We start from the raw sequence: 57,671 nt of genomic DNA on the forward strand, positions 1-57,671 counted from the left end.
ACGCCAATGTACTTGCCGTTCGTGCAAGCCGCCTGCCGCGCCTTGCAGGCGCCAAGGACGGGCATGTTTCGACCTGCCTTCTACTGCCGGGCTCGCGCTCGAGCGAAGTCGGTCGCCTGCTGCCGATCTTCCGCGCGACGGTCGAGGAACTCGCTGCCCGCCATCCGGGCGTCCGCTTCGTGCTTCCGACTGTGCCGCGCCAGGAGAAACTGGTTCGGGAAATTACCGCATCCTGGACCATCCAGCCGGAAATTTCCGTCGGCGCAGCCGACAAATGGGCGGCCTTCGATCGGGCCGATGCGGCGATCGCTGCTTCGGGTACGGTCATTCTGGAACTGGCCCTGGCCGGCGTGCCTGTAGTTTCCACCTATGCACCTGACTTCCTGGTGAAGTTCCTGCACAAGCGCATCCGCATCTGGAGCGGCGCACTGCCCAACCTGATTGCGGATTTCCCGATCGTCCCGGAATATTTCGGCGAATCGATCCGTCCCGGTGCATTGACGCGCTGGATGGAGCGGCTTTCGGGCGCAACGGCGCAGCGGGCCTCGATGCTCGACGGCTACGCGCTTGTGCAGCAGCGCATGGCGACCGACCATCCGCCGGGCGAGATGGCAGCCAGGATCGTTTTTGGCTATCTCAACAAGCGCGAGCCGTAAGAATTACCGCTGCCCGAGGGCGCGATTGCAGCAATATTTCACTGAAGATGAAGCCTGGCGCGCAGCGTGCGCTCGGATGGTGTTGTGTTGCCGCCATTACGAGATTGGCCGCAACCGGTCCGAAACGTCGATCTGACGCTGTAAAAACAAAAGCCCGGTCATCGCTGACCGGGCTTCGTTGTCTGTGCTGACCGTCGGTCTTAGCGCTTGGAGACCGGCACGTAGTCGCGCTGCGGAGCGCCGACATAGAGCTGGCGCGGGCGGCCGATGCGCTGTTCCGGATCTTCGATCATCTCGTTCCACTGGGCGATCCAGCCGACGGTGCGGGCGAGCGCGAAGAGAACGGTGAACATGGTGGTGGGGAAGCCCAGCGCCTTCAGCGTGATACCCGAGTAGAAGTCGATGTTCGGGTAAAGCTTCTTCTCGATGAAGTACTCGTCGGTCAGCGCAATGCGCTCGAGTTCCATCGCCACTTCGAGGAGCGGATCGTCCTTGTGGCCGAGCTCGGCAAGCACTTCATGCGTGGTCTTCTGCATGATCTTGGCGCGCGGATCGTAGTTCTTGTAGACGCGATGGCCGAAGCCCATCAGGCGGAACGGGTCGTTCTTGTCCTTGGCGCGCGCGATGAATTCCGGAATGCGGTCAGCCGTGCCGATTTCGGCAAGCATGTTGAGCGCCGCTTCGTTGGCGCCGCCGTGCGCCGGGCCCCAGAGGCAGGCGATGCCGGCCGCGATGCAGGCGAACGGGTTGGCACCTGACGAACCGGCGAGGCGAACCGTCGAGGTCGAAGCGTTCTGTTCGTGATCGGCGTGCAGGATGAAGATACGGTCCATGGCGCGCGACAGAACCGGGTTGACGACATACTCTTCGCACGGAACGGCGAAGCACATGCGCAGGAAGTTCGAGGCGTAGTCTAGGTCGTTCTTCGGGTAAACGAAGGGCTGGCCGATGTGATACTTGTAGGCCATGGCCGCGATCGTCGGCATCTTGGCGATCATGCGCAGCGACGCAACCATGCGCTGGTGCGGATCGGTGATGTCGGTCGAGTCGTGGTAGAAGGCCGAGAGCGCGCCGACGCAGCCGCACATGACGGCCATCGGGTGTGCGTCGCGGCGGAAGCCGGTGAAGAAGCGCGACATCTGCTCGTGCACCATTGTGTGGTGCGTGACGCGGTAGTCGAAATCAGCCTTCTGCGCCTTCGTCGGCAGTTCGCCGTAGAGCAGCAGATAGCAGACTTCCAGAAAGTCGCCGTGCTCGGCAAGCTGTTCGATCGGGTAGCCGCGGTGCAGCAGCACGCCTTCGTCGCCGTCGATATAGGTGATCTTGGATTCGCACGACGCCGTCGACGTGAAGCCCGGGTCGTAGGTGAACATCTTCGTCTGCTTGTAGAGCGAGCCGATGTCCACGACGTCAGGGCCGATGGACCCAGATCGCACCGGAAGATCCGCCGACTTTCCATCGAGTGTTACAACCGCGGTTTTATCAGTCATCGGACCCTCCGTCTTATGGCAACGTGGCACACAGACGTGCCACGACAATGAACGTTGCGAATTTGCTATATGATTTATTTTCGACTGCCAAGCTGTACGAAAGGCAAATTGTGCGATGCGAAAATGTGCATATGGCGACGCAATAATGGCATGTTACGGCAATAAGTCCAAAGAGATCAATAAGCTCGTCTGATGATGGTGCGGTACCATTCTATATAGGTTTGCCGCTTTTTTCGGCAGATAGCGCCTCGGTTGCAGTTGCGAGATGTTGGTTGCATGATCGGCCGCGAAGTCAGGGGCTAAAGTGCGGGCGCAATGAGCGAAACGGAAATGCGGCAAGCGTCGCTCGACGTCGAACGCGGCAGCTTCGGGCTGCCCGGTTCCGACGCCGCCGTAATCGCGGCGACCGTGCCTGCAACAGGGCGGCTACCCCTGTTTCTCCGGCCGTCGTGGCGGGCAATTGCGAGCCGCGCAGCCCGTTTCCGGCCTGCCGCCGTCAAGCCGGCATTCCTCGCAGCGATCGAAGAGGAACGGGCATTCGGTCACGGTTTTGTGTTGATCCCGGTGTTCTTGATCTTCGGTGTGCTCGCCTGGCTGGCGCTGCCCTTCGATATCCGGATTGCCAATCTTGCAGTGCTGCTTTGCATTTTCGGAATGGCAGCGCTGGTCTGTCGGTGGAAACTGGCGCCGGTGGGTCCTCCGCTGGTTGCCGTGACGCTGTTCATCGCTGGCATGCTGCTGGTCGCGATCGAGACATGGCGCACCGACACGGTTGTTCTCGACGCTCCGGTCACCACGAACCTTCGGGGCACCGTCTTTTCACGCGAGCAGGATGATCGCGGCCGGTGGCGTTACGGGCTGGAGATCGAGGAAACGAGCCGGCCAAAACTGCGCCGTCAGCCGCTGAAGGCGACGCTGGTGACGCGGGGCTCTGGGGAGCCGTTTCCGCTCGGCGCTCTGATCGAGGGCAGGGCGAGCCTGTCTCCGCCCTCAGGCCCGGCGCTGCCCGGCCTGAACGATTTCGCCTTCGACAGTTATTTCAAGAGAATCGGCGCCGTCGGGTTTTTCTACGGCGCGCCGAAGCTATCCGAGAAGGTCGCGAGCGAAGAGGGCGGCACTGTGCCCGCGCTGCTTTCGGCGACGAAAACGACGATGGCCGCGATGCGGGAAACGGTCGGCGAGAGGATCCGTTCGTCGATCGGCGGCGATACTGGCGCGCTTGCGGCGGCACTGGTCACCGCAGAGGAAAGGGCAATCAGCCGGGAGACGGTCGAGGTGCTGCGACAGGCTGGGTTGGCGCACGTGCTGGCAATATCCGGCCTCAACATGGCGCTGGCGGCAGGTACCTTTCTGATCGGCGCGCGAACCGTTCTCAGCATGGTGCCGGGGCTTGCGCACCGCGTGCCGATCAAGAAGGTGGCCGCGGCCGGTGCGCTGCTGATGGTCTGCCTCTACATTCTCATCTCGGGCGGCGCCGTATCGGCACTGCGCGCCTGGATCATGATCTCGATCATGCTGGTCGCGGTGTTCTTCGATCGCATGTCAATCAGCCTGCGCAACGTTGCACTCGCTGCAATCGTCATCGTCGTGCTCATGCCCTCTGCCGTGGCCGGGCCAGGCTTCCAGATGTCCTTCGCCGCCACACTGGCGCTGGTTGCCGGCTACGGGCGCTGGCGCGAACGGCGCACCGGAAAGACCGAAGCGTCCGGCAGTCGCAGCAAGGGACGCCTCATCACCGGCGCGGCCGCAGGCATCCTGATCACCTCCCTCATCGGCGGTCTGGCAACGTCGGTCTATTCGATCGCCTACTTCCATAGGCTGCCGGCCTATGGGCTCATCGCAAACATTCTCACCATGCCGCTGATCAGCATCGTGATCATGCCGTTCGGCCTGTTCGCCATGCTGCTGATGCCGTTCGGGCTCGAGCATCTGCCTTTGACGGCGATGGCGTGGGGTCTCGATCGGATGCTCGACGTCGCGCGGTTCGTGACGTCGCTCGACGGCGAGGTCGCGACCGGCCGCATCGGCCCCATCGGCTTCGTGCTGATCGCGATCGGCGGTGTCTTTCTTTGCGTCCTGCGCAGTTGGCTAGCAATCTCCGGCATCGTGCTGGTCTGCGCAGGCTTTCTCAGCCTGGTATTCGAAGGCGGCAGCCAGCCCGATATTGTGATCGCCGAGGACGGCCGGCTCGTCGGCTTGGTCGCGGACGATGCCATCGCAACGAACCGGCCGCGCCCGCCGGACTTCATATTTTCGCAATGGCAAAGGGCGCTCATCGTCGGGAAACATGAGCGGCCGGCCACGCTTCCGCCTGCGGCCGACGGTCTTTATCCGGCTATGGAACAGGCGGTCAGAAGAGCGCCGCCGATTGAGGGAGAGAAGGCTGCCGCGATCCGTGCCGATTTTTCATCGGCGATCGCGGCAAGCAAGGCAGGCAGTTTCGTCTGCCGCGACAAGCAATGGTGCGCCGCGCGCAGTGCGGTCGGCTGGACGATCGTCACTCTCGAAAATCCGCGTCTCTTTCCCGCCCTGTGTGATCAGGCAGACCTGATCGTGGTCGCTGCGCGGGTCGATGCCGAAGCGTGCGCAGTGCACACAGGCCGCATCGTCGATGTCGGTACGCTGCGCCGCACCGGCGCAATCGAAATCCGGGCGGAACAGCAGGAGGGGCTCAGTGCACCCGTCATGCAATTCCGGCCGGCTTTCACGACGCTTGCCCGTCCCTGGGAGCGGCATCGCACCTATGATTGGCGCAGCGGCGCCTTCGTCGAAGAGCAGCCGACGCCCTGAAAACGTCGGTCCAGCCTGGGCAATGGACGGTTGCGAAATTATTCTTGATTGATAAACTCCACAAATCCTTGTCATTCGGTTTTCCTTTGCGTAAACAGCCTCGGAAGCGCGCAAGGGTGGTGGCGGATGACGGCAAACCCTTCGCCCCGACACGACGAAATGGACCAGTACGTGAGGAACGAGATGCCGAGACGAGCCCGATCGACGATCAATTTGCTGGCAGCCGCAATGCTGGTCCTGTCCTCCGCAGCTTCTCCGACGGCCGCCCTGGCACAAGCGACAGCGCCGGCACCCGCGGCTGACGGCACGCAGGGCGGCGCATCCGCGCCGGTGGCGGAAGGTCAGGGCACGGCCGCAACCGTTCCGCCGGTTGACCCGGCGACACAGGCGCAGCCGACACTGCAAGCTCCAGCCGACACGTCGGGCGAGGGGGCTCCGGTCGCGGTTGAAGGCACCACGACGACGGCTGAAAGCGCGCCTGCAACAGGCGAGGGCGCAGCAAGCCCGGTGCTGCCGCACGATCTTTCTCCAATCGGCATGTTCATGGCCGCCGACGTGGTGGTGAAGAGCGTGATGATTGGTCTTGCGCTGGCGTCCGTCGCCACCTGGGCGATCTTTGTGGTCAAGCTGCTGGAACTCTTTGGCGCCAAGGCGCGCCTGACGCGCGCGGTTCGCCTGCTGTCGGCTGCCAACGGCCTGGCAGACGTCAAGGGGGCCTTCGACGGCAAGTCGGGACCGGCGCCCGAAATGGTTGCCGCGGCGATCGACGAGATGGCCCGCTCGGAGGCGGTGATCGATCACGCGCCGACGGGCGGCCTGAAGGAGCGTGTTTCGTCGCTTCTGACCCGCATCGAGGTTCGCGCCGGCAAGCGCATGACAAGCGGCACCGGCATCCTGGCCTCGATCGGCTCCGTCGGCCCGTTCGTCGGTCTGTTCGGCACGGTCTGGGGGATCATGAATTCCTTCATCGGCATCAGCAAGGCGCAGACGACCAACCTGGCGATCGTGGCGCCGGGTATCGCGGAGGCGCTCCTGGCGACCGCCATCGGGCTGGTGGCGGCGATCCCGGCCGTCGTCATCTACAACTATTTTGCCCGCTCGGTCGGTGGCTACAAGGTGATTCTCGCCGATGCCGCTGCAGCCGTTGAGCGGCTTGTCAGCCGCGACCTCGACCATCGCCTGGCCCGCAAGGCGCAGCCGCGCCGCCAGGACTTCGGTCACGCCGAGACGACCATCGCAAGGATCGGGTGACCCATGGCTGGAAAAATCAGCGACGGCGGCGGCGATCTCGACGAAAACGCCGAGATCAACGTCACCCCCTTCATTGACGTCATGCTGGTGCTGCTGATCATCTTCATGGTGGCGGCGCCGCTTGCCACCGTGGACATGAAGGTCGATCTGCCGCAATCGGCCGCCAAACCGGCCCCGCGGGACGACAAGCCGGTCTTCGTGACGCTGAAAGCCGATCTGGCACTGGCGATCGGCAACGATGAAACGGCACGCGAGAGCTTTGCCGACGAGTTGAAGCGCCTGACTGAAGGCAATACCGAGACACGCGTCCTGCTGCGGGCGGACAAGGCTGTCGACTACGGCGAGCTGATGACGGTGATGAACCTCATCCAAAACGCCGGCTACACCAAGATTGCCCTCGTCGGGCTGGAAGGCGCGCCGGGACGCTGATCCCGGCCGGCAATCGTGTCGCTTCCGCTGTTCGCGGTGCAATTCCCTCCCGTTTTTCCGGCGCAAATTGCCGCTGTCGCTTGAAACCGGCCGGTCGCCGATTTATGAGCTTACCTCAAAGGCTTTCCGACGGGAGCCAGTAGACGATCGTGCGTGCTTGCCCGAAACCGGGCGCCGCGCCTATCCGGACCACGAGGGCACTACCATGAATTTCGAAGCAGCGCGCACCAAGATGGTGGACAACCAGATCCGCACGACGGATGTCACGTCCCACTCGATCCTGTCCGCGTTCCTGAGCGTGCCGCGCGAGGAATTCGTGCCTGCCAAGATGAAAGAGCTCGCCTACATCGATACGGATATCGCGCTCGAGGTTGCCAACGGCAACGCGCCGCGTTTCCTGATGGAGCCGTCGCCGCTCGCCAAGCTTCTCCAGTTGGCCGAAATCGCCAAGTCCGATGTCGTTCTGGAGATCGGCTGCGGCACCGGCTATGCATCCGCACTGCTGTCGCAGGTTGCAGGTTCGGTCGTCGCGCTCGAAAGCGATGAAGGCCTCGCTGCCACCGCGACCGAAACGCTGTCCCGCCTCGGCTACGACAACATCGCCGTCGTAACCGGCGAACTCGAGAAGGGATACGCCGCCGAGGCACCCTACGACGTGATCTTCGTTCACGGCTCGGTCGAAGTCCTGCCGACCGCTTTGTTCGGGCAGCTGCGCGATGGCGGGCGGCTCGTGGTCGTTGAAGGATTTGGCAATGCTTCTCGCGCTAAACTCTATGTGCACGAGCACGGAAAGACGTCCGAGCGCCCCGATTTCAACACCGCGGTCAAGCCGCTCCCCGGCTTCCGTCGTGCACAGGAATTTGTTTTTTGAGGTCCCACTTATTGAGGGATATCAACAATTAAATGCGCTGCTAAAATAACAATGTTGCCAATTCGCAACGGGGTACTTGTTTCTTTTTGAAATGGCTGCGCAGAGTATGGCTGCCCAGTTGTCGGAATGCTGATTCCGGGTTTCAAAGAGTGCAGTGGTAGTGATTTGCTCACCAGTGGGCGGTGTGAGCGCTTCATCGCCGTGTCTAGTTGGGGTCGCTTTTTGCAAAAAGAGCGGCGCCGCGGAAATAGAGGGCAGGCTCTGCCGCCCCGATCGGAGAGAGAAGTAATGGTGTCGATTGTCCGCAAAGCGGCCCTCATGGCCGCCGTTTCGACAAGCTTGCTGCTTGCACCGCAAGCAGTACTGGCCGAGACGATCTTCGGCGCAATGGCCAAAGCCTACGCAAACAACCCTGACCTGAACGCCGCGCGGGCCGGCCTCAGGGCGACCGATGAGAGTGTGCCGATCGCCAAGTCTGGCTTTCGCCCCCAGGTGGCGGCCTTCGCGTCCGGAACGCTTTCGACCATCGACCGGGAAAAGACCCTGAGCCAAGACATCCACCAGGGACAGGTCGGCATCACCGTAAACCAGATGGTGTTTGACGGCTTTCAGACACTGAACAATGTTCGCGCCGCCGAATCGAACGTGTTTGCAACCCGCGAATCGCTGCGTGCCAACGAGATATCGATCCTCCTTTCGGCCGCGACCATCTATTCCAACATCGCGCGCGACCAGCAGCTCGTATCGATCCGCAAGCAGAACATCGCCTTCCTTCAGGAGCAGGTGAACGCGGCCAAGGCCCGCCTCGACGTGGGTGAAGGCACCCGCACGGACGTGAGCCTCGCCGAAGCGTCGCTGGCCAACGCGCAGTCGCAGCTGATCGTCGCCGTCGCTCAGCTGAAGCAGAGCGAAGCGACCTATGTGCAGATCGTCGGTGATGTGCCGCGGGGCATCAAGCAGGCTTCGCCGGCTCAAAAGGCCCTGCCGCGTTCGCTCGATCAGGCCGTCGCGACCGGGCTGCGCGAAAGCCCGATCATTCTGTCGGCACAGTACTCCGTTGATTCGGCCGGTTATCAGGTCAAGTCGGCCGAAGGCACGATGCTCCCGGGCGTGACGCTGCAGGGTCAGGTCGGTCGCACCACCGGCAACGCCGGCGAGCTTGGTCTGGACACCAACAGCTCCAGCATCACCGCTCGCCTTGAGGTTCCGATCTACCAGGGCGGTGCCGAATACGGCCAGATCCGCCAGGCGAAGGAACGTCTGGGTCAGCAGCGCATCCTCGTCGATTCCGCTCGCGCTTCGGTGCAGCAGACCATCGTCTCCGCCTATGCTCAGCTGGAAGCCGCGATTGCGCGCATCTCTGCCAACAAGGCGCAGATTTCCGCTGCCAAGCTGGCGCTCGATGGTGTGATCGAAGAGCGCAAGGTCGGCCAGCGCACGACCCTCGACGTACTCGATTCGCAGCAGGACGTGCTTCAGGCGCAGGAACTCCTCGCTCTGGCACAACGCGACGCCGTTGTCGCCAGCTATTCGCTGCTTGCGGCCTCCGCGCGGCTGACGGTCAAGGACCAGGGGCTTCAGGTTGCGGAATATCGCTCCGAGGAGCACTACGAGGCGGTCAAGGACAAGTGGATCGGCCTGCGGACCGTGGACGGTCGCTAAGAGCGTCCTCTCGTCTTTCCAGAAATTGCAGGAGCGCCCCGGTATCCCCGGGGCGTTTCTATTTTTTCCCCTGAAAACAAATCTGTGCAAGAATCCTTAGCGTTGATTCGTGGCGTATGTTTCGTTCGCGAACTCACTTAAGGTTTGTCGGAAATCGGCGCATGTCCAGTTTTGGGACACATGACTGCCGCGTCAAACGAGGATGGAAATGGCACAGCTCAATGTCGCGCGTGAACCGTCGATGGATGAAATCCTGGCATCCATTCGCAAGATCATTGAGAGCAACGAACCCGGGCAAGCCGGATTCGCGCCGCAGGAGCAGTTCGAGGACGAGGCCAGCGACGAGATCGAGCTGACCATCGACAGCGAGATCGAGACGATCGCCTTTGGCCGACGCGATGAGCGGGACGAGCCCCCCAAGTCGGCCTCCGTCGCGCCGGCCGTGGACAGCCCGGCGGTACAGACGGAGCCGTCGTCGGCAGCACAGCCGCCGCTTTCGCTGGCCGATGTCGCGGCGCGGGTTCGGGCCGCCTCCGAGCGTCATGCCACGGGTTTTCCCGCACGGGAGGTTCAACCAGCGCCGCAGGTCGTCGCCATTCAGGACAGCCCTGTCGTCACCTCGCGTATGGCCGCGGTTTCTGCCCCGAAAGCGCCGGTGATCGAGCCGGTTGCCGAGGCTGAGGCGCCGGCCGAGCCGGAGGTCGCCGCGCCCTCGCCAGTCGAACTACCGGAAGTTTTAAGCGCGATTCCGCCCGTGGCAGCCGTCGCGCTGGATGCGCCCGCGCCGGAGACGGCACTTGCGGCGATCGTCTCCCCGGAGGTCGGCCGCAAGGTCGCTCAGTCCTTCGGCGACCTTGCCCACGCAGTGGATCAGGGATCGCGACGTTCCTTTGATGAAATTGCCGAGGCGATGCTGCGGCCGATGCTGCAGGAATGGCTCGACGACAATCTTCCGACGCTTGTCGAGCGGCTCGTTCGCGAGGAGATCGAGCGGGTTGCACGCGGCCCTCGGCGCTAAAAGCCGAAGCCGGATACGAAAGAAGCCGCGCGATCGTCGCGGCTTTTTGCGTTCATGTTGACTTGCACCGGCCGTTCCGGTTTACAAGACGCTGACATCAATCTCGTAAATTGGCTCCAAAATGCTTGATAAGACCTACGATTCCGCATCCGTCGACCCGCGTATCGCCAAGAAGTGGGACGAAGAAAACGCGTTTCGTGCAGGGGCGGGTGCCAAGCCCGGCGCCGACAGTTTCTGCATCGTGATCCCGCCGCCGAACGTGACGGGTTCGCTGCACATGGGCCACGCGCTCAACAACACGCTTCAGGACGTGCTGGTTCGCTTCGAACGCATGCGCGGCAAGGACGTGTTGTGGCAGCCGGGCATGGACCATGCCGGCATCGCGACCCAGATGGTCGTCGAGCGCAAGCTGATGGAACAGCAACAGCATCGCCGCCAGATGGGCCGCGAGGCCTTCATCGAGAAGGTCTGGGAGTGGAAGGCTGAGTCCGGTGGCCTGATCTTCAACCAGTTGAAACGTCTCGGCGCGTCCTGCGACTGGTCGCGCGAACGCTTCACCATGGACGAGGGGCTGTCCGAAGCCGTTCTCGAGGTCTTCGTTTCGCTCTACAAGGAAGGCCTGATCTACAAGGACAAGCGCCTGGTCAACTGGGACCCGAAGCTCCTGACGGCGATTTCGGATCTGGAGGTCGAGCAGCACGAGATCAACGGCAACCTCTGGCATCTGCGCTACCCGCTGGAGCCCGGCGTCACCTTCGACTATCCGGTTGCCTTCGATGAAGACGGCAAGGCGACCGAGTGGGAGAAGCGCGATTATCTCGTCGTTGCCACCACCCGTCCCGAAACCATGCTCGGAGACAGCGGCATCGCCGTCAATCCCGAGGATGAGCGCTACAAGCCGCTGATCGGCAAGCACGTCATCCTGCCGATCGTCGGTCGCCGTATTCCGGTCGTTGCCGACGACTACGCGGACCCGACCGCCGGCACCGGCGCGGTGAAGATCACACCTGCGCATGATTTCAACGACTTTGACGTCGGCAAGCGCGCCGGTCTGCGCGCGATCAGCATCATGACGATCGAAGGGCGCATCACCATCAAGGACAACGAGGACTTCCTCGAGGGCCTTGCAGATCCGGCTGCCCTCCACGGCGCCTGGGACGAACTCGAAGGCAAGGACCGCTTCGAAGCGCGCAAGATCATCGTTCGTATCTTCGAAGAGGCGGGCCTGCTCGACAAGGTCGAGCCGCACAAGCACATGGTTCCCCATGGCGATCGCGGTGGCGTGCCGATCGAGCCGCGCCTGACGGAACAGTGGTACGTTGACGCCAAGACGCTGGCGAAGCCGGCGATCGCCGCGGTCAAGGAAGGCCGGACCAACTTCGTTCCCAAGAACTGGGAGAAGACCTACTACGAGTGGATGGAAAACATCCAGCCCTGGTGCGTTTCCCGTCAGCTCTGGTGGGGGCATCAGATTCCGGCCTGGTACGGTCCGGACGGCCAGGTCTTCGTCGAAAAGACCGAGGAAGAGGCGCTGCACGCCGCGATCCAGCACTATCTGGCTCATGAAGGCCCGATGAAGGCCTATGTCGAGGACCTGCTCGAGAACTTCAAGCCGGGCGAAATCCTGACGCGTGACGAAGACGTTCTCGACACCTGGTTCTCCTCGGCGCTCTGGCCGTTCTCCACGCTCGGCTGGCCGAACGAGACGCCGGAACTGGAGAAGTATTACCAGACCGATGTTCTGGTCACCGGCTTCGACATCATCTTCTTCTGGGTCGCCCGGATGATGATGATGGGCCTGCATTTCATGAAGGATGCCGACGGTACCCCGGTCGAGCCGTTCCATACGGTCTATGTCCATGCGCTCGTTCGCGACAAGAACGGCCAGAAGATGTCGAAGTCGAAGGGCAACGTCATCGATCCGCTAGAACTGATCGACGAATACGGCGCCGACGCCCTGCGCTTCACGCTGGCGATCATGGCCGCCCAGGGGCGCGACGTGAAACTCGACCCGGCCCGTATCGCCGGCTATCGCAACTTCGGCACCAAGCTGTGGAACGCGACGCGCTTTGCCCAGATGAACGGGGTTACCAGCAGCGATGGCTTCATTCCCGAAGCCTCGTCGCTCACCGTCAACCGCTGGATCCTGACGGAACTGTCGCGCACCATCCGGGACGTTACCGAGGCGCTCGATGCCTATCGCTTCAACGACGCGGCAGGCAGCCTCTACCGGTTCGTCTGGAACCAGTTCTGCGACTGGTACCTCGAACTGCTGAAGCCGATCTTCGGTGGCGAGGACGAAGCGGCAAAACGCGAGTCGCAGGCTTGCGTCGCCTATGTTCTCGATGAGATCTACAAGCTGCTGCACCCGTTCATGCCGTTCATGACGGAAGAACTCTGGGCGCAGACGGCGGGCGAGGGGCAGGAGCGCTCGACGTTGCTGTGCCACGCCGAATGGCCGGCGCCGTCCTATGCCGATGACACGGCGGCCGACGAGATCAATTGGCTGATCGATCTGGTCTCCGGCATTCGTTCGGTCCGTTCGGAGATGAACGTTCCGCCGGCGGCAACGGCACCGCTGATCGTGGTCGGTGCCAACAACCTGACGCGCGAGCGGCTGCAGCAGCATGCCCAGGCGATCGGGCGCCTGGCGCGTGTCGAGCATATCGATCACGCCACTGTCGCACCGCGCGGCAGCGCCCAGATCGTCGTTGGCGAGGCAACGGCCTGCCTGCCGCTCGGAAACCTGATTGACCTCTCGGCCGAGAAAGCGCGGCTTGAGAAGGCGATCGCCAAGGTGGAAGCCGAGCGCGAGCGTATCCTCGGCAAGCTGGCAAACGAGAAGTTTGTCGCCAACGCCAAGCCGGAGCTGGTCGAAGCGGAACGTGAGCGTCTCGTCGAACTCGATCTCCAGAAGGAATCGCTGAGCGTTGCGCTGACGCGCGTCGCCGAGGCCGGCTGAGGCGAGAAATTCGCCGGGAACGACGCGGGCGTTCAAGGGAATGCGCGACGGTCAAGAATCGAATCCGCGGCAGAAATGCCGCGGATTTTTATTTTAGAAATACAAGATAAACTTCCGCCTATCGAGATTTGGCATTGATTCGATCAGTTGAATCCGCTGGGCGAGCGATTAAGCGCGCGTGCTGTTTGAACGGAACTTCAACGGAGTTTTTCGCCGTTCTACCGCAAAAAGCGATAATGTTGTTCCGGTGACACAGGTTTTCGATGGTTTGGAAATCCATTCTAATTTAGTGGATTTCATCCATGATTTTAGAAAAATGGTTCCGATCTGGCGTCATTGTGGCTAAATCATGAGAATCTTACGTAAATTCTGTGACCGATCGAGCGTGCTACCTGCTAGATCTCGCATTTGCGATTTCACGGGATCGTGAGAATACTTCGGCCCACACGACATGAGGTGGAATGTCGCAGTTTGCAGTGCAGGGGGAGGAGCTGGATGGCTCACATGAATTTTAAGCGGGGTGTTCTGTCGATTGCGGCTGGTTTGCTGTTCGCATCGGCGGCGCACGCGGGCGGTCTTGAGCGCGGTGGTTACAACATCGATCTGCTGTTCGATCCGTCGGACTATGCTGCAGAAGCATCGGCGACCTATGTTAATCCGCAGCGTGAACTGAACAATGTGAAGGATGGCAACCGAACCAGCCCTTTGCTGGGCGGTGACGGCGATCTCAGCAATCGTCCGAGCGAGGGCATTCGGGACACAGAAAGCTACTGGGTGCCGCGTGTCGGCATCAAGGCCGGTTTTGGCGACAGTGTGGACTGTATGGCTGATTACTCGCAGCCCTGGGGTGCGCACAGTAATCCAGGCATCAATTGGGCGGGCGCCAACGACAACATCGAGACCAAGATCAAGAGCGACAACTATGCGGCGACCTGCTCGTATAAGTGGGCTGTCGGGCCTGGCCAGTTTCGGGTCATTGGTGGTGTCTTCTATCAGGAGGTCAGCGGTTTCAAGGATCGACTGGCGCTGGGCAATCTTCCTGCCGCTTTCGGAACGGGTGTTGGTCGGCTGAAGCTGGAAGGTGACGGCTACGGCTGGCGTGCTGGCGTTGCCTACGAAATCCCGGAGTATGCCGTTCGTGCGAGCCTAGTCTACAACAGCGCCGTCGATCTGGGTGATGTCACCGGCACGCTCGATCTGCGCGAGATCAAGGTTCCCGGCAACCCGCTGTTTGGCAAGGTTACCGACGTCTATGGCACGGCGGACATGCCGGACTCGCTCGAATTCAAGATCCAGACCGGTGTGGCTCCAGGCTGGGTCGTCTTCGGCTCGGTCAAGTGGACGGACTGGAGCCAGCTTCAAAGCCTGCCCTTCTGCCCGACTTCCACACGCGGTGCCGTTGCCTGTACGACCGGAAGCGTAGTTGAAGCCACATCTCTGGATCTCCTCTATCGCGACGGCTGGACGGTTTCGGGTGGCGTAGGGCACAAGTTCGATGAAAAATGGAGCGGAGCGGCCAGCCTGACCTGGGATCGTGGTACGAGCACTGGCCTTGGATCGCAGACCGACACCTGGACGCTGGGTGCCGGTGTTTCCTATGCGGCGAGCGAGAACATCGAATGGCGCTTGGCCGGTGCCGTCGGTCTCATGACCGGCGGGCATTCCGGCGTCGTCACCAAGGATGGTCGCGAGTACGGCAAGCGCGTTTCCTATGATTTCGACAGCGATTTTGTCGGCGCCATTTCGACATCTGTCAAAGTCAAGTTCTGACCCTTCGCCCTACTCATTGCTCAAGGCCCGGTTTTTTGCCGGGCCTTTCTTTTGTGTGGAACCCCTTAACCACGCGTCCGCACTGTCCCGCAATGTGACGATTCAGCAACACTTTTAATGCTAGAGTTTGCTAGGATCAGACTCGTTCCGGCTATGTCCATTTCCCGCCACAAACAGGGAGCAGCGATATAGGAACAAGCCTGCAATGTGAGTGTGATACCTGCAGCGTTTGGGGTGAAATGAAACTTGGATCGACGACCGTCATGACAGATGTGGCCTGCGGCACGCCAGTGCAAGTGGTCCATTAAAATGACAGCTTCGGGAACTATGTCGAAGTTTCATTGTGGAAAGGTTGCGTCGGCTTTGTCGGCGAAGTTGGTGAAGTTCGCGGCGGCGGGTCGTCCGGGCTTATGTGTTTGCAGCGGTGATGGGTTCGGCGTGGCCGGCTGGAACGGAAGAATTAGACTGTGATGCTTGCGGGTGAACTAAAGTCACTAAAGGTTGCGATACTCGGCGTGTCGCTGGCGGTCTGTGGGACCCTCGCCATGCCGGCCTACGCTTTTGATCCCGGTGCGGGCGTCACCAAGGAATCGGGTCCTTTCGCCCTCTTCAAGTTCGGGTTTTCTGCCTACAAGAATGGCCGCAAGGACGAGGCCGTCGAAGCTTACAAATATGCGGCCGAGAAGGGCCACACCGGCTCCCGCTGGGCTCTCGCCAACATGTACGCCTATGGCGACGGTGTCGCCGAGAACGACCTCGAAGCCTTCAAGATCTACAGCGAAATCGCCCAGCAGGGCGTAGAGCCGGGCTCGGAAGACACCGGTTACTTCGTCAACGCGTTGATCTCCCTTGCCGGCTATTATCGCCGCGGTATTCCCGACAGCCCGATCAAGTCCGACATGTCCCAGGCGCGCCAACTCTATTTCCAGGCGGCATCGACCTTCGGCGTCGCCGAGGCGCAGTTCCAACTCGCGCGCATGCTCCTGTCGGGCGAGGGCGGTAGCGTGAACGTTCAGCAGGCCAAGAAGTGGCTCAACCGTGCACGCAAGAGCGGTCACGCCGGCGCCATGGGTGTCTTTGGCAACGTGATTTTCCAGGAAGGCCAGACCGTTCGTGGTCTTGCGTTCATGACCGCAGCGCTCGATCAGTGTTCGCCGAAGGATCGGCCCTGGATGCAGTCGATGCAGGAGCAGGCCTTCTCGCTTGCCAGCGAGGACGATCGGCGCACGGCCATCGCACTGTCGCAGAACCTGCATATGCAGGGCGACGACGACTGATTGTTTCGTCGGACGATCCCCAAACCGGCCCGGCCCAGGGATCATTCTCCGCATAGTAAGATCTGGAACAACGCGCCTTAGGCCGAAGCGGACGCGAACGAAAACGTCCCGATGACGGGCACGTGGTCCGAGGGCTTCTCCCAGGCGCGGACATGTTTGTCGATGGATGTCGAGACCAGGCGGTCGGTTGCCTCCGGCGACAGCATCAGATGGTCGATGCGTATGCCGAAATTCTTCGGCCAGCAGCCGGCCTGATAATCCCAGAACGTATAGAGCGGCACAGCGTCCGACGTCGCGCGCACCGCGTCGGTGAAACCGAGATTGCGCAGCCGGCGAAATGCCGCGCGCGTTTCCGGCAGGAAGAGGGCGTCGTTCTGCCAGACCCTGATGTCCCAGCAGTCGTGTTCCTCAGGGATGACGTTGTAGTCTCCGGCAAGGATGAAGGGTTCTTCGAGCAACAGGCGCTGCTTCGCATAGGCCTCAAGCCGGCGCATCCAGGCGAGCTTGTAGGGGTACTTCTCGCTGTCGACGGGATTTCCGTTCGGAAGGTAGAGCGAGCAGACGCGAATCACGCCGCCTTCGACCGAGAAGACACCTTCGATGAACCGTGACTGTTCGTCCGTATCGTCCCCAGGCAGGCCCCGGTTGACCTCGTCCGGCCGCAGCTTGGAAAGCAGCGCGACGCCATTGAAGCCCTTCTGGCCGTGTGTTTCGACATGATAGCCGAGCGCCTCGATCTCGAGGCGCGGAAAGCCGTCGTCCACCGACTTGATTTCCTGCAGGCAGACAATATCCGGCCCGCTTTCCTTCAGCCAGGCCAACAGGCTGTCGATTCGCGCCTTGACGCCATTGATGTTCCAGGTGGCAATCTTCATGGCTCGAAACGCCCTTCCATGTCGGTTAAGTCCTTGGCGGGCTCATTTCTAGCCGCTCCGGATTCTTTTGACAAATCCGCTACCTGCGGGTTTTCAACAGCGCGCGAAGCGCGCCGGCGCTTCTTATCGGGGCAGCGGCGGTCGATACGGTATACGCTTCAGGCGCCGAATTGATTCCGCCCGATGGCCGGCTATAGTCCCGCCCATGATCGATCTCGTGCAGAATTATTGGCCGCATATCCTGGCGCTCCTGTCCTTCGCGCTTGGCATCCCCGCGGCCATTCATGCCGCGATGACGAAGGACGACGTGCGCGCCGCGGCCGGCTGGGTCGGTGTCGTCTTGCTTTCGCCGATCGTCGGCGCGCTGATCTACGCCGTTGGCGGCATCAACCGCATCAGGCGCTCCTCGATCGGCTCGCAGCGCGCGCTGTTGCGCGGGCAGGGGCCGGATCAGTTCGGCCGCTTCGACGTGTCGGACGCTGACATAGCGGTGCGGTTCGGCGACCGGTTTGCGGCGATGAAGATCCTCGGCGACCGCGTTTCGCGCCATCGCATGTGCACGGGCAATCGCATATCGGTGCTCGCCGGCGGCGATGCCGCCTATGCCGCGATGTTGGAAGCGATCGCTGGCGCGCGGCGCTCGATCCTGCTCGAAAGCTATATCTTCGATCGCGACGTCATCGGCCTGCGCTTTGCCGACGCCCTGATCGCGGCCGTGGCGCGCGGCGTCGAGGTGCGGGTGCTGATCGACGCCGTTGGCGCGCGTTACTCTGTGCCGAGCATTGTCGGGTACCTGGAGGCGGCAGGCGTTCCGACGGCGGTGTTCAACGGCAACATCATCATGGGGCTACGGCTGCCCTATGCCAACCTGCGCACGCACCGCAAGATCCTCGTGGTCGACGGTCAAGTTGCCTTTGCCGGCGGCATGAACATCCGGGTGGGCTTCACCAGTGAGATCGCCGGTCAGTCACCGGCGCAGGACACGCATTTCCGCATGCTCGGGCCGGTGGTCGCCGATATCTTCCAGGTCTCGGCCGAAGATTGGCAATTCTCAAGCGGCGAGGTTTTGGCGGGTTCCGCCTGGGCGATCGAAGAGGCGCCGCTGCCGGCCGAGGCGCCGTCGGTGTTGATGCGCGCCGTGCCATCCGGGCCGGACGCCACCAACGAGACCAATCACAAGATGCTCATGGGGGCGTTTTCGGTCGCGCAGAAGAACATCCGGGTGATGTCGCCCTATTTTCTGCCGGACCGCGAACTCATCAGCGCGCTCGTCACGGCCGCGCGCCGCGGCGTCGAGGTGGATGTCATCGTTCCCGCGGTCAACAATCTGCTACTGGTCGACAGGGCGATGACTGCGCAGTTCGATCAGGTGCTGAAGGGCCATTGTCGTGTGTGGCGGGCGAAGGGGGCTTTCAACCACTCCAAGCTTTTGACCGTGGACGACCGCTGGGCCTATGTCGGGTCCACCAATCTCGACCCACGCTCCTTGCGGCTTAATTTCGAGTTCGATCTCGAGGTTCTCGACCAAGGGTTCGCCGAGGCGATCAATCGCACGATCTCCGACATTCTCGCCTCAGCGGAGCCGGTCACGCTCGAAAGGCTGCGCAAGAAGTCCTTCGCCGATCGATTGGCGAACCGCATTCTCTGGCTGGGATCGCCCTATCTCTGACGCAAACGGCTCCGTTCGTGGTTGAAACGGAGCCGGCGAAGAAGGCGTGAGGCGCTGGCGTCAGATGGAGAAACTCGTTCCGCATCCGCAGCTTGCAACCGCATTCGGATTCTTGATCTGAAACGACTGGCCGAGCAGGTTGTCGACGAAGTCGATTTCCGAGCCGCCCATATAGACAAGCGACAGGCTGTCGATCAGCACCTTTGCCTCGTGCTTTTCCAGGACCAGGTCGTCATCATTGCTGCTGTCGACCAGGTCGAACTTGTAGGAAAAGCCCGAGCAGCCGCCGCCCTCGACGGACACCCTCATGGCGTTGTTGTGGCTGTCGGAACGCAGGATCGTGGCGATCCGCTTCGCTGCAGCATCCGAGAGGGTCACGGTTTCATGCGTCATATCTGCCTCCTGCCGGGGTCAAGAACCGGAGAGAATTGCCCTATATTCAAGCACGCGATCTGGCCGGTTTCGGGGCTTTATTCAAGACCGGCGGCCAAGCCGTTGCCTCCGCTTGCGGAATCGGTCGATCTTGCATCACGCGTTTCCGTAGCTTTCACTATAGGTATGAAGGCTTGAATGCCCCGTCAATGGGACGACGAATTAGGTGGAAGATGACATTCGACAAAAATGCGCTCGGCTTCGGTTATGGTGAACATGCGCCGTTCGCGTCGAATCCCTGGATGACACGCGGCCGGCTCTTTCCCGAAGCGACGAGCGCGACGCGCTCCGATTTTCAGCGCGACCGCGACCGCATCGTGCACACCACGGCGTTTCGCCGCCTGAAGCACAAGACGCAGGTCTTCATTGCCGCCGACGGCGATCACTACCGCACCCGCCTGACGCACACGATCGAGGTGGCGCAGATCGCCCGGGCTCTGGCGCGCGCGCTCAAGCTCGACGAAGATCTGGCCGAGGGCGTCGCTCTCGTGCACGATTTCGGCCACACGCCCTTTGGCCATACGGGCGAGGATGCCCTTCACGACATGCTGAAGCCCTATGGCGGCTTCGATCACAATGCCCAGTCGCTGCGCATCGTCACCAAGCTCGAGCGGCGCTACGCCGAGTTCGATGGGCTGAACCTGACCTGGGAGAGCCTGGAAGGCCTGGTCAAGCACAACGGGCCGTTGCTGACTGCAGACGGTGAGGGCACCCGTGGGCCGGTGCCGCAACCGATCCTTGATTATTGCGCGCTGCATGATCTGGAACTGGCGAGCTTTGCGAGCCTCGAGGCGCAGGTCGCGGCCATCGCCGACGATATCGCCTACAACACCCATGACATCGACGACGGCCTGCGGGCCGGCTATCTCACCTTCGAAATGCTCGAGGACGTGCCGTTTCTCGCGCGCCTGATGCGCGAGGTTCACGACCGTTATCCCGGTCTTGAGAGCAGCCGCTTCACGCATGAGATCATGCGTCGGCAGATCACGGCGATGGTCGAGGACGTGATCGGCGTCGCGCAACAGCGCATCGGCGAGATACGCCCGCAGAGCGCTGCTGATGTGCGCCAGGCCGGCACCGTGATGGCGACCTTCTCCGAGGAGATGGGCGAGACGGACAAGCAGATCAAGCGCCTGCTGATGACCCGGATCTACCGGCACCCGGAAGTCATGCGCGTGCGCGAAAATGCCGCCTCGATCGTCTGCGAGCTCTACCATGCCTTCATGGACGACCCGCAGCTGATGCGGGAGCACTATTGGATCGACCAGATTGCCGGCATGGCGGAGCCGGCGCGGGCGCGGCACGTCGGCGACTACCTCGCCGGCATGACTGACACTTTTGCGATCAGCGTGCACAAGCGCTTGTTTGACCATACGCCCGATTTGCGCTAGGGACGCCCCGCCCGGAGGCTTACGGTTCGGCCGAACCGAGCCTCCTTTTTGAGTTTTGCGCCGGTCACTCGTGGCCGGGAAAAGCGGACGGATCAGATGAATCTCTTCACGGACTTCGAATCAAGAATTAAGGACATTCTCGAAACGCTTGAAAGCGTTCGAGAAAAGCGATCCGAGCTTGACTTCGGCCGTGTCAATGTCGAGCCGCCGCGCGATCCGAGCCATGGTGATGTTGCGACCAATGCTGCGATGGTGCTGGCAAAGCCGCTCGGCATGAACCCCCGCGCGCTTGCCGAACTCATCGTCGAGAAGCTCAAGCAGGACCCGGAAGTCACCGACGTTTCCGTTGCCGGTCCGGGCTTCATCAACGTCCGCCTTTCGGTTTCCTACTGGCAGAAGCTGCTGTCGGACATGGCGCGTGCGGGCGTCGACTACGGCCGCAGCGCACTCGGTGGCGGCCGCAAGGTCAACGTCGAATACGTATCGGCCAACCCGACCGGCCCGATGCATGTCGGCCATTGCCGTGGCGCCGTTGTCGGCGACGCGCTGGCCAACCTTCTGGCCTTCTCCGGCTATGAGGTCACCAAGGAATACTACATCAACGATGCGGGGTCGCAGATCGACGTTCTCGCACGGTCGGCATTCCTGCGTTATCGCCAGGCTCTCGGTGAAGAGATCGGCGAGATCCCGCCGGGCCTTTATCCGGGCGATTATCTCGTGCCGGTCGGCGAGGCGCTCGCCGACGAATACGGCACCAGCCTTCGACTGATGCCCGAAGACAAGTGGATGCCGCTCGTCAAGGACCGGACGATCGACGCGATGATGGCGATGATCCGCGAGGATCTCGCGGCGCTGAACGTCAATCACGACGTCTTCTTCTCCGAGCGCACGCTGCACGCGAACGGTGCTGCCGCCATCCGCACCGCGATCAACGACCTGACCTTCAAGGGTCACGTCTACAAGGGCACGCTGCCGCCGCCGAAGGGGCAGTTGCCGGAAGACTGGGAAGATCGCGAGCAGACGCTGTTCCGCTCGACCGAGGTTGGTGACGATATCGACCGGCCGCTGATCAAGTCGGATGGCAGCTATACCTACTTCGCCGCCGACGTTGCCTATTTCAAGGACAAGTTCGACCGCGGCTTCGACGAGATGATCTATGTGCTCGGCGCCGACCACGGCGGCTACGTCAAGCGTCTGGAAGCGCTGGCGCGCGCCGTCTCGGGCGGATCGTCGAAGCTTACGGTTCTGTTGTGCCAGCTGGTCAAGCTCTTCCGCGACGGCGAGCCGGTGAAGATGTCGAAGCGCTCCGGTGACTTCGTCACGCTGCGCGACGTCGTCGATGAAGTCGGCCGCGATCCGGTGCGCTTCATGATGATCTACCGGAAGAACTCGGAACCGCTCGACTTCGATTTTGCTAAAGTAACAGAACAGTCAAAGGATAACCCGGTCTTCTACGTGCAGTATGCGCATGCGCGCTGCCGCTCGGTCTTCCGCCAGGCTGCGGAAGCATTCCCGGACCTGAACCTCGAATCGGCCGATCTCGCCAGTGCCGTTCTGGGCCAGATCTCGGATCCGGCTGAGCTGCAGCTCGTTGCCAAGCTCGCAGAATATCCGCGAGTCATCGAGGCTGCGGCGCAGGCTCAGGAGCCGCATCGCATCGCGTTTTACCTGTATGATCTTGCCGCCGCCTTCCACGGTCATTGGAACAAAGGTAAAGAGAATCCAGAATTACGTTTTGTTAACGATAAAAATAGAGAATTAAGTACTGCCAGACTCGGGCTGGTGCATGCTGTCGCTTCGGTATTGAAATCCGGCCTGTCTATTACAGGCACCTCCGCACCGGAGGAAATGCGATAAGTATTGTCACCATTTTCCCACAATGCACTGGCACAGCGATACAGGCAATTGTGAGTGGAGAGCATGGCAGACAAACAATTCGCACGAAGCGGGCCGGCTGAATTCGATGTATTGGCAGACGATGATCCGTTGGCCGAACTCGCCCGGATCGTCGGTTACGATGCCCGGCCGGCCGTCCAACAGTTGCAGGAACTGCAGCGACACCAGGAGGCGGTGCGTCAAGACCCCGCCTTCGATCTCGAAGACGAACTGCTTCGCGCGTTCGACAGCTACGACGCGCCGCGGTCCGTGCCGCAGCCGGCTGCAGTCCAGCCGGCTCCGATCGAAGAACCGCGGTTCGAGGCTGTAGCCGAACAAGATGAGCCTCGGTTCGAGCCGGTAGCAGAACGCGTCGTCGTGCACGAAGAGCCGGTGGCGGAGCCCGTTGCCGAGCTTGAAGAGCCGGTGTTCCTCCAGCCCGAACGCGTCGAGTCGGCGCCAGCCCCCGTCGCTGACGAGGACTATGCCGAGGTTCACGCCTTCTCCGTCGCGCCGCAGGTTGCCGAAGCCGGCAACACTGAGGCCTACGTCGATGAGCCGGCGTTCGACCTTGAACGCGAACTCGAGTTGTCGCTTGGCGAAGCCGACCTGTTGTCGGACGATGTTGCCGAGGTTGCTCCTCACGTCGAGCCGCAGGAAAGCGATCCACGTGACCAGATCGTCAATACGTGGCAGCCGCCGGCCGTCGAAGCCGCTTCGGCCTGGGCCGAGCCGGCTCCGGTTGCAGATGCGTTTTCGGCCTTTGAACAGCCGCGCTTCGATGTGGTGGCCGAAGAGCGCGAAATTGTGCCTTCCTATCAGATTGAGCCTTCCTATCAGGAAGACCTGATCGCAGCTCAGCCAGTCGTCGAGCAGGATGTCGCTCGCGACGATCTCTTGGCCGACATCGAACGGTTCCCGGTTCCGCCGGTTGCCGCGATGGTTGCCGCCGCGGTCCAATCGCATCCCGCTCTTCATTCGGAAACGCAGCCTGTCGTGGCACCGGTGGTCGCGCCAGCGGCTGCCACTGCCGCTCCGATAAAGAAGAGCCCTTATCCCTTTACGCCCACCTTCAGCCGGGCGACGCCGGTCGCATCCGCCTCGGGTGCCAGCCAGCAGCGTGCCTTTGCCGGCCCGCTGGTATCGTCGGTCGCAACGCCCGTTGCAGCTGTTGCTGCGCCGGTTACTGCCGTCGCTGCTGCCCCAGTCCAGGTCGCGGAACCCGTGGCCGAGGCGGCCAAGCCAGTTGCGCAGCCGGAGCACGAGCCGAGCTTCGACATCGAGAACTTCGAAATGGAGCTCTCCGACGAGGCGCTGAAGCTCGACTTTGCTGACGTTGTTTTCGATGAGCCGGTCGTTGCCGCCGTCGTACCGCAAACACCGGTGAAGCCGGCCGTGCAGGCCGCCATTCCGCAGCGCGAGCCGGAGCGGTTCGTCGAACCTTACGTCGCCCCCGCGCCGGTCGAGCGCCAGGAAGCACAACCCGAGAGCACGCTGCCCTTCGATCCTTCGATGATTTCCGAAGCCGAGAACGGCGTGGCGCCGATCGCGGACATGGACGTGCCGCAGCTGCCGGTCATCGAGACGGAGAAGCCGGTCGCCTATCCGGCCGACTACGATCTCGATATCGATGCGGAAATGGCCCAGCTCTTCGGAACGCCGGCTCCGGTGAAGGAAACCCGTCCGGCTGCCGTCGAAAAGGTAGAACCGGCCCGTCCGGCGCCGGCTGTTGCCGCTGCTCCGGCCTTGGGTCAGGGCTCGCTTGACGATTTCGACGAATTTGAGAAGGCGATGGAAGAAGACTTCCGCCGCTCGATCGTCGAACGCCCGGCCGTCGCCCGCGATGCCGAACGGCTTTCCGCGGCGCAGGGCCAGCAGGATGCCGGCGAATACCGCGAATATGGCACCGGCCGTCGCTCGCAGCGCACGATGTTGCTGGCGGCAAGCGTTGCCGGCGTCATCATCCTTGGTGGCGCTGCCGTCTACGCCTGGATGGGCGGTAGCGGCGCGGTCAACTCGGCCGAAGGCCCGAAGATCATTCTGGCGGACAAGGCCCCGGTCAAGGTCGTGCCCGAGGAGAAGGGCGGCAAGACCGTGCCGAACCAGGACAAGGCGGTTTATGATCGCGTTGCCGGTGCTCAGGCTGGCGCGCCGCAGCAGGAAGCCTTGGTCTCTTCGACCGAGGAGCCGATGGATGTCGTCCAGAGGACGCTGACGCCGGAAACCCTGCCGCTCGAAGGCAGCAACGAGGCCGAAACCCTGCAGACGGCTCTGCCGAACGAAGAGGACGGCGATCGCCTGCTGCCGGATGGCGGCAATAGCGAGACCGCGGCCCAAGAAGAAGACAAGACGCCGGCCGTCGCACCGAGGAAGGTGCGCACGATGATCGTCAAGCCGGATGGAACGCTGGTCGCTCGCGAAGAGCCGGTTGCAGCACCGGCGACCGATGTCGCCGGCACGACCCAGCCGCTGCCCGCAACGCCTTCGAACGACGTCGCGGCTGCAGGTCAGGCTTCCGCCAGCACCGACCAGGTAGCGCTCGCAGCAACGGGCAACGCCAACATCGAGCAGGTTCCGGTGCGCAGCGTTACGACGACGGCTTCCGCCGGTGGCGAAAAGGCTCCGACGCCGCAGACCCGCCCGGCCGCACAGCCGGTGGAAAACGCCCGCCCGGCGCAAGAGCAGGCCGCTCTCCCGGCTGAGACGCAGCCGGCACAGCAGGTTGCCACCGCATCGGTTCCGGCCGGTGGCTACTTCATCCAGGTCGCCTCTCTGCCGTCCGAAGCCGAGGCGCAGAAGTCCTACAACAGCCTGTCGAACAAGTTCGGAAGCGTCATTGGCGGCCGCGGTGTCGACATCCGCAAGGCGGAAATCGCCGGCAAGGGCACCTACTACCGCGTCCGTATCCCGGCCGGTTCGAAGGACGAGGCCAATGCCCTTTGCTCCAAGTACAAGGGCGCCGGCGGAAGCTGCCTGGTTACCAAGTAAACGGGCATAGTGATCGAGTTGACGAAAGGCGCGGCCGAGGAGGCCGCGCCTTTCGCGTTTTCGGGCTTCCAATTGCCCCATGACCTTGTGAAATGAGTGGGGGGCCCTGTCTTTGTGACTTCGCGCCGGGCAGCCCGCGCTCTATGCTTTTGGGATGAGCGAATCAAAAGCATTTATCTCCGGCTGCAAGGGCCTTTCCCTCACGAGCGACGAGCGCGATTTCTTCGCGGCAGAACGCCCGTGGGGTTTCATCCTGTTCGGGCGCAACATTGGCGAGGCGCAGCAGATCTCGGATCTGGTGGCAGCCCTTCGCGACAGCATCGGCAATCCGAATGCGCCCGTGCTCATCGACCAGGAAGGCGGACGCGTTCAACGCATCCGCCCGCCGCTCGTTCAGCAGTATCCGAATGGCGCGGCGATCGGCGAGATCTACCGCCGCGACGGGGAGCTCGGTCTGCGCGCCGCCTGGCTGATGGGGCGCTTGCATGCCTTTGACCTGATGCGCTTCGGCATCACCGTCGATTGCCTGCCGGTGCTCGACGTGCCGGTGCCCGGCAGCCACGACGTCATCGGCAACCGCGCCTACGGCCACGATCCGGAGACCGTCACGGCCATCGGCCGTGCGATGGGCGAGGGGCTGAAGGCCGGCGGCATGCTGCCGGTGATGAAGCACATGCCGGGCCACGGCCGCACCTTCGTCGATTCGCACCACAATCTGCCCGTCGTCAGCGCCACCTTCGACGAGCTTGCCGCGAGCGACTTCCTGCCCTTCGTTGCGATGAAGGACGAGGTAATGGCGATGTCGGCGCACATGGTGTTCACAACGATCGATCCGGACAATCCGGCCACCACCTCTGCGAAGGTCGTGCGCGAGATCATTCGTGGCCATATCGGCTTCGACGGCCTGCTGATGTCGGATGACGTGTCGATGAACGCGCTTGCCGGCGACATGACCACCCGCGCGCGCAACATCATTGCCGCGGGACTTGATCTCGTCTTGCATTGTCATGGCATAATGGAGGAAATGAAGGCCGTCGCGGATGTCGTGCCGGTTCTGGCAGGTGAGAGCTTGCGCCGGGCGAGGGCCGCAGAAGCCGCGTTCCGTGCGCCCGACGATGCGAGCGAAGTCGATTTGCGGGCGGAGTTCAACGCCCTGTTTGCAACGGTCTGAGGCAACGAAGACTGAAGGCAACAGAGACTGAAAGAAAGGGTCGGGCTGCCAGTGAGCAATGCGGGCGAAAGACAAGGCAAGCCTGCGTCGAAGGCGCCGATGGACCCGCTGTGGCAGGACGAGACTGCCGAGCGCGGACTGCATGAGGAAGCGCTGGTGGTCGATATCGCCGGCTTCGAAGGCCCGCTCGACCTGCTGCTGCATCTCGCCCGAAGCCAACGCGTCGATCTTTCGCGCATTTCCGTCCTGGCGCTCGCCGAGCAATACATCGCCTTTATCGAGCGGGCGCGCAGCATCCGCATCGAGCTTGCGGCCGATTACCTCGTCATGGCGGCGTGGCTCGCTTATCTGAAGTCGCGGCTGCTGATTCCGCAGCAGGCGAAGGATGACGGTCCTTCTGGCGAAGAGATGGCCTCGGCGCTCGCCTTCCGGCTGAAGCGGCTGGAAGCGATGCGCGAGGCGGCGACGCGGCTCATCAACCGAAACCGGCTTGGCCGGGACGTGTTCGTCCGCGGTGCACCGGAGCATATCGTCACCGAGAGGAAATCCGGTTTCGACGCTTCGCTCTACGATCTGCTGAGCGCCTATGCGAGCCTGCGCCAGCGACAGGCGATCACCCAGGTGACGATCGAGAAGCGCCACGTCTGGTCGCTGTCCGATGCGCGGCTGATCCTGGCCCGTATGATCGGCGGCCTCGACGACTGGACGGCGCTCGATCACTTTCTCGTTCGCTACATGACGACGCCGAAGGAGAGGGCAACGGCAATCGCCAGCTCCTTTGCCGCGTCGCTCGAAATGGTTCGCGAGGGCCGCCTCGAAATTCGCCAGGAAGAAGCCTTCGCGCCGATCTATCTTCGACGCGGACCAAATCCGATCGATGCGGAGACCCTTGCCGAGATGGAGGCAGCCCGTGGCTGAAGCCCAGAAGTACCTGCCTGGCGTTCCCGACGAGGAGGACGAGATCGAAGCGGCATCTTTCGATCCACGGCTTGAGCAGGAAGCCGAGCGTATCGCCGAAGCCCTGGTGTTCGCTTCGGCGCAGCCGGTGTCCGAGGCTTACATCGAGAGCCGGCTTCCGCTGGGTGCCGATGTGCGCGCGATCATGCTCCGGCTGAAGGCCCTTTATGCGACGCGCGGCGTCAACCTTGTCCAGGTGGCAGACCATTGGGCCTTCCGCACGGCCGCCGACCTCTCCTTCGTCGTTCAGACCGACGAACAGGAGGTCCGCAAGCTTTCACGAGCCGCCCTCGAGGTTCTGTCGATCATTGCCTACCATCAGCCGGTCACGCGCGCCGAGATCGAGGATATCCGCGGCGTGCAGACCTCGAAGGGCACGCTCGACGTGTTGATGGAGGCGGGCTGGGTCCGCTTTCGCGGGCGCCGGCGCACACCGGGACGTCCGGTGACCTTCGGCACGACGCGCGACTTCCTCGATCACTTCGGCCTTGAGGAACTGCGCGACCTGCCGGGCATCGAGGAATTGAAGGGCGCCGGGCTGCTTTCCGGCCGCGTGCCTTCGAACCTCAACATCCCCGTTCCGACCGGCGACGACGAACTCGCCGAGAACGAGGATCCGATCACCCAGCTCGATCTGGAGGAACTCGGGCTCTTGACACCGAAGGGCGAAGAAGCCGATTAGAAAAACCTGATTATAGATATCGGCTTTCCATGGCGTCGGGCCCTGCTGGCCCTGCGCCACTGGTGTCAAGGAATGCAAGAGCATGGTTTCAGATCCGCAGGACGCTCCCGTCATGACCACGCGACGGACAGCGGGCGTTTCTTTCGCGGCGAGCCTGACCTTCGAAGATATCCATCACAGCTATCACGCCAAGGAAACGATCAAGGGCGTCAGTCTGGCGGCAAAGGCCGGCGAGGTCCTGTGCCTGCTCGGGCCTTCGGGATCCGGCAAGACGACCCTGCTGCGCATCGCCGCGGGCATCGAGCGGCAGAGCGCCGGGCGTCTGATGCTCAACGGCCAGGAAATTTCCGGTCCTTCTGTTTTCCTGCCGCCGGAAAAGCGTGGCGTCGGGCTGATGTTCCAGGACTTCGCGCTTTTCCCGCACATGACGATCCGTGACAACGTCCGTTTCGGTCTGACGGCGATCCCCAAAAAGGAAGGCCTGATCCAGGCGGATGCGGCACTCGAGCGTGTTGGCCTGTCGCACTATGCCGATCAGTATCCGCACGTGCTGTCCGGCGGCGAGCAGCAGCGCGTGGCGCTTGCCCGCGCGCTCGCGCCGCGTCCGGCGGTGCTGTTGATGGACGAACCCTTTTCCGGCCTCGACTCGCGCCTGAAGGATTCGATCCGCGCCGACACCCTCGCGATCCTCAGGGAGACGCGGGCAACGGCGATCGTCGTCACGCATGACGCCGAAGAGGCGATGCGCATGGCGGATCGCATCGCGCTCCTGAAGGACGGACGCCTCGTTCAGGTCGGAACGGCCGATGAACTCTACCGCGAGCCGCGGGATCTTTTTGCCGCCGGTTTCTTCTCGGAGATCAACGTCTTCGATGCCCAGGTTCGTGGCGGTCGCGTCGAGACGCCGGTCGGAAGCGTTGCAGCCGGCCCCCACCCGGAAGGCAAGCGCCTCTCGGTGGCCGTCAGGCTGTCCGGGGTGCGCGTCGGCGAAGAAGGTGGCGACATTCCCGCCCGCATTCTCTCCCGTCGCTTCATCGGCGTGGTCGAGCTTCTGGAGCTTGCCGTGCCGCGTTGTGAGGAGGTGGTCCGGGCGCGCATCAGGGCGGACCGATTGCCGCATGGATTGCGTGATGTAATGCTTTCAGTTAACGAGCGGGATATATTACTGTTTGAAAAAAGCAGTTCGGCATCTTAGGGTCTGTCACAACGAGACGCGTGCTTGGGGCACGCCTGAAAATTGACATGTGATAGAGCCTGAATCGGGGAAGGCTCAGAGGAGTAAGAGCATGGGTTCGTTAAGCATTTGGCACTGGCTGATCGTTCTGGTCGTGGTGCTGCTCTTGTTCGGTCGTGGCAAGATCCCCGAACTGATGGGTGACGTTGCCAAGGGCATCAAGAGCTTCAAGAAGGGCATGTCCGACGACGATGCGGCTGCTACCGACAAGACGCTCGACGGCAAGACCGTAGACCACAAGTCTGACGAAGTTCGCTAACAGTCTGGTGTCGGTGAAGCCTGTCCGGTGTCCATACCGGGCCGGCGGCATCAAGGGTTTGCAGGACATATCGCATGCTTGATATCGGCTGGACCGAGCTCGTCGTCATCGCAATCGTTCTGATCGTGGTTGTCGGGCCGAAAGACCTTCCGCCAATGTTGCGGGCTTTCGGCCGCATGACCGCGAAGATGCGCGGCATGGCATCGGATTTCCGTCAGCAGTTCGATGAAGCGCTGCGCGAAGCGGACCTCGACGAGGTTCGAAAGACCATCAGCGACGCGCAAAGCCTCAATCCGGCCAATGCGTTGCGCGATGCGATCAATCCGCTTCGCCAGATGGGCAACGATATCAAGGCGGACCTGCAGAAGGCGGCAACGCCCGACCAGCCCGCGACACCGAGCAGCGTTGATCCGGTGACCGCCGTGGAGCCGGCTGTCGCGCCGGCGGCGGTCGAAACCAAGCCTGCAGATCCGGTTGCCGCCGCGGCAATCGGTTCGGCCAATCGCCAGATCGAGCGCGCAGAGGTCGCCGCCGTGCCGGCAGAAAAGCCGAAACGTGCGACCAGGGCGAAAACCGATCCGGCCCCGGCCGTAAAGAAGGCCGCGCCCAAGTCGGCAACGGCAGCGCCCAAGGCGGCCACGGCAAAGTCTGCTGCCAAGGCGCCCGCGAAGCCGGCCGCTGAAAAGAAAAAAGTGACGCCGACAGCGGCCGAGCCTGCTGCCAAGACGTCTAAGCCGCGCACCAGCGCGCGCAAGAAAGGTGAAGCATGAGCGGCGATATCGAGGACCGGCCGCAGCCGCTGATCGAGCATCTGATCGAATTGCGCAGGCGCCTGATGTGGGCCATCGGCGCGTTCTTCGTTGCGTTCCTCGTCTGCTTCTACTTCGCCAAAGGCCTGTTCAACCTGCTGGTGCTGCCGTTCAAATGGGCCGTAAGCTGGGCGGGCCTCAACCATCGCAACGTCGAGCTCATCTACACGGCGCCGCAGGAGTTCTTCTTCACCCAGATCAAGGTGGCGATGTTCGGTGCGCTGGTCATTGCCTTTCCCGTAATTGCGGCACAGATCTACAAGTTTGTGGCGCCTGGGCTCTATAAGAACGAGCGCGCAGCGTTCCTGCCGTTCCTGATTGCGTCACCACTCCTGTTTCTGCTCGGCGGCGCACTGGTCTATTTCTTCTTCACGCCGATGGTCATGTGGTTCTTCCTGGCCATGGAGCAGGGTGGTGGCGAAGGGCAGGTGGCCATTCAGCTTCTGCCGAAGGTCTCGGAATATCTGAGCCTGATCATGTCGCTGGTCTTCGCTTTCGGGCTCGTCTTCCAGCTGCCAGTCATCACCACGCTTCTTGCCCGTGTCGGTTTCGTGACGTCTCAGGGCCTTGCCGAGAAGCGCAAATACGCGATCGTGATCGCCTTCGTTGTCGCGGCCGTGCTCACGCCGCCCGATCCGATTTCCCAGATCGGCCTTGCGCTGCCAGCCATCCTTCTCTACGAAATTTCGATCTATACGGCGCGACTCGTCGAAAGGCAGCGGGCAGCGGACGCGCTCAAGAGCGAGGCTGCTGAGTCGCAGGAAGGATCTTCCGGAGAGGTCGGCCCCGCCAAGGGCTGAGCATTCGAGATTTCGCGCCGTGATCTGACCAACGCGTGGAACGAAAATGCTTGATATCAAATGGATCCGTGAGAATGCCGAGATGCTGGACGCCGCCCTGGCGAAGCGGGGCGCGGAGCCTTTGTCGGCATCTCTGATCGCGCTCGACGAACGCCGCCGCACGAACCTTCAGGCGCTGCAGGACATGCAGTCGCGCCGCAACGCGGCCTCGAAAGATATCGGCGCTGCCATGGCGCAGAAGAATGCCGAGCTCGCCGATAGGCTGAAGGCCGAGGTGGCTGACCTCAAGAACGCCATGCCGGCGCTCGAAGAGGACAGCCGCAAGATCGAGGCCGAGCTTAGCGATGCCCTGTCGCGCATTCCGAATATCCCGTTGGACGATGTTCCCGTCGGCTCCGACGAGAGCGGCAACGTCGTCAAGAGCGTCGTCGGCAAGAAGCCCAGCTGGAACCACCAGCCGCGTGAGCATTTCGAGGTCGGCGAAGCACTCGGCCTGATGGATTTCGAGGGCGCGGCCCGCATTTCCGGCTCGCGTTTCACGATCCTGAAGGGGCAATTGGCGCGGCTCGAGCGCGCGCTCGGCCAGTTCATGCTCGACCTGCACACCCAGGAACACGGTTACACCGAAGTGCAGCCGCCGCTTCTCGTGCGCGACGATGCGATGTACGGCACCGGCCAGCTGCCGAAGTTCGCCGAGGATCTTTTCCGCACCACCGACGGCCGCTGGCTGATCCCGACCGCGGAAGTGCCGCTGACCAACATCGTCCGCGAACAGATCCTCGAAGGCGAAAAGCTGCCGCTGCGCTTCACTGCGCTGACGCCGTCCTTCCGCTCGGAAGCAGGCTCTGCCGGTCGCGACACCCGCGGCATGCTGCGCCAGCACCAGTTCAACAAGGTCGAACTGGTGTCGATCACCGATGCGGAATCGTCGATCGACGAACACGAGCGCATGACCGCCTGCGCCGAAGAGGTGCTGAAGCGCCTCGGCCTGCATTACCGCGTCATGACCCTTTGCACCGGCGACATGGGCTTCGGCGCCCGCAAGACCTATGACCTCGAGGTCTGGCTGCCGGGTCAGGATACGTTCCGCGAGATTTCGTCGTGTTCGGTCTGCGGCGATTTCCAGGCGCGCCGCATGAACGCCCGCTATCGCACCAAGGAAGACAAGGGAACCCGCTTCGTTCACACGCTGAACGGTTCGGGCGTTGCCGTCGGCCGCGCGCTCATCGCCGTCATCGAGAACTATCTGAATGACGATGGTTCGATATCGGTGCCGGAGGTGCTGGTCCCCTACATGGGCGGCCAGACGCGCATCGAAAAGGTAGCCTGAGCGAACGTCGAGGGGAGTGCGGCATCATGCGGATCCTGCTGACAAACGATGACGGCATTCACGCCGAGGGCCTGTCGGTACTTGAACGCGTCGCCCGGACGATTTCGGACGATGTCTGGGTCGTTGCGCCCGAAGCGGACCAGAGCGGCCTTGCCCATTCGCTGACCCTGTCGGAGCCATTGCGGCTGCGACAGATCGCGGAAAAGCGCTTCGCACTTCGCGGCACGCCGACCGATTGCGTCATCATGGCCGTCCGCAAGGTGCTCGATCGCAAGCCCGATCTCGTGCTGTCCGGCGTCAACATCGGCGCCAACATGGCCGACGACGTGACCTATTCCGGTACCGTCGCCGGCGCCATCGAAGGAACGTTGCAGGGCATCCGCTCGATCGCGCTGAGCCAGGCCTACAATCACACGGTCGGAAAGACGGTGCCGTGGGATGTTGTCGAAATCCATGCGCCGGCCTTAATCCGCAAGCTGATGAAGGTGGATCTGCCTGACGGCACGCTGCTCAACGTCAACTTCCCGAACTGCTCGGCGGATACCGTCGCCGGCACGGAAGTGACGTCGCAAGGCAAGCTCGATTTCGGCCTGTCGATCGACGAGCGAACCGACGGTCGCGGCTTTCCCTATTTCTGGCTGCGTTTCGGCGAGCGCTTCGGCGATTTCCGCGCCGGCACCGACATTCACGCCCTGCGTGAGAACATGATCTCGGTCACGCCGCTTAAACTCGACCTCACCGACTACAGTGTCCAGGACCGCCTGGCGCGGGCGCTCAACGAGGGAGCCGTTGATTGAGCGCGCGGGTGACGGAACAGGAAGGCTTTGCCAAGATGGTGCTGCGGCTGCGCGCCGAAGGCATCACCAACCATGACCTGCTGAAGGCCGTCGAACAGACGCCGCGCAGCTACTTCGCGCCGCCGCAGTACCAGGCCGAGGCCCATTCGCAGCGAACGATCCCGCTCGATTGCGGTTCGTTCATGGAGGGGTACGACTTTGCGGTCCGTCTGTTGCACAGCCTCAATCTGAAATCCGGCCAGCGTGTTCTCGAAGTCGGCACCGGCAGCGGCTTCACCGCCGCGGTCATGGGACGCGTCGCCGAGCGCGTGCTGACGATCGACCGCTATCAGACGCTCGTCGGCATCGCCCAGAAGAACCTCGAAAAAACGGGCATTCGCAACGTCATCGTCCGACACGCGGACGGCAGTGCCGGCGTGCCGGGTGAGGGCACCTTCGACCGGATCCTCATCACCGCTGCGTTCAACAGCCTGCCGCGCATGTTCTCGGATCACCTGGTTTCCGGCGGCACCCTTTTGGTGCCGATCATGATGAGCGAGACCCATTGTCGGGTCGTGCGCGTCAGCCGCACGGGCAGCCGCTTCGATCGCGAGGATCTGTTCGACGCGCCTTACCTTCCGATCGTGCCACAACTGGCATCGTTCCTCTAATCGTCGAAATCCGTCCGCTCGGGTAAGGAGCCGCGGCTCGCGCCGATATCGACTATTAACGAGTCCTTAACTTCCTCCAGCCTCGCGCAAGCTTCGCGCCATACGCCTGCCGTGCACGGACAGGGTTCCCGCCTGTGAGTCGTCGCTTGCCTTGCGACGTCGGCGGACACCGGTCGCGAGGTACGGAGACGGCACATGCAGATCGCGAACAGGTTGACGGCGGCAGCATCGGGCGACGGGCTGAACAATCTTGCCGGGCGCAATGCCGGCCAGACGAATTCCGCGGGCAAGGATGAGCAGGCGGCACAGGCGCTCGCCGCGACCTTCTTTGATCCGACGCCACGCATCTCGCTTTCGGCCGATGCCCTGCTTTATCTCGGCCAGACCAAGAAGGCCTCCGACGGCCAGCCGGCGCTCACCCGCGAGGAATGGAACAATCGCCTGTCGCCGCAACTGGCCTCGCGCGAGTACCAGGCCTTCGGCAGGTTTCTCGATTCCGGCGATCACCAAGCCTATTACAAGAGCTTCATAGACTACTACGACGGTCTTCGGCCGGAGGACCAGAACAGTCTGCGCTATTTCGGGACACGCGAAGCGGCCGTGGCCGGCCTGCGGTCGCTCGAATATGAAGAAGCAAGCGGCGCGGACGGAGATACCGCCTTCCAGACGCTGGTGAGCGTGCTGCTCGAGGAAGACAAGACGGCCCAGTCCGAAACCCTGGCGCAGCCGGCCGGTCGGCAGATTTTTGCCTGGGACCTGACGAGCATCAGCTACGAGGAAGACCAGACGGAGCGCCGGTCCGTGTCCGAGATCGAGCGCCTCTATTCCGAACTGATCTAGCGTTACGCTTTCCTGCCCGGGCGGCCGCTGCGGCGGCTGCTGCTAACATGCGCTTGACGGGCGGCGGTCGGCCTATGGTTAGCATTTGGTCAAATTAGTCCTTTGGTGGGGTCTACCTTAACCACGCGGTAACTCTAATACGCTTTAATCAATCCACATCGAGTTGCGTTCGGAGTGGGTAAGCGTCATGCGTAAGTTTGTATCTCCCGGGGTTGGAAAGTCGACGATCCGCCTTTGCGTGGCGGTCCTGCTGGCAGGCGTCGCAACAGGCTGCAGTTCGGATGCAAGCCGGTTTGACGGCCTGTTTTCGCGGTCCGACAACATCACCACAAATTCCATTCCCCGAGACGCAACGCCGGTTCCGCGCGGGGATGTGTCCGTCGGTCAGATGGCTGCGGCGCCGGTTGATAACCGCGGCTCGGCTCTCGGTCAGCCCTATCCGGCGGCAGCCGGGCAGGGTGCCTACGATCCGGTAAACACCGCATCCACGCCCAACGCCCGCGTCGCCTCGACCCCGATCTCCGTTCAGCGCAACACCCTGGCTGACCCGAGCCAGGCTGCCCATCAGCGTCCCGAAGCCCAGCCGTTCCCGGCAGCACGCCAGCAGGCCGCACTTGCCACGCAGCAGACGCTTCCCGCAACGGTCAAGGAAACCGCAAGCAAGAGCGGCTGGACGACACAGAACGCCCCGACGATCATGGTTCGCCCGGGTGACAACGTCGCCGTTCTCTCCAAGCGTTTCGGCGTTCCGGAAAAGGAAATCCTGAAGGCCAACGGCCTGCAGTCCGCAGCGCAGGTCGAAACCGGCCAGCGTCTCGTCATCCCGACCTTCGGCGTCGCAGGCAGCGCGGCCAAGGCCGCCGCCACCAACTCGATCGCCGATCTCGATGGCAGCAACCGCCAGCCGTCGCCGCTGCCGGTCAATCAGCGCGACGTCGCGATCCTGCCGGGTTCGGCCCAGTCCCGCGAAAAGGGCGAAGGCAAGTCCGACGTCGTTGCGGGCAAGCCGGCAACGAACGGCGAGGGTGCCGGCGGCGGATCCTACACCGTCAAGCCGGGCGACTCGCTCAACCGTATCGCCAAGACGACGGGCGTCTCCGTTGCCGCCCTCAAGCAGGCAAACGGCCTGACGGCCGAATCGATCCGCGTCGGCCAGACGCTGCAGCTGCCGGGCGCCAATGGTGCCGCTCCGGACCAGGTCAAGACGGCCTCGGTTCCGAAGAAGGCAGAGCAGCCGCAGGTCGCTTCGCTCGACAAGAACAAGCCGGCTGAGTACCAGGCGCCGGTTACCAAGCAGAGCGTCAGCGAAGTCGCCAGCAAGTCGACCGACATGGGCGAAGATTCTCCGAAGTCGACCGGCATCAGCAAGTACCGCTGGCCGGTGCGCGGCGCGGTCGTCGCAGGCTACGGCGCCAATGTCGACGGCAACCGCAACGACGGCATCAACATCTCGGTGCCGGAGGGCACGCCGATCAAGGCCGCCGAAAACGGTGTCGTCATCTATTCGGGCAGCAGCCTGAAGGAACTCGGCAACGCCGTCCTGGTCCGTCACGACGACGGCACGGTCACGGTCTACGGCAATGCGTCCGAACTCAAGGTTCAGCGCGGCCAGAAGGTTCAGCGCGGCCAGACGCTCGCAGCCTCCGGCATGACCGGCCGGGCAAGCCAGCCGCAGGTTCACTTCGAGGTGCGCAAGAACGCCACCGCGGTAAACCCGGCGACCTTCCTCGAATAGTCTCGGTCGGTCGCAGAACAGACCCCGATCCGATGTTATGGCACCGCCTGTCCTTTTGGGCAGGCGGTGCTTTCTGTTTCACGATATCGGTGGAGTGCGTCGCTCGCGACGCGCCCGGTTACCCGTCGATCCTGTGGCGCAGGCGCCCGGCGAGATCCTGGATGAACTGCCAGGCGACGCGGCCAGACCTTGCGCCGCGGGTCGTTGCCCATTCCAGCGCCTCGGCATGCAGGGTGTCGCGATCGAGCTTGAAGCCGTAGTACGCGGCATAGCCGTCGATCATCGCCAAATAGTCGTCCTGGCTGCATTTGTGGAAGCCGAGCCACAGGCCGAAACGGTCGGACAGCGATACCTTCTCTTCGACCGCTTCCGACGGATTGATGGCCGTCGACTGCTCGTTCTCCATCATGTGCCGAGGCAGCAGGTGCCGCCGGTTCGAGGTGGCATAGAGCAGCACGTTGGAAGGCCGCCCTTCGACGCCGCCGTCAAGCACGGCCTTCAACGACTTGTAGGACGTATCGTCGTGATCAAAGGACAGGTCGTCGCAAAACACGATCACCGGGACCGGCGCGGTCTTCAGAATGTCCATCAGCGCCGGCAGGGTGGCGATATCTTCGCGATGGACCTCGACGAGCTTCACCGCAACGCCGGTGTCGCGCGCAACCTGCGCATGGACCGATTTCACCAGCGAGGATTTGCCCATGCCGCGCGCGCCCCAGAGGAGCACGTTGTTGGCCGTGAAGCCCTCGGCAAAGCGAAGCGTATTGTCGAGCAGGATGTCGCGGACGTGGTCGACCCCGGTGATCAGGGACAGTTCGATGCGGTTCGGCCTGGCGACCGGCTGCAGATGGTGCGTCGCCGGTGCCCAGACGAAGCACTCGGCAGCGGTCCAGTCGTTGGCTGCGGCGGCTGGCCCTGCCATGCGCTCGATCGCCGCGGAAAGCTTCTGCATTTCCCTGATGAGTACGTCGATCTTTGCTTCCGGCATATGTCTCTCTCCACTCGCTGAATCAGGTGTTTGGCCGTACCGTCCTGATTCGAGGCGGCGTGGCCCTGGTGTTTACCGTAACCGCGTCGCGGCCTGGTCCCACCAGAAACCCGGTAGCACGCAGGTTTACGCTGGAAAAGGTCACCGAGGCCCGCGCGAGGGGTTCTCCTCTTGTGTAAATTGTGTCAGAGGCACAGGAACGGGTACGGGTGCCCGCGGCTTTGCAGAGCGGCCGGGCGTCCCTATATTCCGGCCGATTTGGCGCGGAGGAACCGCCGATATTTGAACTCAAGGAGTGATCGATGTTCATTACCGAAGCTTTTGCGCAGACTGCCGGCGCCCCTTCCGCCGGCGGCGCGGACATTCTCATGTCCATCCTGCCGTTCCTGCTGATTTTCGTCGTTATGTATTTCCTGATCATCCGTCCGCAGCGCGCTCAGATGAAGCGCCGCGAGGAGCTCCTGAAGAACATCCGTCGCGGTGACCAGGTCGTGACCGGCGGCGGCATCGTCGGCAAGGTTACCAAGGTCGTCGACGACAGCGAACTCGAAGTCGAAATCGCCGATGGCGTGAAGATCCGTGTCGTCCGCAGCGGCGTGTCGGAAGTTCGCGTCAAGGGCGAGCCTGTCAAGGAATAAGGCAGGAACAGCCACCACTAGCCAAGAAATTGGAGCGTTTGAGGCATGCGCAGATTACCGCCGTTGAAACGTATCCTCGTCTGGTTGGTGGCGCTTGCCGGCATCGCCTTTGCGCTGCCGAATGTACTGACCCGGGAAGAGGCAGCCGAGCTTCCGGCTTGGCTGCCGCACCGCCAGGTGGCGCTTGGGCTCGATCTCCAGGGCGGCTCCCATTTCATGCTGCGGGCCGCGCGTAGCGACATTGTCGCCGAACGGCTCGAGACGATCGCCAACGAGGTCGGCAAATCCCTGCGCGATGCCGACATCGCCTATATCGGCCTTTCCGGCGAAGGCCAGTCGATCACCTTCCGTGTTCGCGACCGGTCGCAACTTTCAGCGGCTCGCGAGCGGCTGAGGCCGCTGACGGCGCCTGTCGAGATCGGTGGCTTCGGCTCCGAGCCGATTTCCGAAGTTGTGTTCGACAGTGCAGAACCGGACGAACTGGTTCGCCTGCGCCTGACGGACGAAGGCATCGACTACCGGCTCTCGCTGGCCGTGGCGCAGTCCATCGATGTCGTGCGCCGCCGCGTTGCCGAAGTTGGCGCCACCGAGCCGCTGATCCAGCGCCGCGGCGACGACCGGCTGATCGTGCAGGTGCCCGGCCTCGGTGATCCGCAGCGGTTGAAGGACCTGCTCAGCCAGAGGGCCAATCTGGCTCTGCGGATGCTCGACACCTCCGTGCCCGTGCAACGGGCCGTCGAGGGGCAGCCGCCGTCCGGAACGGAAGTCCTCTATTCCTTCGATGACCCGCCGGTGCCCTATCTCGTCGAAAAGGCGCCGCTGCTTGCCGCGGCGAATTATGTTGCGGCCCAGCCGGAACCTGATGCTTCCGGCGAAAGCGCGTCGGTTGCCATCAAGATCGATGCCGCGTCGCAGCAACGCGTTGCCGCCCTTGCGGCGCAGCAGCCGCCAAGGGACGCAGCGATCGTTCTCGACGGACAGGTCATCGCGACGCTCAAGCTGTCGGAGGCGGTCAACGGCGATACCTTGCGCATCTCTGCGGATCTGCCGACCGAAGGTGCGACCGACCTTGCCGCTCTCGTCCGCACCGGACCGCTTCCCACGCCCCTGACCTTTGTCGAAGAACGGACGGTCGGCCCCGGCGTCGGTGGTGATGCCATCGCCGATGGCCTGAAGGCGGGCCTGGTCGCTGCGGTCGCGGTCGCCGCTTCCATGATTTTCTTCTACGGCGTCTTCGGCGTCTTTGCCGTCATTGCGCTTGCCCTGAACATTGTCCTGATCATCGCGGCGCTCTCCCTCTCGGGCGCGACACTGACCCTTCCGGGCATTGCCGGCATCATTCTGACGATCGGCGTCGCGGTCGATTCGAACGTGCTGATCTACGAGCGCCTGCGGGAAGAGGTTCGCGGCGCCGAGCCTCTGCGGCGCACGATCAACGACGCCTTCTCGCGTGTCTTCAGCAGCATCTTCGACGCCAACCTGACGATGCTGATTGCGAGCGCCATCCTCTTTTATCTCGGCTCCGGATCGGTGCGCGGCTTTGCCGTGACGCTCGCAATCGGTAGCGTGACGACGCTCTTCACCGCCTACACGGTGACCCGCCTGATCGTGAAGCGCTGGCTGCGCCACTGGAAGTCGGAACGCCTGCCGAAGGGCATTCGCACTGGCCGCTTCAGCGACCTGGACATCCGCTTCATGCGGATCCGCAACCCGGTCTTCATCCTGATGGCGGCCCTGTCGCTTGCCTCTGTCCTGCTCCTTGCCGGCATCGGGCTCAATCTCGGCGTCGATTTCAAGGGCGGCTCGATCATCGAGCTGCATTCCAAGGGCGGACCGGTCGATGTCGCCGATCTTCGCGCGCGCCTCGACGAGCTGAATTTCGGCGAGGTCCAGGTGCAGCAGCTCGGCTCGGGCGAGGACGTTCTCGTTCGGGTGCCGTCGCAGGAAGCGGGCGACAACGCCGAGCAGACGGCCGCCGGCGTCATCCGCTCGGAACTTTCGGACGAGTATGATTTCCGCCGCGTCGAGGTGGTCGGCCCCGTCGTATCCGGCGAACTGACACGTGCCGGCACCATCGGGCTTGCCGTTTCGTTCCTGGCGATCCTGCTCTATGTGTGGCTGCGTTTCGAATGGCGCTTCGCCGTCGGCGCGATCATCGCCACGACGCACGACGTGCTGCTGACGATCGGTTTCCTGGTGCTGACCGGCATCGAGTTCAATCTCGGCAGCATTGCCGCAGTTTTGACGATCGTCGGCTACTCGTTGAACGACACGGTCGTCATCTACGATCGCATCCGCGAAAATCTCGCACGCTACAAGCGCATGCCATTGTCGGTGCTGATCGACACATCGATCAACCAGACGCTGTCACGCACGATCCTGACGGCGCTGACGACGGTTCTGGCCCTGACAGCGCTTTATCTCTTCGGTGGCGGCCTTATCCGCGCCTTCAGTGTTACAATGCTGTTTGGTGTTATCGTCGGAACGATCTCGTCCATTTATATCGCCGGGCCGATCCTCATTCTGTTCAGGAAGCGGACCGACCACATTCCGGGGGACGAGAACGCCTCCGGCGCGGATACGGGTGCCGCCGGCGCGGCAAAGGGTGCTGTTTGAAATGCCTAGGGGAATTGAAATTCGCGAAGCCCACTTTCCGGGACGTGCGCCCATCGATGCCTATGGCAATGGTGGCTTTCGCTTCGCAGACATGTCGCATCGTGGCTCGATCCTGATGCTGCCCTCGGGCGTCTATGCATGGGAGGTCGCCGAGGGCGATGCGTTGACGGTCGAGAAGTTCTACAAGGTCATCGATGAGGCGAAGGACATCGAGGTGCTGCTGGTCGGCACCGGCAAGGACATTCGCCCGCTGCCGGCCGATGTGAAGACAGCTTTGCGCGCCGCCAACATATCGTCGGATCCCATGAGCACCGGGGCCGCCGTCCGCACCTACAATGTGATGCTGGCCGAATCGCGCGCCGTCGCCGTCGCACTGATCGCCGTCTGATCGGACCCGGGGAAGACGACGTGCACGATAACTCCGCCCAGATCCTGGCTGACCTCAGGGACACGGACCGCGACCGCTATCTCGCCTGCTTGCTTGCGCCTGCCGACAAGCAGCCAGCCCTTGCCGCGCTCTATGCCTTCAACGCGGAGATTGCGCGTATCCGCGATCTCGTGCACGAGCCGATCCCGGGCGAGATCCGCATGCAATGGTGGCGGGACCTCATTGGCAACGACGCGTCGACCGGGGAAGGGCATCCGCTTGCTGAAGCGCTTCTTGGCTGCATTCGCACGCACCGCCTGCCGGTCTCCGTGTTCGAGAACATGATCGATGCACGGATCTTCGATCTCTACGACGATCCGATGGAGGACCGCTCGGCGCTTGAGGGCTATGCCGGCGAGACCGCCTCGGCGCTGATCCAGCTCTCGTCCCTGGTGCTTGATCCAGAGAATGCCGCGAAATCGGCCGAAGTCGCCGGTCACGGCGGTGTGGCGCAGACGGTCGCAGGCCTCCTCATGCTGCTGCCGCTGCATTTGCGCCGCGGCCAAGTCTACCTGCCGGCCGAGTTGCTGCGCGCCATCGGTCTCGATCGCGAAACGCTGATCGCCGGTGAAGACAGCGCCGCGATCGGCCAGGCGATCCGGGCTTTCGCGGGCTTCGGGCGGGATCATCTCGCCAAGGCGCGTGCGCAGATGGCAGCGATCGCGCCGTCGAATTTCCCCGCTTTCATCCCGCTTGCGCTCGTCGAGCCTATCCTCAACCGCGCCGAGGCTGCGGGTGCCGGGCTTCTGCAGAAGCCCGTCCGCCCTGCCCAATGGCAGCGGCAATGGTGGATGTGGCGTGCCGCGCGCCGCCGTCGCTTCTGATCCATCCGGACGATCGACCAGAGGTTCGGTTTGCTCAGGCATTCGCGGGCGCGTTTGCCGAGACGACAAATTGGCACAAGCCTCGCAGCGTATAGAACCGCTTTATCGGCGTCATGCCGAGCGAAGGGGAGCGCCCGCGGATGCTTTGGTTATTGCTCATCGCCGTCATCGTCTTGGTCGGCGCATTCTACATGTGGATGAACGCCCGCGCCGAGCGGGATTGGGACAATCCCGATGCCGGTTCTGCGATGGTGGAATTCGGTCGCGCCTTTCCGGACGAGGCGATCCGGGCGCTGCACTCGACGGCGGATCGCACGGCGATCTTCCTGCGGTTGCATGACGGCAAGGCTGGCTTCATCCAGTCGCACGGCACCCATTATGTCTGCCACGTGATCCAGCCCGGAAAGGTCAGGGTCAACAGCTCCGAGACCGGTCGCGGCCTCATCGTGCATTTCCCCGATTTTGCTTATCTCGACAACGACTTCGAATTTCAGAGTGCCGGCGAGGCCGCCGAGGTTTCGCTCTGGCTGCTCGGCAGCTTCAGCCCGAAATCGGAGTTCGAACAGCCGGCGGTCGAGCCGCCGCACACGGCGCAGGCGACCGAGTAGGCTCTCTCCGCGCACTGCAATAGGAAAAGGCCCGCTTGCATCGCTGCAAGCGGGCCTTTTGTCGTTTCCTTGATGCGTCTGCGAGCCGTCAGGCGGACTTGCCGAGCCAGGCGGCGCAATCGGCGAGTGCGCGCGACGCCGTCGCCTGCTTCTTGGCGACCGCCTTCTCCTTGCCGCGGAAACGCTTGACGCCTTCCGGCTTGACGATCGCGCCCGGATCGAGCGGCGGGAACAGGCCGAAGTTGACGTTCATCGGCTGGAACGAGCGCTTGCCCGGTTCATCGTCGGAGACGATATGCCCTCCGGTGATGTGATTGAGCAGCGCGCCGAAGGCGGTGGTCGCCGGCGGTGGGGCCAAAGTCTCGCCCTTGCGCTCGGCGGCGGCGAAGCGGCCGGCGAGCAGGCCAATGCTCGCGCTTTCGACATAGCCTTCGCAGCCGGTGATCTGTCCGGCAAAGCGCAGGCCCGGCCGCGACTTCAGCGTCAGCGTTCCATCGAGCAGTGTCGGCGAGTTGATGTAGGTGTTGCGGTGCAGGCCGCCGAGACGGGCGAATTCGGCATTCTCCAGGCCCGGGATCATGCGGAAGACTTCGGCCTGTGCGCCGTATTTCAGCTTCGTCTGGAAGCCGACCATGTTGTAGAGCGTGCCGAGCGCATTGTCCTGGCGCAGCTGTACGACGGCGTAGGGCTTGACGGTGGGGTTATGGGCATTGGTGAGGCCCATCGGCTTCATCGGCCCGTGGCGCAGCGTCTCGCGGCCACGCTCGGCCATGACTTCGATCGGCAGGCAGCCATCGAAGTAGGGCGTGCCTTCCCATTCCTTGAAGCCGGTCTTGTCGCCCGAAACCAGGGCATCGACGAAAGCGTTGTACTGCTCCTCGGTCATCGGGCAGTTGATGTAGTCCTTGCCTGTACCGCCGGGGCCGACCTTGTCGTAGCGGGACTGAAACCAGCAAACGTCCATGTCGATGGTCTCGGTATAGACGATCGGTGCGATGGCGTCGAAGAAGGCGAGCGCATCGGCGCCCGTTTCTGCGCGGATCGCCTCGGCAAGGCCAGGGGCTGTCAGCGGGCCGGTCGCGATGACGGCGAGGTCCCAATCTTTCGGCGGCAGGCCGGTGACTTCCTCGCGCACCACCGTGATCAGCGGATGGGCGGCGATCGCCGCGCTGACCGCGTCGGAAAAGCCGTCGCGATCGACGGCGAGCGCACCGCCGGCCGGCACCTGGTTGGCATCGGCCGATTTCATGATCAGCGAGCCGGCAAGGCGCATTTCCGCGTGCAGAACGCCGACCGCGTTGCTGGTCGCGTCATCCGAGCGGAAGGAATTGGAACAGACGAGTTCGGCAAGGCCGTCGGTCTTGTGCGCATCGGTACCGCGCACGCCGCGCATCTCGTGCAGGACGACCGGTACGCCGGCTTCGGCGATCTGCCAGGCGGCTTCCGATCCGGCAAGGCCGCCGCCGATGACGTGGATGGGGGAGTGGGAAGAAGTGTCTTTGCTCATGGCCGGCTTCCTATCACGGCTCGGCCTTCCGTTCCAACGCCTATAAACGAAAACGGCGCCCTGAAGGCGCCGTCTTGGAAGTCCTGGTCGTTCGTTCCGATTAACGGAAGGAACGGGCCGCAATGTTGCGGATGTCGTAGCGGGTGATGCCGATGTCATTGAGAGCGTGGTTCGACAGGTTGCCGAGCTCGCTGACGGTGCGGCGGTAGTTGATCCAGCTTTTTGCGATACGAATCGGGTTCATGGTCTTTTCCTCAAAATCAGGTTGTCGCGACAGCCATCTGTCTGCGTCGTTGAGGTTCTTATACGCTTGTCTAATTAGAAGGTGGAGTGCAAAGAAAATGCAGCTGCTATGCATTTGTGCAGTGCATCGCCGCATAGATGGGCACCGCTTCAAAAGGCGGCATCGATTAAGGATTGATTAAAATCTTAATTGTCCGCCGGTAAGAGACTGTTTTCAAACGTATTTGAGAGCTGATGGCACGGAGCGACGAAGCGTCTCTCGGTGAAACCGGTTCCGTTGCTTGGGCAGTCGCAGTTGGCGGAGCATCCGGTGTCTCTCGCACGTGCGAAGGCGTCACCTGGATCGTACTGGCCGCGCCAAAAGAAAACGCCCCCCGGAATGAACCGGAGGGCGTCTACTGGAGGTCGGTTGCGCGTAAGGCGCAGCCTGAATTACTTGATCGCCTGGCGGGCAACGTACGGGATGTCGCCACGGCCGATGCCGAGGTCAGACAGTTCGCGGTCGGTCATGCGGCCGAGTTCGTTGCAGGTCTGACGATACTTGCGCCAATTGTTGAAAGAGCGTGCGAGGTTCATGATCCTATCCTTTCTAGGGTCGTGTGCCAGCGCTTAATCTCTCTTGCTGGCCGTCATCTGATGCTCTGGAATATAATCGTTTTGAGCAGAAGTTACAGAGACAATGCTGCATCGCACCCATGCAGGCCGTGCAAGCCTCTGCGCGATGGCGCGTTCGCGGCTGGCGTCTAAAACGCGCGGCGCAATCGACTTGTCGTGGCTGGAAGCTGTCCGAAATGTGAGGGGCCAGAAACAAACAACGCCCGCTGGGGGAGGAGATCCAGCGAGCGTCGCTTTGTTCTGATCGGCAACCGGGAGGAGGAGTGTCGCCGATCCAAATCGAGGGGCGCTGGGAGGAGGAGTGCGCCGCCCCGATCGATGAGTTGAATATAGTATGCGGGCGGGTGGACGTGTAGCGCCGATGCTGAATGGCACCTATGTGAAATTCGCATGGCTGGAGACGCGTGCCGGCCCAATGTGCACGAAAAATGTGCAGGCAGGCCTGTTGCAGAGGGCTATTGGAGGAGGAGCTGAAAAAGAATAACGCCCGCTGGGGGAGGAGGTCCAGCGAGCGTCATTAGGAGTGATTGGCAACTGGGAGGAGGAGTGTTGCCAATCTGATCGGAAGAGCGCTGGGAGGAGGAGTGCGCTCGTCCGAATTCCGTCGGTTTTACCCGGGCCTTTCTCAGTAAACTGAGGCGGTTGGCCATTTCCGCTGGCGACCGTCTGGCTTCATGCCTTCGTTCGCCTTTGATGATTTGAATATAGGGTCTTTAAATCGATTTGTGCAGTGCAATATCCGCATGGAAGATATGCGCGTTGCGCAAGCCGTTCATTCGTCCCTATCGGTTTGGTGCGCAACTGCCGAAGGGCGATTGTGTTTCCGCGCCGATACGTGGTTAGTTGGGGACTGAACCGAACCAATTCAAGCATCGGATTCTAGGCTGGGGGCAGGATGTACCGCGCGCGTCTCGAACGAGACTTCAAGCACTGGGTCGACAAGGGGCTACTGCAGGAGAATGCGGCGCGCGCAATGCTTGCCGAATATGACGGTCGCGAGTCGACGTTCCGGGCCGGGCGCGTCCTGCTCATTCTCGCCGCGCTTCTGTTGTCCGCGTCAATCCTGCTGCTTGTTGCCGCCAACTGGGAGGCGCTGCCGCGCCTTGCCCGCGTCGCCGGCATCGTCGCCTTGGTCTGGGGCTTTCACTTTGCCGCCGCCTGGCTGATCCGCACCGGACGCCCAACGCTCGCCGCTGCCGCACTCGTTCTGGGGGCGGCTGCCTTTGGCGGTGGCATCGCCCTGATCGGGCAGATGTATCACCTATCCGGCGATGCGGCCGATGCCGCGCTGCTTTGGTTTGCCGGCGCCGTGCTCTCTGCCGTGGCGTTTCGCTCCGCAGCCATGGCCGCGGTTACGGGCGGGCTCGCCTGGTTCTATTTCGCAACGGTGCTGAAAGACGACGGGTTCAGTGCCACGCCGGACTGGCGCATGTGGTCCGTTCCGGCGCTCGCGGTGATCGTCGTGCTGCTGGTGCGCTTCACGGCCGCCGACAGGGTTCGTCATCTCGCCTATCTGCTCGTCCTGTCGTGGCTCGCCTGGCTTTATCTCGATAATGCATCGCTCGCCTTTGCCGGTGGCCTCGCTGCGTTCGGCCTCGTCGCCTTTCTCGCGGCGACGCTGCCCGGCTCGCCGCTTCGCGCGCTTGCGGTCGATGCCGGTTCGGCACCCGCCTTCTATTCCTTCGCGCTCGCCTTGCTCGGTTTTACCGCTCTCCAATATGAAGCCGTCGGAGTGACGACGGAGGTCGCGACCGGGGCAGGGACGCTGCTGGCGGCGCTCCTCGGCATTGCGCTTGCCGGGGCGCAGAACGGCGCCGTGCGCTATCTCGGCTACGTCGCCTTCGCCGGCGAGCTTCTCTATCTCGCCTTCGAGACCCTTGGCTCGATGCTTGGTACCTCGGGCTTCTTCCTGATTTCGGGGCTGGTGGTTGCCGGCATCGCCTGGCTCGTCATCCGCATCGAGGGGCACTTGGCAAATGCGCGCGGGACGGAGGCGCCACAATGACCGCTGCAAAGACCCGTTGGCTGAACCCATTGCTGGCGGCCCTGCTGGTTGCGGGCGTACAGACGGCGGCCCTTGGCTATATGATCGAGAGCAGGGCATCGATCCTTAGAAGCGGCCGTGACGTGCTGTTGAAGACCGTGCCCGTCGATCCCCGTGATCTGCTGCGGGGCGACTACGTGATCCTGAACTACGACATTTCCAGGCTCCAGCCGGAATTGTTCAAGGGCGATACGCCGAAGCAGTCGGAAGAGGCGCAGGTCTACGTTCGGCTGGAAAAGCAGCTCGACGGTTTCTGGGCGGCGACCGAAGCGTCCTTCCAACCGCTTAGCCCCACCGGCGACAGCGTCGTCCTTCGCTCGCTACCCTTTATCTACTATCCCTCGTCCGCGCTCTCGTCCGTCAGCGTCGAATACGGGATCGAGCGTTTCTATGTGCCGGAGGGCGAGGGGCGGACGCTAGAGGAGGCGCGCAACGCCGAGGCGCTCTCCGTCGATATCCGCGTGGACGACAAGGGGAAGGCCCAGATCCGCGAGATCGCAGTCAATGGCAGCCCGGTCTATGAAGAGCCTCTCTATTAAGCTGCGCCGTCCCCTGCCGGATCGGTGGTGGAATTCCCGCATTTTCCCTTTGATCCCGCGAGAACGAGTGATATAGAGACGCCGCGCTCGGGAAAGCCCTGAACTTTCAGCATGCCTTTGTATCCGCGGTATTCCGCTGGTTGGTCTTGCGGGAATACGATCAGGCGGTGCGATTGTCTGAACGCGGGTATGGTGAAATTGGTAGACACGCCAGATTTAGGTTCTGGTGCCGCAAGGCGTGGGAGTTCAAGTCTCTCTACCCGCACCAGACAGCGATCGCGCCTAAAGTCCGGATTCTGCGAGGATGAAGGGGGCTGGAGTGCCATTTTGCTTGCAAAACGGTTGCAGAACTGCGTAAAGCCACTCCCGGCAAATGGATCGGCTCACGTGCTCGCCAGACCTTTCGAAGGGGAAGAGCACAGTCAACGTGAAATGAAGGTTTGAACATGCAGGTTATCGAAACGCTCGCTCAAGGGCTGAAGCGCGAACTCAAGGTCGTTATCCCGGCCAAGGACATGGAAGCTCGGATGAACGAGCGTCTGGCCGAAGTGAAGGACCGTGTGAAGATCAACGGCTTCCGCCCGGGCAAGGTACCGGCCGCGCATCTGAAGAAGATCTACGGCAAGTCGATCATGGCTGACCTCGTCAACGAGATCGTTCGCGACAAGCCGACCGAGATCTTGTCGGGCCGTGGCGAAAAGTCGGCCACCCAGCCGGAAATCGCGATGACCGAGGACGAGGCCGAAGCCGACAAGATCCTCAACGCTCAGGCCGACCTCGAGTTTACCGTTGCCTACGAAATCATCCCGGCGATCGAACTCAAGGACGTCAGCGGCATCAAGGTGACCCGCGAAGTCGTCGAGATCGCTGAAGACGAAGTCAACGAGCAGATCCTGAAGATCGCCGAAAGCGCCCGCAGCTACGAATCGAAGAAGGGCAAGGCCGCCAACGGCGACCGCGTCACCATCGATTACCTCGGCAAGGTCGACGGCGTCGCCTTCGACGGCGGCAAGGACGAAGACGCTGAGCTGGTTCTCGGCTCCAACCGCTTCATCCCGGGCTTCGAAGAGCAGCTCGTTGGCCTCAAGGCTGGCGACGAGAAGGTCATCACCGTGACTTTCCCGGCTGAATACCCGGCTGCAAACCTTGCTGGCAAGGAAGCCACCTTCGACATCACCGTCAAGGACGTGGCTGGCGCCCAGGACATCGAAATCAACGACGAACTGGCCACCAAACTCGGCCTGGAATCGGCTGACAAGCTGAAGGAAATCGTCCGCGGCCAGATCGAAAGCCAGTACGGAAACCTGACCCGTCAGAAGGTCAAGCGTCAGATCCTCGACCAGCTCGACGAACTCTACCAGTTCGAAACGCCGGAGCGTCTCGTCGAAGCCGAATTCGAAAACATCTGGCGCCAGATCAACACCGACCTCCAGCAGGCCGGCAAGACCTTCGCTGACGAAGAAACCACCGAAGAAGAAGCCCGCGCTGAATACCGCAAGCTCGCTGAGCGTCGCGTTCGCCTCGGCCTCGTTCTCTCGGAAATCGGCGAAAAGGCCGGCGTTCAGGTCAGCGACGACGAACTGCAGCGTTCGCTGTTCGAACAGCTGCGCCAGTTCCCGGGCCAGGAAAAGCAGATCCTCGACTACTTCAAGAACACCCCCGGCGCCGCTGCTTCGCTGCGCGCTCCGCTGTTCGAAGAAAAGGTTGTCGACCACCTGCTCGGCGAAATCTCGGTAACCGACAAGACGGTTTCCAAGGAAGAACTGACGGCTGACGACGAAGAGACCGAAGGCAAGGCTGCCAAGAAGGCTCCGGCCAAGAAGAAGGCCGCTGCCAAGGCTGACGCCACCGAAGGCGAAGAAGCTGCCGCTCCGAAGAAGAAGGCTCCGGCCAAGAAGAAGGCCGCTGACGACAGCGCCGAGTAATCGGAACAAAGCCTTAGGAATCGAAAGGCCCTGCCGCTTGCGGCAGGGCCTTTTTCGTTGTGGCTCGGCAAATCCATCGTCCGGTCGAAGCGCTGACCGGAAGCCGATTTTTGACCCGGCCGAACGCGCGACTGACTAAGCGATGTCGAGGAGGAGGGCGCGGTGGTCGGAGACTTCGGGCGATGCGACGACATCGAAGCGAGCGACGCTGACTGCGCCATTTGCCAGCATGTAATCGGCAAAGCGGCCGCTCTTTCGATAGTGCGAGGTGCGCGTGTCCGTGTGGCCGCGGGAAACGACGAGGTCGACGAGGCCCAACTGCCCGAGCACCTGAAACGTTTGGCTGTCCGGGAGCACGTTGAAGTCACCGCAGACGACAAGCCGCTCGTCGCCGGGCCAGACCTGGTGGATGAGACCCACCAGCGCGTCGGCCTGCGCGCGGCGTTCCGGACTGTCGTTCTTGCCGCCGACCTCCCGCAGCCCGTGCATCTGCGCGATAGTGATGGGTGTGCCGGCGTCGTGATCGAACAGTCGGATGCAATGGGCGTTGCGCGCACGCGGATGCGGCCCCCAGCCGTCGGGCGAAAAGCCGCCATGCACGAAGCCGAGCGCCTGGCCAATGACGGAATAGCCCCGCCGAACGAAGGTCGCCAGGCCGAATTCCGATGCCACGGGCGCGTCACCGGCAAAGAGCGTCCCTCGCGCCGTCGGGCAGAAGAATCCATCATGCCCCGGAAGTACGGCGGCGATCTCGTCGAAGAGGTTGGCGCGTTGCGGCAGTTCCACGTCCGCATCGCGATAGGTCAGCCATTCGGCCTCGGTCGTCGGTGATCGCGCGACCTCCTGCAGGCACAGGACGTCGGCGTCGACATCGGCGAGATACTTCATCAAAGGCGAATGGAGCTTGCCGCCCCAGGCATTGAGCGAAAGGATGCGCATGGCGTTCGGCTCTCTTGATCGGGAGAGGTGAAGCTAGCCGATTCGCCAGCGTCCCGCGCATTTCATGCCGGTATTGAGGGACAGGCGGGAGAGCCGGCCGTAGCGCGGAGCCACCATACCCTTTGGACGTTTGGCCGCCGCCGTCATCGTTGACGGCGGTCGGCTCTGTCGCTGGAAGCTTACGCTTTTGGTACTTCCTGCTTGATCTCGCCCATGCGGTTCCAGGCGTCGAGGCCGGCAATCTTGTAGGCTTCGGCCAGCGTCGGGTAGTTGAAGGTGTTTTCGACGAAGTACTCGACCGTGCCCTTGAGGTTCAGCACCGCCTGGCCGATATGCACCAGTTCCGTCGCGCCTTCGCCGATGATATGCACGCCGAGCAGGCGGCGGGTCTTCAGCGAGAAGATCATTTTCAACAGGCCGGAATCAAGCCCCATGATGTGGCCGCGCGAAGTCTCGCGGAAGCGGGCGATGCCGCATTCGTAGGGGATGCCGCGTTCCTTGACCTCTTCTTCCGAGAGGCCGCAGGTGGAGATCTCAGGCACGGCATAGATACCGTAGGGGAAGTACTTCTGCGGCTCCATCGCGATCGCGCCAATGGCGACGCGGGCAGCGATGCGGCCTTGTTCCATCGAGGTCGAGGCGAGGCTCGGGAAGCCGACGACGTCGCCGGCGGCATAAATGTTGGGCACGGAGGTCTGGAAGGTCTCGGGATTGACCTTGAGGCGCCCACGGCTGTCGGCTTCAAGCCCGGCGGCCGGAAGGTTGAGCGTATCGGTCGCGCCCATGCGGCCCGCGGCAAAGAGCACCATGTCGGTCGTGATCTTGCGGCCGTTGTCGAGCGTCAGCAGCACCTTACCATCCTCGAGCCTTTCGACCGTTTCGGCCTTCTGCCCGAGATGCAGTTTCATGTTGCGGTCGCGCAGCTGGTAGATGAAGTCTTCGACGATTTCCTTGTCGATGAAATCGAGCATCGTCGTCTTCGGGTCGATCACCGTTACCTGGGTGTCGAGCGCGCTGAAGATCGTCGCGTATTCGATGCCGACGACGCCGGCGCCGATCACCACCAGCGAGCGCGGCAGGGTCTCGATATCGAGCAGTTCGTCGCTGTCGAGCACGGTCTTGCCGTCGAACGGCATGTAATCCGGGCGGAAGGGCTTGGTGCCGACGGCAAGCATGATGCTGGTGCCGGACACGAGCATGGTCTCGCCGTCGTCCTTGACGACCTCCAGCGTGGTCGGATTGACGAAGCTCGCCTTGCCGCGCATCTGCTGCACGCGGTTGCGCGCAAACTGGTGTTCGAGAACCTCGACCTCATGATTGAGGGTGATGATCAGGCGCTGCCGGAGGTCATCGGCGCTGATCTCCTGCTTGACGCGATAGGAGCGCCCGTAAAAGCCGCGCTCGCGCCAGCCCGAAAGATTGAGCGCCGTTTCGCGCAGCGTCTTGGAGGGAATCGTGCCGGTGTGAACCGAAACGCCGCCAACGCGTTTTCCCTGTTCGATGACGAGGACCTTCTTGCCGAGCTTGGCTGCCTGGATGGCGCCGCGGCGGCCGGCAGGTCCGCTTCCGACAACGATGAGATCGAACTGGTTCATAGGCGTTTCCGTTAGAAGGTGGAATCGTTGTGCGTTGCGAAAACTCTCGCTCGCAAGCCTCTATACCGTCAATGGCACGGTTTGATGAAGTGGTTTTCATAGCCGAAACAGCCGGATGAGAATATATAAGGGAGTGCGCGTATGCTTGGTTCCGTTACGACATCCGGAGCCCGTCGGTGTCGTATTTGCCTGGGAGGCTGACGATGGGATTGGAGCTGACGAACAGGGTTTTGCCACAGTCTGACGGTGAAGCCGTCATGCCGAATTCGCAGCCGCGCGCCGGCGTCGTTGCGGCCGCGGTCTATGAGAACGGCGTGCGCGTCCGCGATATCCGCATCGAAGACGCAGGCAAGTGGCGCGACCGTCCGGGCGCGGTGGTCTGGATCGGCCTGCATGAGCCCGATGCCGAACTGTTGCGGCAGATCCAGCAGGAATTCGATCTGCATGACCTGGCGATCGAAGATGCCTGCAAGGCGCATCAGCGGCCGAAACTGGAGATCTATGGCGATTCGATCTTCGTCGTCGCCCGCACCGCGCACATGGTCGGCGACGAAATCGCCTTCGGCGAGACGCATCTGTTCGTCGGGCGCGGTTACGTCATCTCGGTCCGGCACGGTGCGTCGACCTCCTACATGGCCGTGCGCCAGCGCTGCGAGTCCTCGCCGGCGGCCCTTGCCCATGGAGAGAACTACATCCTCTATTCGATCCTCGATTTCATCGTCGACAACTACATGCCGGTGATCGAGGCGATCCACGAGGAAGTCGAGGAACTGGAGGACCGGCTGCTGCGCGAGCGGCTGGTCAAGGGCGACATCGAACGCCTTTATCTGCTGCGGCGCAATCTGTTGCGCCTGCGAAACGCGGTCGTGCCGCTGGTCGACGTCTGTCGACGGCATGAGCACATCGATCTGCCGGGCATGGATGCAGCACTGCAGCCGCTCTTCCGTGACGTGACCGACCACGTGCGGCGCGTTCAGGAGGATATCGACGCTTTGCGTGAAGTGCTCGCCTTCACCTTCGAGGCGAGCCTCATGGTCGGTCAATCCGAGCAGACGGAGATCTCGCGCAAGCTCGCGTCCTGGGCGGCGATCCTCGCGGTACCGACGGCGATTGCCGGCATTTACGGCATGAACTTCGACGACATGCCGGAGCTCAAGTTCCGCTATGGCTACTTCGTCGTGCTGGCTGTCATTATCGGGCTGTGCGGCACGCTCTACCGCTTCTTCCGCCGCGCGAAATGGCTTTAGGCCCGAGCGCCAATCAGGCCGACTTTGCCAGTTCCGAACTTGGAGGACGTCGTGGCAAGCCTTCTGGAAACGCTTGGGGACCTGATCGGTACGAACTGGAAGCGCCGCGACGTGGCCAAGCGGTATTCGCGCACCTATGTCTGCCGCTGTGGCAGTCACATCTTCTTCGGCAACACCCTTTGTAACAACTGCCAGGCACCGCTCGGATATCTGCCGGCTGAAGACGTCCTGATACCGCTTGAAGCGGGCCCGCAGCCGGACACGTGGGAGGCGGGTGGCGGGCGGCCGTTGCTAAAATATTGCAGCAATCGTGACACTGCCGCGTTGTGCAACTGGATGCTGTCGGCGAGCGAGCCGAGGTGCCTTTGCATCGCCTGCCGTCTGAACAGGACCATTCCGAACCTCGATTGCGAGGACAATGCCCGTCACTGGGGGCTGATCGAAGCTGCGAAGCGAAGGCTCGTTTCGCAGTTGCTGTCGCTCGGCTTGCCGGTGAAGTCAAAGGTCGACGAGGACGAGAATCACGGGCTGATGTTCGATTTCCTGCGTTCGCCGGAGAACGGGCCGCGCGTGCTGACCGGGCACGCCGACGGTTTGATTACGGTCAACATCGAGGAAGCGGATTCTGTTCAGCGGGAGAAGATGCGGCTCGAACTGCATGAACCCTATCGCACGCTGCTCGGTCACTTGCGACACGAGGTCGGTCACTACTATTGGAACAGGCTTATTCTCAACGGCCCTTGGCTGGAGCCCTTTCGTTCGCTTTTCGGAGACGAGCGCGCCGACTATGGGGCGGCATTGAAGGCGAACTATGAGAATGGCCCTCCGGTAGACTGGGCCGACCGATACATCAGCGCCTATGCTTCCACACATCCCTGGGAAGACTGGGCGGAAACCTGGGCACACTATCTGCATATGATCGATAGCCTTGGCACGGCGCTCGGGTTTGGGCTTGATGCAGAGGATCTTGAAGCGATTATCGAGCCGTTTGAGCGCGACGCCTTGTATGCGCCCGACGACACCGGCGCCGACGGGTTTCTGTCGCTGTTGAACTCCTGGATCGAAATGACGATGGTGCTCAACGAACTGGCGCGCAGCATGGGCCAGCCGGACTTCTACCCCTTCGTGATGTCGAAACCGTCAGTGGCGAAACTGCAATTCGTGCACATGGTCGTCGAGGCTTCTCGCTCGGCGGGGACGGAATCTGTCGAAGCCGGCTTTTCGGGGTGACCGCTTTCGCCACTGTTTGCGGCAGAGTGGCGCCACTACCGGGCTGGTGCCTCCGCCGTGCGAAACGGCTGGGTGCCGGCGTGATCAGAACAGGCGCAAGCCTTTCAGGCTAACGTGTCCATCCTTGCCGATGATGATGTGATCGTGCACGGCGATGCCGAGCGGCTTGGCCGTTTCGACGATCAGCTTGGTCATGTCGATATCCGCGCGCGACGGGGTCGGATCGCCTGATGGGTGGTTGTGGACAAGGATGAGCGCCGTCGCTGAGAGTTCCAGCGCCCGTTTGACCACTTCGCGCGGATAGACCGGCGTGTGATCGATGGTGCCCTGCTGCTGCACCTCGTCGGCAATCAACGTGTTGCGTTTGTCGAGGAACAGGATGCGGAACTGCTCTTTCGTCTCGTAGGCCATCGCCGCGTGGCAATAGTCGATGACGGCGCTCCAGGACGAGAGAAGCTGCTTCTGGCGAAGCTCGCTCTTGAGTGTTCGGTGACCAATTGTCGAGATCAGCTTGAGGTCGAGGGCAACCGCTTCGCCAATACCGCTCACTTCCTGCAACAGCGCGATGGGGGCGCCGAAGACACCGGCGAGCGTGCCGAAACGGGCGAGCAGGGCCTTGGCGATCGGCTTGGTATCCTTGCGCGGGATCAGCCGAAAGAGCAGCATTTCCAGGATTTCGTAATCGGCAAGCGCCGAGTCGCCCTGTTCCCGGTAGCGCGTCCGCAGCCGGTCGCGATGACCGTGGTAATGGGCCTCAGGTTCCGGCGCCTTCTTCGTCGCCGGTTTCCCGTCCAGCTGCAATTGCGGAAAAAACGTCCTCTCGTCCGCCGATGGCGCCAAATCGCCGCCAGGGGAGATCGGACGTTTCGTCATGCGGCGCCGATCGTGCTGACACCGGGCTTGAACAGGCCGGCGGGCGAAAGCGTGAAGATCTCGCAGCCATCGGCGGTGACGCCGACCGTGTGCTCGTATTGCGCCGACAGCGACCGGTCACGGGTGACGGCGGTCCAGCCGTCCGAGAGCACCTTCACATGCGGGCGGCCGAGATTGATCATCGGCTCGATGGTGAAGATCATGCCTTCACGCAGTTCCGGGCCTTCATTGGCGCGGCCATAGTGCAGGATATTCGGCGCATCATGAAAAAGCTTGCCGACGCCGTGGCCGCAGAAATCGCGCACCACGGAGCAGCGCTCCGCTTCGGCATAGACCTGGATCGCTTCGCCAATGGCGCCAGTGCGGGCGCCGGGGCGCACAGCGGCGATGCCGCGCATCAGGCTTTCATGGGTGACGTCGAGCAGTCGCTCGGCGGCACGCTTAATCTCGCCGACCGGATACATCCGGCTCGAATCGCCGTGCCAGCCATCGACGACATAGGTGACGTCGATGTTGACGATATCGCCTTCGCGCAACGGCTTGTCGTTCGGGATGCCGTGGCAGACGACGTGGTTGATCGAGGTGCACGACGATTTCGTGTAGCCGCGATAGTTGAGCGTAGCCGGCAGCGCGCCATTGTCCATGCCGAACTCGAAGACGAACCGGTCGATCTCGTCTGTGGTGACGCCCGGCAGTACCCGCGAGACGAGCTCGTCCAGACAACGCGCAGTCACCTGGCAGGCCTTTCGCATGCCCTCGAAACCTTCCGGTCCATAGAGCCGGATTACGCCGGTGTTCTTGTAGGGCGCAGACCCTGCCTCGATGTAAGTCACCATTCCAAAGCTTTCAGTTGTTCCAGTCGGATTTCATAGAGCAGCGAGGGCCGCTTCGTCCACTGCCATCAATCCGGTCGGGCGGATTTGCGTTGGCGAAATCTGACATTTGACGGCGTAGGCCTCGACACCACGTGACATCGCGCGGTCGAACGCGCGTGCATAGGCGGGATCGAACTCGCGGCAGATCCTCAACCGGTCACAGTCACCACGCTGCACGAGATAGATCATCACCGCACGGTGACCCGCCTCGACCATATCACCGAGTTCGTCGAGATGTTTCGCACCCCGCGTCGTCGGACTGTCAGGAAATTCGGAAAGACCGGGCGTGCGGCTGAAATGCACGTTCTTGACTTCGACATAGGCACGGCCGCGCTCGGGATCGCTGAGGAGAATGTCGATGCGCGAGTTGCGCCCGTATTTCTGCTCGCGTGCGCTGTGCTCATAGGTATGGAGATCGGAAACGAGCCCCAGCCGGATGGCTTCTTCCGCAAGCCGGTTAGGCAGGCCGGTGTTGATGCCGACCATCGTTCCGTCGGCTTCGACGATTTCCAGCATATGGCGGTATTTCCGCGTCGGGCTGTCGTGTTCCGACATCCAGATGCGCGAACCGGGCGTCGTCAGCCCGCGCATCGAACCGGTATTGGGGCAGGATCCGGTCATGGCTGTGCCATCGGGCAGTAGGGCGTCGAAGAGAAAGCGCTTGTAGCGCTGCACGAGGGTCGCGGTCGTCAGCGGAGGATCGAAGATCAAGGCAGGTCCTGTGAAATGGTTCAGGCGCGGGCGCGCACATAGGAGCCCGGCGCTTCCTCGAGCGAGTTCAGCGGACCGCCCGGCTTGCGGGGCGCAACGCGTCGCTTGTCGAGTTTCTCGATCCATTGGTGCCAGTGCGGCCACCAGGATCCCGGTGTTTCCTTGGCCGCCTTGAACCAATCGTCGAAGTCGCCCTTCGGCGCGCCGCCGGTCCAGAACTGATACTTGCCCTTGTCCGGCGGGTTGACGACGCCGGCTATGTGGCCCGAGCCCGAGAGAACATAGGTGACCTTGCCGCCAAATGAAGCGCTGCCGAGAAACACAGAGCGTGGCGGCGCGATGTGGTCTTCCTTGGTCGCAAGATTGTAGATCGGGATCTTCACGTCGCCGAGCGACACCTGCTTTCCGGCAAGAACCATCTCGCCCTTCGAAAGCTTGTTATCGAGGTAGCAGTTGCGCAGGTAGAAGGAATGGTTGGCGGCCGGCATCCGCGTCGAATCGGAGTTCCAGTAAAGCAGGTCGAAGGGCAGAGGCTCCTGGCCCTTGAGGTAGTTGTT

Annotated in this window: 49 protein-coding genes, 1 tRNA gene and 1 pseudogene (1 of these 51 running past the window's edge); 37 read left to right on the forward strand and 14 right to left on the reverse strand. The window is 62.4% G+C overall.

Features of this window, described 5'->3' with window-relative positions:
- Window positions 1–656: pseudogene (locus tag L981_RS03050) on the forward strand (lipid-A-disaccharide synthase); the annotation flags it as partial.
- Between the two features lie 200 nt (window positions 657–856).
- Here the strand turns inward: L981_RS03050 and gltA are convergent.
- Complete coding sequence (gltA, locus tag L981_RS03055) at window positions 857–2,146, reverse strand: citrate synthase (protein ID WP_034796688.1); 1,290 nt, start codon at window positions 2,144–2,146, stop codon at window positions 857–859.
- Between the two features lie 315 nt (window positions 2,147–2,461).
- On the opposite strand from gltA, the gene L981_RS03060 reads away from it, so the two are divergent.
- The 9 genes from L981_RS03060 (at window position 2,462) to exoR (ending at window position 16,176) form a co-directional block, all read left to right on the forward strand.
- On the forward strand, window positions 2,462–4,936 hold the full coding sequence (locus tag L981_RS03060) for a ComEC/Rec2 family competence protein (protein ID WP_043611545.1): 2,475 nt from the start codon (window positions 2,462–2,464) through the stop codon (window positions 4,934–4,936).
- Window positions 4,937–5,119: 183 nt separating this feature from the next.
- On the forward strand, window positions 5,120–6,187 hold the full coding sequence (gene exbB / locus L981_RS03065) for a tonB-system energizer ExbB (RefSeq protein WP_043611548.1): 1,068 nt from the start codon (window positions 5,120–5,122) through the stop codon (window positions 6,185–6,187).
- Between the two features lie 3 nt (window positions 6,188–6,190).
- Window positions 6,191–6,616 carry a TonB system transport protein ExbD gene (gene exbD / locus L981_RS03070; protein WP_034796684.1) on the forward strand — a complete coding sequence of 142 codons (426 nt, stop codon included), beginning with the start codon at window positions 6,191–6,193 and terminating at the stop codon, window positions 6,614–6,616.
- 205 nt (window positions 6,617–6,821) lie between these two features.
- Window positions 6,822–7,487 carry a protein-L-isoaspartate O-methyltransferase gene (locus L981_RS03075; RefSeq protein ID WP_043611551.1) on the forward strand — a complete coding sequence of 222 codons (666 nt, stop codon included), beginning with the start codon at window positions 6,822–6,824 and terminating at the stop codon, window positions 7,485–7,487.
- Between the two features lie 288 nt (window positions 7,488–7,775).
- Window positions 7,776–9,149, forward strand: a complete 1,374-nt coding sequence (locus L981_RS03080) for a TolC family outer membrane protein (protein WP_043611553.1) — start codon at window positions 7,776–7,778, stop codon at window positions 9,147–9,149.
- Window positions 9,150–9,357: 208 nt separating this feature from the next.
- Complete coding sequence (locus L981_RS03085; RefSeq protein WP_043611555.1) at window positions 9,358–10,167, forward strand: PopZ family protein; 810 nt, start codon at window positions 9,358–9,360, stop codon at window positions 10,165–10,167.
- 121 nt (window positions 10,168–10,288) lie between these two features.
- A complete protein-coding gene (locus tag L981_RS03090) occupies window positions 10,289–13,129 on the forward strand; it encodes a valine--tRNA ligase (RefSeq protein WP_043611557.1) in 2,841 nt (946 codons plus the stop codon).
- A 495-nt stretch (window positions 13,130–13,624) separates the two neighbouring features.
- Complete coding sequence (locus L981_RS03095; RefSeq protein WP_043611559.1) at window positions 13,625–14,899, forward strand: OmpP1/FadL family transporter; 1,275 nt, start codon at window positions 13,625–13,627, stop codon at window positions 14,897–14,899.
- Between the two features lie 470 nt (window positions 14,900–15,369).
- Complete coding sequence (gene exoR / locus L981_RS03100; protein ID WP_043611562.1) at window positions 15,370–16,176, forward strand: exopolysaccharide production regulator ExoR; 807 nt, start codon at window positions 15,370–15,372, stop codon at window positions 16,174–16,176.
- A 77-nt stretch (window positions 16,177–16,253) separates the two neighbouring features.
- Here the strand turns inward: exoR and xth are convergent, their stop codons facing one another.
- On the reverse strand, window positions 16,254–17,051 hold the full coding sequence (xth, locus tag L981_RS03105; RefSeq protein ID WP_043611564.1) for an exodeoxyribonuclease III: 798 nt from the start codon (window positions 17,049–17,051) through the stop codon (window positions 16,254–16,256).
- Window positions 17,052–17,256: 205 nt separating this feature from the next.
- Here xth and L981_RS03110 point away from each other — a divergent pair, with 205 nt between their 5' ends.
- Entirely contained in the window at window positions 17,257–18,720 is a 1,464-nt protein-coding gene (locus L981_RS03110; RefSeq protein ID WP_043611566.1) for a phosphatidylserine/phosphatidylglycerophosphate/cardiolipin synthase family protein, read from the forward strand.
- A 60-nt stretch (window positions 18,721–18,780) separates the two neighbouring features.
- Here L981_RS03110 and erpA read toward each other — a convergent pair whose 3' ends face one another.
- Entirely contained in the window at window positions 18,781–19,113 is a 333-nt protein-coding gene (erpA, locus tag L981_RS03115; RefSeq protein WP_043611569.1) for an iron-sulfur cluster insertion protein ErpA, read from the reverse strand.
- A 212-nt stretch (window positions 19,114–19,325) separates the two neighbouring features.
- On the opposite strand from erpA, the gene L981_RS03120 reads away from it, so the two are divergent.
- Window positions 19,326–20,543: a deoxyguanosinetriphosphate triphosphohydrolase gene (locus L981_RS03120; RefSeq protein WP_043611571.1), complete on the forward strand. Its 1,218-nt coding sequence runs from the start codon at window positions 19,326–19,328 to the stop codon at window positions 20,541–20,543.
- A gap of 96 nt (window positions 20,544–20,639) precedes the next feature.
- Window positions 20,640–22,400 carry an arginine--tRNA ligase gene (gene argS / locus L981_RS03125; RefSeq protein WP_043611573.1) on the forward strand — a complete coding sequence of 587 codons (1,761 nt, stop codon included), beginning with the start codon at window positions 20,640–20,642 and terminating at the stop codon, window positions 22,398–22,400.
- A 6-nt stretch (window positions 22,401–22,406) separates the two neighbouring features.
- Here argS and L981_RS35460 read toward each other — a convergent pair whose 3' ends face one another.
- Complete coding sequence (locus L981_RS35460) at window positions 22,407–23,384, reverse strand: hypothetical protein (protein WP_245281558.1); 978 nt, start codon at window positions 23,382–23,384, stop codon at window positions 22,407–22,409.
- A gap of 30 nt (window positions 23,385–23,414) precedes the next feature.
- Between L981_RS35460 and L981_RS03130 the strand changes: the two genes are divergently transcribed.
- The 13 genes from L981_RS03130 (at window position 23,415) to L981_RS03190 (ending at window position 36,670) form a co-directional block, all read left to right on the forward strand.
- Complete coding sequence (locus L981_RS03130; protein WP_245281559.1) at window positions 23,415–25,406, forward strand: SPOR domain-containing protein; 1,992 nt, start codon at window positions 23,415–23,417, stop codon at window positions 25,404–25,406.
- A gap of 154 nt (window positions 25,407–25,560) precedes the next feature.
- Entirely contained in the window at window positions 25,561–26,577 is a 1,017-nt protein-coding gene (nagZ, locus tag L981_RS03135; protein WP_043611577.1) for a beta-N-acetylhexosaminidase, read from the forward strand.
- 99 nt (window positions 26,578–26,676) lie between these two features.
- On the forward strand, window positions 26,677–27,495 hold the full coding sequence (locus L981_RS03140; RefSeq protein WP_052201551.1) for a ScpA family protein: 819 nt from the start codon (window positions 26,677–26,679) through the stop codon (window positions 27,493–27,495).
- Window positions 27,488–28,216, forward strand: a complete 729-nt coding sequence (scpB, locus tag L981_RS03145; RefSeq protein ID WP_043611581.1) for an SMC-Scp complex subunit ScpB — start codon at window positions 27,488–27,490, stop codon at window positions 28,214–28,216. Before L981_RS03140 ends, scpB begins: the two co-directional genes overlap by 8 nt.
- A gap of 82 nt (window positions 28,217–28,298) precedes the next feature.
- Window positions 28,299–29,411 carry an ABC transporter ATP-binding protein gene (locus L981_RS03150; protein WP_043611584.1) on the forward strand — a complete coding sequence of 371 codons (1,113 nt, stop codon included), beginning with the start codon at window positions 28,299–28,301 and terminating at the stop codon, window positions 29,409–29,411.
- A gap of 91 nt (window positions 29,412–29,502) precedes the next feature.
- Window positions 29,503–29,709 (forward strand): twin-arginine translocase TatA/TatE family subunit, encoded by a 207-nt coding sequence (locus L981_RS03155; protein ID WP_043611585.1) that lies wholly within the window; start codon window positions 29,503–29,505, stop codon window positions 29,707–29,709.
- A 74-nt stretch (window positions 29,710–29,783) separates the two neighbouring features.
- Window positions 29,784–30,479 carry a Sec-independent protein translocase protein TatB gene (gene tatB / locus L981_RS03160; RefSeq protein ID WP_043611588.1) on the forward strand — a complete coding sequence of 232 codons (696 nt, stop codon included), beginning with the start codon at window positions 29,784–29,786 and terminating at the stop codon, window positions 30,477–30,479.
- Complete coding sequence (gene tatC, locus L981_RS03165) at window positions 30,476–31,318, forward strand: twin-arginine translocase subunit TatC (protein ID WP_043611591.1); 843 nt, start codon at window positions 30,476–30,478, stop codon at window positions 31,316–31,318. Before tatB ends, tatC begins: the two co-directional genes overlap by 4 nt.
- A gap of 46 nt (window positions 31,319–31,364) precedes the next feature.
- On the forward strand, window positions 31,365–32,648 hold the full coding sequence (gene serS / locus L981_RS03170; protein WP_043611593.1) for a serine--tRNA ligase: 1,284 nt from the start codon (window positions 31,365–31,367) through the stop codon (window positions 32,646–32,648).
- Window positions 32,649–32,674: 26 nt separating this feature from the next.
- Window positions 32,675–33,445: a 5'/3'-nucleotidase SurE gene (gene surE, locus L981_RS03175; RefSeq protein ID WP_043611596.1), complete on the forward strand. Its 771-nt coding sequence runs from the start codon at window positions 32,675–32,677 to the stop codon at window positions 33,443–33,445.
- The gene (locus L981_RS03180; protein WP_043611598.1) at window positions 33,442–34,095 is read left to right on the forward strand and encodes a protein-L-isoaspartate(D-aspartate) O-methyltransferase; all 654 of its coding nucleotides are present in this window, start codon (window positions 33,442–33,444) and stop codon (window positions 34,093–34,095) included. The genes surE and L981_RS03180 overlap by 4 nt, the downstream gene beginning before the upstream one ends.
- 195 nt (window positions 34,096–34,290) lie before the next feature.
- Complete coding sequence (locus L981_RS03185; protein ID WP_043611601.1) at window positions 34,291–34,935, forward strand: hypothetical protein; 645 nt, start codon at window positions 34,291–34,293, stop codon at window positions 34,933–34,935.
- A gap of 187 nt (window positions 34,936–35,122) precedes the next feature.
- The gene (locus tag L981_RS03190) at window positions 35,123–36,670 is read left to right on the forward strand and encodes a peptidoglycan DD-metalloendopeptidase family protein (RefSeq protein WP_043611603.1); all 1,548 of its coding nucleotides are present in this window, start codon (window positions 35,123–35,125) and stop codon (window positions 36,668–36,670) included.
- Between the two features lie 118 nt (window positions 36,671–36,788).
- Here L981_RS03190 and L981_RS03195 read toward each other — a convergent pair whose 3' ends face one another.
- Entirely contained in the window at window positions 36,789–37,658 is an 870-nt protein-coding gene (locus tag L981_RS03195) for an ATP-binding protein (RefSeq protein ID WP_043611605.1), read from the reverse strand.
- Between the two features lie 302 nt (window positions 37,659–37,960).
- Between L981_RS03195 and yajC the strand changes: the two genes are divergently transcribed.
- The 5 genes from yajC to L981_RS03220 all read left to right on the forward strand — a co-directional run bounded on the left by yajC (window position 37,961) and on the right by L981_RS03220 (window position 42,771).
- Window positions 37,961–38,296: a preprotein translocase subunit YajC gene (gene yajC, locus L981_RS03200; RefSeq protein WP_034796611.1), complete on the forward strand. Its 336-nt coding sequence runs from the start codon at window positions 37,961–37,963 to the stop codon at window positions 38,294–38,296.
- A gap of 45 nt (window positions 38,297–38,341) precedes the next feature.
- Window positions 38,342–40,912 carry a protein translocase subunit SecDF gene (secDF, locus tag L981_RS03205; protein WP_043611609.1) on the forward strand — a complete coding sequence of 857 codons (2,571 nt, stop codon included), beginning with the start codon at window positions 38,342–38,344 and terminating at the stop codon, window positions 40,910–40,912.
- Window position 40,913: 1 nt separating this feature from the next.
- The gene (locus L981_RS03210; RefSeq protein WP_043611611.1) at window positions 40,914–41,300 is read left to right on the forward strand and encodes an Mth938-like domain-containing protein; all 387 of its coding nucleotides are present in this window, start codon (window positions 40,914–40,916) and stop codon (window positions 41,298–41,300) included.
- 20 nt (window positions 41,301–41,320) lie between these two features.
- Window positions 41,321–42,163 carry a phytoene/squalene synthase family protein gene (locus L981_RS03215; RefSeq protein ID WP_043611614.1) on the forward strand — a complete coding sequence of 281 codons (843 nt, stop codon included), beginning with the start codon at window positions 41,321–41,323 and terminating at the stop codon, window positions 42,161–42,163.
- A gap of 140 nt (window positions 42,164–42,303) precedes the next feature.
- Entirely contained in the window at window positions 42,304–42,771 is a 468-nt protein-coding gene (locus L981_RS03220; protein ID WP_043611617.1) for a hypothetical protein, read from the forward strand.
- Window positions 42,772–42,859: 88 nt separating this feature from the next.
- Here L981_RS03220 and trmFO read toward each other — a convergent pair whose 3' ends face one another.
- The 3 genes from trmFO to L981_RS33580 form a co-directional block, all read right to left on the reverse strand.
- The gene (gene trmFO / locus L981_RS03225; protein ID WP_043611619.1) at window positions 42,860–44,278 is read right to left on the reverse strand and encodes a methylenetetrahydrofolate--tRNA-(uracil(54)-C(5))-methyltransferase (FADH(2)-oxidizing) TrmFO; all 1,419 of its coding nucleotides are present in this window, start codon (window positions 44,276–44,278) and stop codon (window positions 42,860–42,862) included.
- Window positions 44,279–44,378: 100 nt separating this feature from the next.
- A complete protein-coding gene (locus L981_RS35935) occupies window positions 44,379–44,522 on the reverse strand; it encodes a DUF1127 domain-containing protein (protein WP_064816989.1) in 144 nt (47 codons plus the stop codon).
- Between the two features lie 431 nt (window positions 44,523–44,953).
- Window positions 44,954–45,097 carry a DUF1127 domain-containing protein gene (locus L981_RS33580; RefSeq protein ID WP_064816990.1) on the reverse strand — a complete coding sequence of 48 codons (144 nt, stop codon included), beginning with the start codon at window positions 45,095–45,097 and terminating at the stop codon, window positions 44,954–44,956.
- A gap of 934 nt (window positions 45,098–46,031) precedes the next feature.
- Between L981_RS33580 and L981_RS03230 the strand changes: the two genes are divergently transcribed.
- From L981_RS03230 to tig, 4 genes are all read left to right on the forward strand, one after another.
- Window positions 46,032–47,141, forward strand: a complete 1,110-nt coding sequence (locus L981_RS03230; protein WP_043611622.1) for a DUF2157 domain-containing protein — start codon at window positions 46,032–46,034, stop codon at window positions 47,139–47,141.
- Complete coding sequence (locus L981_RS03235) at window positions 47,138–47,719, forward strand: GDYXXLXY domain-containing protein (protein WP_043611625.1); 582 nt, start codon at window positions 47,138–47,140, stop codon at window positions 47,717–47,719. The genes L981_RS03230 and L981_RS03235 overlap by 4 nt, the downstream gene beginning before the upstream one ends.
- Window positions 47,720–47,902: 183 nt before the next feature.
- A tRNA-Leu gene (locus L981_RS03240) sits at window positions 47,903–47,987 on the forward strand.
- 178 nt (window positions 47,988–48,165) lie between these two features.
- Window positions 48,166–49,644, forward strand: coding sequence for a trigger factor (gene tig, locus L981_RS03245; RefSeq protein ID WP_043611627.1), 1,479 nt, complete (start codon window positions 48,166–48,168; stop codon window positions 49,642–49,644).
- Window positions 49,645–49,779: 135 nt separating this feature from the next.
- Here tig and L981_RS03250 read toward each other — a convergent pair whose 3' ends face one another.
- Both L981_RS03250 and sthA read right to left on the reverse strand, forming a co-directional pair.
- A complete protein-coding gene (locus L981_RS03250; RefSeq protein WP_043611630.1) occupies window positions 49,780–50,583 on the reverse strand; it encodes an endonuclease/exonuclease/phosphatase family protein in 804 nt (267 codons plus the stop codon).
- A 179-nt stretch (window positions 50,584–50,762) separates the two neighbouring features.
- Window positions 50,763–52,178, reverse strand: a complete 1,416-nt coding sequence (gene sthA / locus L981_RS03255; protein ID WP_043611633.1) for a Si-specific NAD(P)(+) transhydrogenase — start codon at window positions 52,176–52,178, stop codon at window positions 50,763–50,765.
- Window positions 52,179–52,435: 257 nt separating this feature from the next.
- Between sthA and L981_RS03260 the strand changes: the two genes are divergently transcribed.
- A complete protein-coding gene (locus tag L981_RS03260) occupies window positions 52,436–53,425 on the forward strand; it encodes a magnesium and cobalt transport protein CorA (protein WP_052201550.1) in 990 nt (329 codons plus the stop codon).
- 51 nt (window positions 53,426–53,476) lie between these two features.
- The gene (locus tag L981_RS03265; protein ID WP_082005867.1) at window positions 53,477–54,655 is read left to right on the forward strand and encodes a putative zinc-binding metallopeptidase; all 1,179 of its coding nucleotides are present in this window, start codon (window positions 53,477–53,479) and stop codon (window positions 54,653–54,655) included.
- Between the two features lie 84 nt (window positions 54,656–54,739).
- Here the strand turns inward: L981_RS03265 and radC are convergent, their stop codons facing one another.
- The 4 genes in view from radC to phaC are tightly spaced (at most 30 nt apart) and all read right to left on the reverse strand, a layout consistent with a single transcriptional unit that may run on beyond the window.
- Window positions 54,740–55,528: a DNA repair protein RadC gene (radC, locus tag L981_RS03270; RefSeq protein WP_043611637.1), complete on the reverse strand. Its 789-nt coding sequence runs from the start codon at window positions 55,526–55,528 to the stop codon at window positions 54,740–54,742.
- Complete coding sequence (gene map / locus L981_RS03275) at window positions 55,525–56,364, reverse strand: type I methionyl aminopeptidase (protein WP_043611639.1); 840 nt, start codon at window positions 56,362–56,364, stop codon at window positions 55,525–55,527. The genes radC and map overlap by 4 nt, the downstream gene beginning before the upstream one ends.
- A gap of 30 nt (window positions 56,365–56,394) precedes the next feature.
- Window positions 56,395–57,114, reverse strand: a complete 720-nt coding sequence (gene sfsA / locus L981_RS03280; RefSeq protein WP_043611640.1) for a DNA/RNA nuclease SfsA — start codon at window positions 57,112–57,114, stop codon at window positions 56,395–56,397.
- Between the two features lie 20 nt (window positions 57,115–57,134).
- Window positions 57,135–57,671, reverse strand: the 3' end of a protein-coding gene (phaC, locus tag L981_RS03285; RefSeq protein WP_043611642.1) for a poly(3-hydroxyalkanoate) polymerase subunit PhaC. Its footprint extends 1,302 nt past the window's final position; the window shows 537 of its 1,839 coding nt (coding positions 1,303–1,839); its start codon lies beyond the right edge, outside the window; the stop codon is at window positions 57,135–57,137.

Origin of the sequence: Ensifer sp. ZNC0028 (assembly GCF_000799055.1) — a bacterium.
Lineage (GTDB): Bacteria > Pseudomonadota > Alphaproteobacteria > Rhizobiales > Rhizobiaceae > Ensifer.

Coding starts and splice junctions, on each gene's coding strand:
- sthA (WP_043611633.1), bottom strand. CDS start 52,178: ATGAACCAGTTCGATCTCATCGTTGTCGGAAGCGGACCTGCCGGCCGC.
- L981_RS03220 (WP_043611617.1), top strand. CDS start 42,304: ATGCTTTGGTTATTGCTCATCGCCGTCATCGTCTTGGTCGGCGCATTC.
- L981_RS35935 (WP_064816989.1), bottom strand. CDS start 44,522: ATGAACCCGATTCGTATCGCAAAAAGCTGGATCAACTACCGCCGCACC.
- tig (WP_043611627.1), top strand. CDS start 48,166: ATGCAGGTTATCGAAACGCTCGCTCAAGGGCTGAAGCGCGAACTCAAG.
- L981_RS03085 (WP_043611555.1), top strand. CDS start 9,358: ATGGCACAGCTCAATGTCGCGCGTGAACCGTCGATGGATGAAATCCTG.
- L981_RS03235 (WP_043611625.1), top strand. CDS start 47,138: ATGACCGCTGCAAAGACCCGTTGGCTGAACCCATTGCTGGCGGCCCTG.
- argS (WP_043611573.1), top strand. CDS start 20,640: ATGAATCTCTTCACGGACTTCGAATCAAGAATTAAGGACATTCTCGAA.
- L981_RS03195 (WP_043611605.1), bottom strand. CDS start 37,658: ATGCCGGAAGCAAAGATCGACGTACTCATCAGGGAAATGCAGAAGCTT.
- serS (WP_043611593.1), top strand. CDS start 31,365: ATGCTTGATATCAAATGGATCCGTGAGAATGCCGAGATGCTGGACGCC.
- erpA (WP_043611569.1), bottom strand. CDS start 19,113: ATGACGCATGAAACCGTGACCCTCTCGGATGCTGCAGCGAAGCGGATC.
- L981_RS35460 (WP_245281558.1), bottom strand. CDS start 23,384: ATGCGATTGGACCGCGGCGGCAACCATCGCGGCAACCGGCGGAACCGG.
- exbD (WP_034796684.1), top strand. CDS start 6,191: ATGGCTGGAAAAATCAGCGACGGCGGCGGCGATCTCGACGAAAACGCC.
- L981_RS03060 (WP_043611545.1), top strand. CDS start 2,462: ATGAGCGAAACGGAAATGCGGCAAGCGTCGCTCGACGTCGAACGCGGC.
- surE (WP_043611596.1), top strand. CDS start 32,675: ATGCGGATCCTGCTGACAAACGATGACGGCATTCACGCCGAGGGCCTG.
- L981_RS33580 (WP_064816990.1), bottom strand. CDS start 45,097: ATGAACCTCGCACGCTCTTTCAACAATTGGCGCAAGTATCGTCAGACC.
- L981_RS03095 (WP_043611559.1), top strand. CDS start 13,625: ATGGCTCACATGAATTTTAAGCGGGGTGTTCTGTCGATTGCGGCTGGT.
- xth (WP_043611564.1), bottom strand. CDS start 17,051: ATGAAGATTGCCACCTGGAACATCAATGGCGTCAAGGCGCGAATCGAC.
- tatB (WP_043611588.1), top strand. CDS start 29,784: ATGCTTGATATCGGCTGGACCGAGCTCGTCGTCATCGCAATCGTTCTG.
- L981_RS03210 (WP_043611611.1), top strand. CDS start 40,914: ATGCCTAGGGGAATTGAAATTCGCGAAGCCCACTTTCCGGGACGTGCG.
- L981_RS03120 (WP_043611571.1), top strand. CDS start 19,326: ATGACATTCGACAAAAATGCGCTCGGCTTCGGTTATGGTGAACATGCG.
- L981_RS03260 (WP_052201550.1), top strand. CDS start 52,436: ATGCCGAATTCGCAGCCGCGCGCCGGCGTCGTTGCGGCCGCGGTCTAT.
- L981_RS03230 (WP_043611622.1), top strand. CDS start 46,032: ATGTACCGCGCGCGTCTCGAACGAGACTTCAAGCACTGGGTCGACAAG.
- nagZ (WP_043611577.1), top strand. CDS start 25,561: ATGAGCGAATCAAAAGCATTTATCTCCGGCTGCAAGGGCCTTTCCCTC.
- L981_RS03090 (WP_043611557.1), top strand. CDS start 10,289: ATGCTTGATAAGACCTACGATTCCGCATCCGTCGACCCGCGTATCGCC.
- exoR (WP_043611562.1), top strand. CDS start 15,370: ATGCTTGCGGGTGAACTAAAGTCACTAAAGGTTGCGATACTCGGCGTG.
- L981_RS03140 (WP_052201551.1), top strand. CDS start 26,677: ATGGACCCGCTGTGGCAGGACGAGACTGCCGAGCGCGGACTGCATGAG.
- L981_RS03250 (WP_043611630.1), bottom strand. CDS start 50,583: ATGCGCATCCTTTCGCTCAATGCCTGGGGCGGCAAGCTCCATTCGCCT.
- tatC (WP_043611591.1), top strand. CDS start 30,476: ATGAGCGGCGATATCGAGGACCGGCCGCAGCCGCTGATCGAGCATCTG.
- gltA (WP_034796688.1), bottom strand. CDS start 2,146: ATGACTGATAAAACCGCGGTTGTAACACTCGATGGAAAGTCGGCGGAT.
- radC (WP_043611637.1), bottom strand. CDS start 55,528: ATGACGAAACGTCCGATCTCCCCTGGCGGCGATTTGGCGCCATCGGCG.
- map (WP_043611639.1), bottom strand. CDS start 56,364: ATGGTGACTTACATCGAGGCAGGGTCTGCGCCCTACAAGAACACCGGC.
- yajC (WP_034796611.1), top strand. CDS start 37,961: ATGTTCATTACCGAAGCTTTTGCGCAGACTGCCGGCGCCCCTTCCGCC.
- L981_RS03080 (WP_043611553.1), top strand. CDS start 7,776: ATGGTGTCGATTGTCCGCAAAGCGGCCCTCATGGCCGCCGTTTCGACA.
- L981_RS03150 (WP_043611584.1), top strand. CDS start 28,299: ATGGTTTCAGATCCGCAGGACGCTCCCGTCATGACCACGCGACGGACA.
- trmFO (WP_043611619.1), bottom strand. CDS start 44,278: ATGAGCAAAGACACTTCTTCCCACTCCCCCATCCACGTCATCGGCGGC.
- L981_RS03185 (WP_043611601.1), top strand. CDS start 34,291: ATGCAGATCGCGAACAGGTTGACGGCGGCAGCATCGGGCGACGGGCTG.
- secDF (WP_043611609.1), top strand. CDS start 38,342: ATGCGCAGATTACCGCCGTTGAAACGTATCCTCGTCTGGTTGGTGGCG.
- L981_RS03155 (WP_043611585.1), top strand. CDS start 29,503: ATGGGTTCGTTAAGCATTTGGCACTGGCTGATCGTTCTGGTCGTGGTG.
- L981_RS03110 (WP_043611566.1), top strand. CDS start 17,257: ATGATCGATCTCGTGCAGAATTATTGGCCGCATATCCTGGCGCTCCTG.
- L981_RS03075 (WP_043611551.1), top strand. CDS start 6,822: ATGAATTTCGAAGCAGCGCGCACCAAGATGGTGGACAACCAGATCCGC.
- exbB (WP_043611548.1), top strand. CDS start 5,120: ATGCCGAGACGAGCCCGATCGACGATCAATTTGCTGGCAGCCGCAATG.
- L981_RS03190 (WP_043611603.1), top strand. CDS start 35,123: ATGCGTAAGTTTGTATCTCCCGGGGTTGGAAAGTCGACGATCCGCCTT.